Below are 54,676 nucleotides of genomic sequence, written 5' to 3' on the forward strand. Positions count from 1 at the left end.
GGCGATGCCGGCGGCCGAGCCGGCAAGAATCAGCCCCTTCGCCTGCGCCATGCCGCCGAAGCGGGCAACCGCCAGCATGAAGGAGGCGCCGACCTGCACGGTTGGTCCCTCGCGGCCGATCGAGGCGCCGCTGAGCAACCCCAATATGGTCAGCACGATCTTACCGAAAGCGAGCCTGAGCGAGAGGAGCTTCGTGCGGTCCTCGTCATGATGCAGATGTCGCGCGGCAATCGCCTGCGGAATGCCGCTCCCTTGCGAATTGGGAAACAAGGTCGTGGCGAGATAGGCTGATAGCACAAAGCCAAGCGGCGTCAGCACGAGCGGCAGCAGCCATGTCCATTCTCCCGAATGGGTCACGCCCGTGAAAGTCCGCTGCGCCAGATCGGCCAGCTTGGCAAAGCCGACACTGATGACGCCGATCGCGAGAGCACCTGTCCAGAACACCAGGCGCGGCCGCCAGAGGTTGAAGGAGCCCCAGATGACACGGGAACGGCGGAGCAGCTTGGACTTGCGGTAGATGGGGGGCATGGGACGTGTGACCGTTATGTTGACCCGCATGCCTTTTTGGAGGCATTTTTCCGGGCCGCTCGCCTCGTGGGGAGAATTGCGATATCGATCTTTCTTACAGAATTTCCTTTTGCGGCCAAGGCTTAATCCACGTGTTGACCGTTTCGGGCGATCGAATAGAATGTATCGTAATTGCAATGCAAAGGAGCCGATGAATGAAATCCGCTTCCATACCCCCCTTGAGGGTTGATCCCGCCTTGCGCGCCGCTGCTGAAAGCGTGCTGCGAGAGGGCGAAACCTTATCGGCATTTGTGGAAAGTTCGCTGCGTGCGCAGATTGAACACCGCCGAACGAGGACCGAATTCATCGCTCGCGGCCTTGCTGCGCGGGAGGATGCAAGGAAAACAGGCGTGTATCATAGCGCTGACGACGTGCTGGGAATGCTGAAGCGCAAACTTGAAGCTGCAAAAGCGTCCGGACGAAAATGACGTTTGCGGTGCGTTACTCCCAAGGCGCGCTCGATGATCTCGAACGACTCTATGATTATCTCCTAGTGAGAGACATCGAGCTTGCGGAAAAGGCCTACCAAGCAATCGCCAAGGCAACGGAATTTCTGGAGAGTTTCCCATTCAGTTGCCGCAAAGCGTCAGCGGACAACGCATTTCTCCGCGAACTCGTTATCCCTTTTGGTTCGTCCGGTTATGTCGCGCTATTCGAGATTGAAGATAGTAAGACAGTGACGATATTGGCGATCAGGCATCAGCGGGAAGAAGACTATCACTGATGCCCGCCAATCCTACCGATCACTCATCTCCCACCGCGGATTAACCCACGGCTCCTGGTTCGAGCGCGCAAGCCGCGGCTTGCCGAGAATATGGTCGGCGGCCTTTTCGCCGGTCATGATCGAGGGGCCGTTCAGGTTGCCGTAGGTGACGTGCGGGAAGATCGAGCTGTCGGCAACACGAAGGCCATCGACACCGATAACGCGGGTGTCGGGATCGACCACCGCCATCGGATCGTCCTTCGAGCCCATCTTGCAGGTGCCGCAGGGATGATAGGCGCTTTCCAGATGTTCGCGCAGGAAGGCATCGATCTGGTCGTCGGTCTGAATATTCGCCCCTGGCTGGATTTCCGTGCCCCGGTAATCGTCGAAGGCCTTCTGCCCGAAGATCTCGCGGGTGAGGCGAACGCAGTGACGGAATTTCTCCCAGTCTTCCGGATGGCTCATATAGTTGAAGCGGATCACCGGATCGGCCTTCGGGTCGGAGGAGCGCAGCGTCACGTTCCCACGCGATTTCGACAGGTTATAGCCGACATGCACCTGGAAGCCGTGGCTCTTGGCCGCCGCCTTGCCGTCATAGCTGATGGCGACAGGCAGGAAGTGATACTGGATATCCGGCTGTTTGACGCCGGGCGCCGAACGCAGGAAGGCGCAGGCTTCGAACTGGTTCGAGGTGCCGAGCCCTTTCTTGAAGAACAGCCACTGCGCACCGGCAATGCCCTGCATGTACCAGGGCAGCCAGGAATAGAGTGACACCGGCTTCAGGCTTGTCTGCTGGAAATAGAATTCCATATGGTCCTGCAGGTTGGCGCCGACGCCGGGCCGGTCGGCCTTAACCTCGATCCCCATGTCGCGCAGATGCTGCCCAGGCCCGATGCCTGACAGCATCAGCAGCTTCGGCGAATTGAACGAGGAGGCGGAGACGATCACCTCGCGGTTTGCCTTGATGATCTCGATCTTGCCGTCCCGCTCGACTTCAACACCGGTCGCGCGGCCGTTTTCGATGACGATCTTGCGGGCAAAGCAACGGACGAGCTCGACATTCGGTCGCTTCAAGGCAGGCTTGAGATAGGCAGTCGCCGCAGACCAGCGCCGGCCCATCCAGGTCGTCTGCTCCATCAGGCCGAAGCCTTCCTGCTTGCTGCCGTTATAATCCTCGGTCGCCTCGAAGCCCGCCTGCTTGCCCGCCTCGATGAAAGCGTGAAAGAGCGGGTTGCGCGCATCGCCCCGGCGCACATGCAGCGGGCCGTTCGTGCCCCGCCAACCCTCTTCGCCCCCATGCGAATGTTCCATCCGCTTGAAGTAGGGCAGCACGTCGGCATACGCCCAGCCTTGGGCTCCGAGCTCTTCCCAGCGGTTGAAATCCTCCGCATGGCCACGCACATAGACCATGCCGTTGATCGAGGAGGACCCGCCGATCACCTTGCCGCGCGGGGCGGTGATGCGGCGGTTGTTGAGCTGCGGTTCCGGCTCGGAGAGATAGCCCCAATTGTAGCGATCCATGCTCATTGGCCAGGCAAGGGCGGCTGGCATCTGGATGAACGGCCCGAAGTCGCTGCCGCCGAATTCCAGAACGATAACGGAATGCTTGCCGTCTTCCGACAGGCGGTAAGCCATGGCGGAGCCGGCCGAACCCGAGCCGACGATGACGAAATCTGCTTGCATGACATGTGCTCCAGGTGGCAACAGGCGTAAATCGAAGGGTCTACACCCTCCCCTTGAGGGGGAGGGTCGGCCGCAGGCCGGGGTGGGGTGATTGTTGCTATACGCGTTGCGGCTGGTAACCCCCACCCGCCGCTTTGCGGCGACCTCCCCCCTCAAGGGGGAGGTGGATCAATAAGGCGCCTGTACCGGCCCCATGCCGACATAGACGGTCTTCAATTCCGAATAGTGCTCCAGCGCCGCCAGAGAATTCTCGCGACCGAAGCCGGATTGCTTGGAGCCGCCGAAGGGGATTTCGACCGGGCAGAGATTGTATGTGTTGATCCAGAGCGTGCCTGCCTCGAGCTGGTCGACCACGCGGTGGGCGCGGGTGAGATCGGCTGTGAAGACGCCGCCGGAAAGGCCGAATTCGGTCGCATTGGCGCGGGCGATCACTTCGGCCTCGTCATCGAAATCGAGAACGCACATGACCGGCCCAAAAATCTCCTCGCGCGCGATCGTCATGTCGTCAGTGACGTCGGCAAAAACGGTCGGTTGGATGTAATAGCCTTCACCGGAGACATTGTTCGGGATGCCGCCCCCGGTCAGCAGCATCGCGCCCTCGGCCTTGCCCTTTTCGATATAAGAAAGCACCTTCTCGCGCTGCGCCCAGGAGACCATCGGACCGATCTGTGTTGCCTCGTCCATCGGGTCGCCGATGAGCATGGCGTCTGTGCGGGCCTTCAGTCGCTTCAGGAATTCAGACTTGATCTTGCGGTTGACGAAAACGCGGGTGCCGTTCGAGCAGACCTGGCCGGTCGAATAGAAGTTGCCGAGCATCGCGCCGCCGATGGCGCTGTCGATATCGGCATCCTCGAAAACGATCAGCGGCGACTTGCCGCCGAGCTCCATGGTGACATGCTTGAGATTGCCGGCGGCCGAAGCCGCCACCTTGCGGCCGGTCGGCACCGAGCCCGTCAGCGATACCTTCGCCACGTCGGGATGGTTGATGAGCAGCGGTCCTGTTTCGCGGTCTCCCTGGATGACATTGTAGAGCCCCTTCGGCAGACCGGCCTCGATGAGGATTTCAGCGATCTTCAGTGCGCCGAGCGGCGTGTTTTCCGAAGGCTTGAACACCATGGCGTTGCCGGCGACCAGTGCCGGCGCGCCTTTCCAGCAGGCGATCTGCTGCGGGTAGTTCCATGCGCCGATGCCGACGCAGACGCCGAGCGGCACGCGCTTGGTATAGGCGAAATCGCCGCCGAGCGGGATATAGGAGCCGTTGAGGCCGGCCGCCGCGATGCCGCCGAAGAATTCGAAGCTGTCTGCGCCCGAAGTCGGGTCGGCGACGATGGTTTCCTGGATCGGCTTGCCCGTATCCAGCGTCTCCAGTTCAGAAAGCTCGCGGTTACGCTCGCGCATGATGTCGGCCGCCCGCTTCAGGATGCGACCGCGCGCCGTCGGGCTCATGGCGGCCCATTCGGGCTGCGCACACTTGGCAGCCGCGATCGCCTTTTCGACGATGGCAGGCGTTGCCGCGTGCAGGCGGGCGATCACCTCGCCGGTCGCCGGATAGATGCTTTCGATAAGAGTGCCGTCGGTGTCCTCGACATATTCCCCGTCGATGAAATGCGAGGCGGTTGGCTGGGCTTTGAGGGTCATGTTTCAGTCCTTTGAACGGCGGCCTCTCTGGAAAGCGGCGCAAGCAGTGAATTGATGTAATCTTCCGTAAGCGCGATCGAAGCCTTGATGCTGATCGGCGCTGATCTCAGACTTTGACGGATATAAAGGCCGTCGATCATCGCGGCAGCGCCTTCGGCGATGCGTTCTGCGTCTTCCTCCGGACATAGAGCCTTGAGATTGGCAAGCAGGTTGGAGCGCAGCCGTCTCGCGTAGATGACGAGAAAGCGGCGCGTCTCTTCCGAGCGCTGCGCCTCGGCATAGAAGGCGAGCCATGCCGCGATCGTTTCCGGCGCAAACTGGTCGGCCTGGAAACTGACGCGGATGACGGCGGAAAGCTTTTCGCGGGGTGTCGTGGCGGCCCGAAGCGCCGTCACGACGCTGTCGCGCAGCCGCTGTAGATGCACGCGGACGGTTTCGATCAGCAGCTGTTCCTTGCTGCCGAAATAGTGATGCGCAAGGGCGGGGGAAACGCCGGCCTGCTTGGCAATTTCGGACATGGTGACGGTCAGCGAGCCGTGATCGCCGATCACGCGCATCGCAGCATCCACCAGCGCCTTTCGGCGCACCGGTTCCATTCCGACTTTCGGCATTGCGTCAATCCCCAAGACTGAAGAGGAGTGTATTTTTGATTGACTGATCAATCAATAAAAAAATCACGTCGCCAGCCCTCCCTTGGGAAAAATCCGCAACCTCTTTCCGCAAAGCATTTCTGTGCCATACTTCCGAAGAGGAGGAGGTGCAGTCATGGTCGATATTCTTGATGAAGTTCCCCCATCCGCGATGCGCGACAAATGGGGATGGTTCCTCGGGCTCGGGATCTTGCTGCTGATCTGCGGCGGCATCGCCCTTGGCAATCTGTTCATCGCCACGGTGGCTTCGGTCTATTATGTCGGCATGCTGATGCTGATCGGCGGCATCGTGCATCTGGCCCATGCCTTTCAGGTAAGGGGCTGGGAGCACATTTTGTTCTGGGTTCTCAGCGGCCTGCTCTATACGGTTGCCGGCGTGCTTGCCTTCGCTAATCCACTATTGGCGTCGGAAGCCTTGACCCTGTTCCTCGCCATCGCACTGCTCATCGCCGGCACCTTTCGCGTCTGGGTCGGCCGCAAGCTGAAGCCGGAGCGTGGTTGGGTCTGGATTGTCATCGGCGGCCTTGCAACCGCCGCCGCCGGCATTGCCATTGCAGTTGGCTGGCCGGTCAACAGCCTCTGGATTCTTGGCCTTTTCCTGGCCTTTGACCTGATTTTCCAAGGATGGACGCTGGTGGCCTTCGGCCTTGTGCTTAGGCGGTAGGGCACCGCCCGAAAGGGGTAACGGACTGCTACTTTTTGACAAGGAGCGTGAGCGGCGTTACTCTTAGGGCCTCTGCCATGTCGGGCAGAACGGCGTTGCGTTGATGTAACGACAGTATCTTCATCCGAAAGTGCGTGTGTCGATAGACATGCGTGAAGAAACTGGTCAAAGCCGCGGAACATGCTTCCAGACAAATTTCCGCTAGATAACGTCAAGGGAGGAATATCATGCCGATGGTAACGGTTTCCATCTCTCCGCTTCAGGCTGCGGGCATCCGGGCAGCGGTCGACACCGGCACTTATGCCTCGAGCAGCGAAGTCGTGCGGGAAGCCCTGCGCATGTGGGATGCAGCCCGCAGGCGCGGCGACATTTGCGATGTGCCTCATGCCGCCAACGATGGCGGGGAGACGACAAAGAGCGGCCGTTGCGTCGCCGACATGTTTGCCGACTACGAGGCGGAACGGCACTCGAGCAATCAGCACTGAACCCCGCTCATCACGGCAGCCTGTCGGCTGCCGTATGCCGGGTCTGCGCCCCGACGAATGGTTAATATTGCTTTACCATTCATGAAACTTTCACATAGGGGAAAGGTTTCGTTGACGCTTTATGACGCATCTTCGGCCGAAAACGCGGTAAACCCAAAGTTTTACTCAAATAAATTAGATTAGAATCCGCAAGTGGAGATGGGCATGTCCCTGACTGCCGCAGCCGAACCGGGCGTCTTGCGCCGATACGCCAGCGATCAGATCGTTACTCTCGCCAAACTCGTCATCGAAAATGCATTTCAGCCGATCGTGGAGGCCGGCACGGGCGCCGTTTTCGGTTATGAATCCCTCATGCGCGGCCAGGAGCGCATCGGTTTCGACAGCCCGGTCGATATCCTCGACGAGGCCGAGCGCGGTGGCCAGCTTCTTGGGCTCGAGCAAATGGTCAGCAGCCGCGCGCTTGCGAAGTTTGCCACCCTGCCCAATATGGTTGCCGCTACGCTTTTCCTCAACCTGGATGTCCGGTTGATCCCGCAGGGCGCCGCCTTGGTCGACGGCCTGCTGCAGCATATGAGAAAGGCCAGCATCGCCCCTTCCTCCGTTTGCTTCGAATTCTCCGAACGTTTCGACAATACCGTCGTGCCGGAGTTTTCGGCGCTGGTTGCCAAGATGCGCGATGCCGGCTTCAAGCTCGCCATCGACGACTTTGGCGTCGGTCACGGTGAAATGAAACTGCTGTCCGATTATCCGGTCGACTATCTGAAGATCGACCGGCATTTCATCGTCGATATCGATCGCAGCGCCCGCAAGCGCCATATCCTTCGAAATCTCGTCAACATCGCCCATGTCCTCGGTACGCGCGTCATCGCCGAAGGCATAGAGACCGAGGCGGAATTCCTGACCTGCCGCGAATTCGGCGTCGATCTCGTCCAGGGCTGGTTCATTGCCCGCCCGACCGTACTGGTCAACGAGCTGAAGCCGAGCTTTCCGCATTTGCAGGATCTCGGCAAGACGGCGCGCAACAGCCACTCGCTCGATGAAATCCTTATCCGCAAGCAGATTGAAGTGCTGCCGACCATCCGCGAGAGCGATAGTATCGATAGCGTCTTCGAGCTCTTTCGCCGCAATCCGCGCCGAGCTTATTTCCCGGTCGTGAATGCCAATGACGAGCCGCGTGGGATCATCCACGAATACCAGCTGAAGGAATATATCTATCAGCCTTTCGGCCGCGACCTTTTGAAGAACAAGGTTTATAAACGGTCGATCTCGCATTTCGTCGAAATGGCGCCGATCGTCGGCCTCGATTCCGATGCCGATACGCTGATGACGATCTTCGCCAACATGGAAAGCAGCGATTGCCTGATCGTCACCGAAGGCACGCATTATGCGGGCATCGTCTCCGCTGCCTCTCTCATCAAGGTCATCAACGAGAAGCAGCTGAAGATTGCCCAGGACCAGAACCCCTTGACCGGCCTTCCCGGCAACAGGGCGATCCATGATTTCATGCAGAGCGCCGGCCGCGATGGTGATGAAGTCAGGCATTTCTGCTATTGCGACTTCGATAATTTCAAGCCGTTCAACGATGCCTATGGTTTCCATCTCGGCGACCATGCCATTTCGCTGTTCGCCGCATTAATGCGTCGCTATTTCTTTGCCGAGCGCCATTTCCTCGGTCATGTCGGCGGCGACGATTTCTTCATCGGTGTCACCGGCTGGAGGATGCAGGAGCTGCGCGAAGTTCTGGACCGGCTGCTTGCCGATTTCCACGCCGACGTGCTCGATCTTTACTCGGCCGAGGATCGTGCCGCAGGCCGCATTCGCGGCCACGACCGCACCGGCGCCGAGGCCGAGTTCCCACTGATGCGCTGCTCGATCGGCATCCTGCAGCTGCCGGAGGGACTGGTGATCGACAATATCAATCGCGTCAGCACCTCCATCGCCGGCATCAAGACCAAGGCGAAGGAGAGCGCTGCCGGCGTCGCATTCCTCGGTTTGGCCGAGACGAATTGACGCCTTTCCGCCGTGCCATCTTTTCAAGCGCGCTGCGCTAAACTATCTCCACTGCTTTGCTGGGAGAGGAGATTGCACCATGCCCTTGCCGTCTGAAATGCGTTTCGTGGATTTGCCATCTTTTGGTGGACCTGAAGTCATGACCATCGCCCGAAAGCCTCTCCCGGTGTTGAAGCCAGGCGAGATCCTGGTCCGCGTCGAGGCTGCCGGCGTCAACCGGCCGGATGTGGCGCAACGGCAGGGGACCTATCCGCCGCCGAAGGAAGCAAGCCCGATCCTCGGTCTCGAAATATCAGGCGAAGTCGTCGATGTCGCGCCTGGCGTGACCGAGTTTGCCATCGGCAACAAGGTCTGCGGCCTAGCCAATGGTGGCGGCTATGCCGAATATTGCGTGCTCCCCGCCGGCCAGGCGCTGCGCTTCCCGAACGGTTATGACGCCGTCCGCGCGGCCGCCGTCCCCGAGACCTTCTTCACCGTATGGGCCAATCTCTTCCAGATGGCGGGGCTGACCGAAGGCGAAAGCGTGCTGATCCATGGCGGCTCCAGTGGCATCGGCACGACGGCGATCCAGCTTGCCCACGCTTTCGGTGCGACGGTCTATGCGACCGCCGGGTCGAAGGAAAAATGCGAGGCCTGCGAGAAGCTCGGCGCCAAGCGGGCGATCAATTACAAAGAGGAAGATTTCGCCGAGGTCATCAAGGCCGAGACGGAACATGGTGTCGATATCATTCTCGACATGATCGGCGCCGCCTATCTGGAGAAGAACCTCGCCTCGCTTGCCCGTGACGGCTGCCTTTCCATCATTGCCTTCCTTGGCGGCGCGGTGGCGGAGAAGGCCAACCTTGCGCCGATCATGGTCAAGCGCCTGACGGTGACCGGATCGACCATGCGTCCACGCACGGCTGAGGAAAAGCGAGCCATTCGCGACGACCTTCTCGCCCAGGTCTGGCCGCTGCTCGACCAGGGCACCGTCGCCCCGGTCATTTATCGGACCTTCTCTTTCGACGATGTGGCCGAGGCGCATCGCCTGATGGAAACGAGCGACCACATCGGCAAGATCATGCTGAAGCTGGCTTGATCGTGAAGGACAGGATGATCGCGATCAGGCCGGGTATCGCCATCAGCGCATAGAGCCACATTGCTGCAGAGAGGCCGCCGCTGATACCGCCAGGATATGTCAGGCCCGCTCCATTGACGATGACGCCTGCGAGCGCTGCACCAAATGCGCCGCCCAGCGACTGCGTCATAGAGATCGCCGCCGAAGCCTTGTCCTGTTCGGTCCTGCGAGCGATGCCGATGATCCTGGTCACAAGATGCGCCCAGCCGAGACCGACGCCGAATCCCATCAGGAACATCGTGATGACGGCGGGCGCAAACCTGGCGACGGTATCAAAGGGCGTGTTCGTTGCCAGGAAGGGGATCAGTGATGCGGTCGCGGTTGTTTCCAGAATGCAGCCGCTGATGATGGCAATGGCGGCCTGCCTGCCGGAAAAAGAGGCGCTGAAGAAGGCCGCAATGGTCCAGCCCAATGCGACGAGCGCAACGAGATAACCGGAGACGAGCGGCGTGACGCCGTGCAGGGTCTGAAGGAAATAGGGAATGTAAATGTCGCTCGTCAGCACAAGCATCATCGTGAATATCGTGAGATAGAGTCGCGAAATCGGATTGCCGAGCATGACGGCGCCATAGGGCAGGAGCCGCACTTCGCGCTTGCGCTCGATCACGACCATCGTCGCGACCAAAATGATGGAAACCGCAATCAGCACTACCTTGTAGGTTCCGTGATCGACGGTGCCGGCGATGCTGACGAACAGGACGGCAGCCAGCAGAAGCCCGATCTGGGCGAGCGGCGTCCTCGTATCGACGCGGTCATCCGCAACATCGGGCAGCAGCCGGCGCGCGGAAAGCGCCATGATGACGGTCAGCGGCACGAGAATGATGAATGCCTCGCGCCACGCGCCCCCGGCGGCGAAGAGGCCGCCGAGTGTTGGCCCGAGCACGGTCGCCACACCCCAGATAGCGGCATAGAGGGTAGAGGCCTTGCGCCACAATATCTCCGGATAGACGAAACGGATGAAGGCATAGGCGAGGCCGGAGAGCATGCCGGCCCCATAGCCCTGGATGGCGCGACCCGCGAGCAATACGGGCATTATCGGCGCGATGGCGCAGGCCAGGCTGCCGATGCCGAAAGTAAGCGCCGCCCCGACATACACCGTGCGCAGGCCCATGCCCTTCGGCCGCGTGGCAACGGTAATCGAGCCAAGCACGCCGGCGGCGACGAAGAGTGTCGTCATCCATGAGAATAGTTCAAGGCCGCCGATGTCCCGCACGATCGAGGGGGCGATCGTCGCCGTGATGTAAGACTCGACGGCATAAAGCGTGACACCTCCGCCGAGCATCAGCGTGGCGGGCAGAAGTTTCGGCGAAAACAATGTGAAGACGGAAGAGGGTGAGGCAGGGGTGGTGTTTTCGATGCTGGACATCGGGCGATCCTCGGTATTTTCCCTAGCGGTTGATTATTTTCCAAGTTATAATTTGGAAAATTACATCCTAGCCGGATTAAAACAAGAGAAAACTTGGAAAAATGCGTCAGTCACCCGCCAATCGAATTCTGATCCTGTTGAAAACCGACGGGCCGCAATTGGCGGCCGCCGTTGGCGATGCGCTCGGCATATCGTCGGAGGCGGCACGCCAGCAGCTCACGAAGATGGCTGAGGAGGGGTTGGTCGAGCCGGTGGCGGAGGCTTCATCCGGCCGGGGCAGGCCGCGTCAGTTCTGGCATCTGACGGCGGCCGGCAACAGGCAGTTTCCCGATGGCCATGCCGATCTGACCGCCACTCTGCTTGCGACCATGGTCAGCCAGTTGGGGCAGGGCGCCGTCGATGCCGTTATCTCCGCCCGTGAAACGGAGACACTTCGGCGTTACCGCAGCGAAATCGACCTTACGGCCGATCTGTCGTCGCGCGTCACAAGCCTCGCCGCAATCCGCACGCGGGAAGGCTATATGGCCGATCACTGGCAGGACAAGGATGGCTCGCTGGTTCTGGTGGAGAACCATTGCCCCATCTGTGCTGCCGCCTCTGCCTGCGCCGGCTTCTGCCGATCGGAGCTGGAGACTTTCCGCATGGTGCTTGGTGCTGATGTCGAACGGGAGGAGCATATCCTGCTCGGCGCCCGGCGTTGCGCCTACAGGATCCGCGACGCAGCCTGAGAGATCGCTTTTTGATATTGCCCGCCGGCATCGGCGGTTGGCAATCCCGGAGGCAGCGGCTATCACTGGCCGTCTAGCAAATCAGAGGCTGCATTCCGTCATGTCCAATCCCATCTGCGTCGAAGTCACCCGTGGCAATCAGGTGGAAAGCTATCATCGCGGCTCCGTCGTTGTCGTCGATGGCGATGGGAAGCTGGTTTTCTCGCTCGGCGATATCGAAAGCGGCGTCTTTCCACGCTCGGCCTGCAAGGCGATGCAGGCCCTGCCGTTGGTCGAAAGCGGTGCCACGGATGCCTATGGTTTCGGTCATAAGGAATTGGCGCTCGCCTGCTCATCCCACAATGGGGAGGATGAGCATGTGGCGCTCGCCGCCGGCATGCTGGCGCGTGCCGGCCGCGATGTCGGCACGCTCGAGTGCGGCGCGCATTGGTCCTTCGATCAGAAGACATTGATTCATCAGGCCCGCACGCTCGACAAGCCGACGGCACTGCATAACAATTGCTCTGGCAAGCATGCCGGCTTCGTCTGCGCCTGCTGCCATCAGGACATCGATCCCCGGGGCTATGTCGGTTATGACCATCCGCTGCAGCAGCAGATCCGCGACACGATGCAGGGCCTGACCGGCGCTATTCTGGCGCACGACAATTGCGGCACAGACGGCTGCTCGATTCCGACCTATGCGGTGCCGCTGAAGGGACTGGCGCATGGCTTTGCCAAAATGGCGACCGGTGTCGGGCTGGAGCCGCTACGCGCCAAGGCGTCACGCCGGCTGTTCGAGGCCTGCATGGCCGAGCCCTTTTACGTTGCCGGCACCGATCGCGCCTGCACCAAGCTGATGCAGATCGCTCCCGGCCGCATCTTCGCGAAAACCGGCGCGGAAGGCGTATTTTGCGCGGCGATCCCCGAACAGGGCATCGCCATCGCGCTCAAATGCGACGACGGCACCGCTCGCGCGGCGGAGATCATGGTTGCCGCAACATTGGCCCGCTTCTTCGAGAAGGACGGCGCTGTTCATGCCGGACTGATGGCAATGGCCGAGCGATCTTTCAAGAACTGGAACGGCATCCAGGTCGGTGATATCAGGCCGGCAGTGGCGTTGAGGGCATAGCTTACTTTCATCTCAGCCACTCGTTTTCTGAGCCGATACATGGTGCCGGACGACCTTATATTCCTGCCAGATGAGAACCATGACCATCAGGTCGAAGATGGTGAGGATGATGAGCCCGATGCCATGCGTGTCGGTGAAGCGGTAAAGCTGGTAGACGATGAAAAGACCCAAGGCGACCAGCGAGGCCGGATAGGCCCACAGCTTGCCCCGAAGCAGGCCGATGACCAGCAGCACCTTCACCAGCCCGTGGCTCAGCAGGTAATAGGCATAGAAGTTCTTCGTACTGACCGAGAAATCCTGCGCCCACGTGAGCAGGTGCGTCGCGATGAAATCATGCGGGTCGTTGAGCAGCTCGGGCTGCGTGATCCGGTTCGCCAGCCGAAGGATCGAGTCGGTGCTGACGAGCGCGAGCACAAGGCCGCCCATGCATTCGATCAGGGCATGCGCGCCCTTCAATAGGACGCTGATTTCGAAGAGCTGATGAATGCGTCGTTCGTTCATGGGTGGTCGCAACCTCTGGGGCCTATTCAGGTAGGCTTGATCGGCGGCGACGACAAGGCATACCGATCTCCGGCCGTCGGTCAGGCCAGGAAGATCGGCACGTCCATATCTCGATAGGGTGTCAGGCTCTCCTCCGGAATATCGGACGGCACGATCACGCCGGAGACGCCTGTCAATGGCAGGATCTGGCATGGAGAGGCCGCGTCGAGCTTTTCAGCTGTCGCCAGCACATAGGTTTCCGCTGAGCATTGCGCGATATGCCGCTTGATGGCCGCTTCCTCGAAATCGCCGGTCGAAAAGCCGCGGGCGGGATGGATGGCGGTGACGCCCAGAAAGAAAATGTCGGCCCTTATCGATGCGATGGCCGCCATGGCGACGGCACCCGTCGCGACCATCGAATGCTTGTAGAGCTTGCCGCCGATCAGGATCACTTCGGCCAGCGGATGATGCTCCAGCTCGCCTGCGATCGTCGGGCTGTGGGTGACGATGGTGACGGGGAGATCCTTCGGAAGCTGGCGGGCGATCTCGGCATTGGTGGTGCCGCCATCGAGAAACACGGTCTGGCCCGGCTGGATCAGGCTGACCGCATGGGCACCGAGCCGGCGCTTCTCATCGGATGAGACCGTCTGCCGCGCGGTAAAATCGGGCAGCTCCGGTGACAGCGGCAGTGCGCCACCATGCACCCGCTTCAGCAATTTTTCCGTCGCCATTTCCCGCAGATCCCTACGGATCGTATCTTCGGATAGCCCGAGGTCATCGGCCAAGGCCTTGGCGATTACCTGGCCGTCCCGGCGCAATCTGTCGAGGATGAGGGTTTTCCGTTGGCTGGTCAGCATGCCGATCTCTGCACGATATATCACGAATAATCGTGAATTTATCAGAATCGATTCGACATTCAAGAAAATATGCGCATATTCGTGCAAATTCCTGCAGCAAGCAGGAGCAAAAAAACGGAGGCAAGACATGTTGATCCTAATCGCGGGGCCTTATCGCTCCGGCACTGGTGATGATCCGAAGAAGATGGCTGAAAACCTCAAACGCCTTGAGGAGCCGTCCTATGCGCTGTTCAAGGCCGGGCATCTGCCGATGATCGGCGAATGGGTTGCCCTGCCGGTCTGGCACGCCGCCGGCGGCAAGAGCATCGGCGACGATCTCTATGAGGAGATTTTCCATCCAACGGCCGGCCGCCTGCTACAGCTTTGCGAGGGTGTTTTGAGATTGCCCGGTGATTCCAAGGGCGCGGATAACGATGTCCGCATTGCCCGCGAGCGCGGCATTCCCGTCTGGTACAGGCTGGAAGACGTGCCCGGCTGCGCCTAAACGCGAGCAGCCCATCCCCATCGCGCCAGCCCATGGGGATGGGTGTGCCTGCCCGACCGATCAAAACCTTTTGTGGCGCCCATCAGCGTCAGCCACTTCCGTATCGGCCGGGTTCGCTTTAGCTTCCTCACGGACTTCAATCGAGGAACGGAACATGCTGACATTCTATTTCGCGCCCGGAAGCTGCGCGCTCGCCAGTCTCATCGCCCTGGGAGAATCCGGTCTCGCCTACGAGCACCGTCGCCTCAACCTCGCCAATGGCGATCAGCGCCAGCCGGACTATCTGGCCATCAATCCCAAAGGTCGTGTCCCGGCGCTGGTGACCGATCGCGGCGTCCTTACCGAAAATATCGCGATTATGGCCTACATCGCCCAGATCGTGCCGGCCGCGAAGCTGGCACCGCTCGACGACCCCTTCGAATTCGCGCAGATGCAATCTTTCAACAGTTACATCGTCTCCACCGTTCATGTGAACCATTCACACAAGGGACGCGGCTACCGCTGGACCGACGATGCGGCAGCCATCGAGACGATGAAGGCCAAGGTGCCGCAGACCATGACCGAAAGCTTCGCGTTGATCGAAGACAAGATGCTGAAGGGGCCGTGGGTGATGGGCGAGCAATATACCGTCGCAGACGGCTATCTCTTCACCATGGAGAAGTGGCTGCCGGGAGACGGTGTCGATATCAAGCAGTTCCCCAAGGTTAGCGCGCATTATGAGCGTATGCTCGAGCGCCCGACCGTTCAGAAGGCGCTTGCCGTCGAACAGGGCTGATCGATCAGCCGAACGTTGCCAGAAGTTTTTTCGGGGCGCGGTATCGCCATGCCTCGATCAGACGCAGCTCCAGTTCCTCATCGCCGATCGCAGCGATGCGCAGCGGCAGGAATGGCCAGCCGACATAATGATCAGTCTGGAAATAGATCTCCGGCGCCATTTCCATCAGCTGTTCCTTGCGATCGATCGGCAGCGAAAGCACGATGGTCTCGTTGTTCTTCACCGTCACGAACGCCTTGCCGCCGACCTTGAAGGCCGGCAGGCCGTAATGCAGGCCAGACTCAACCGCCGGCAGCCCAGTTTGCGCGATAAGCCGCTGCAATCGTCCGGCGATGACGTCCATATCGATGGTCGATGTCATGTTTACGCGTATAGAGCAGGTCTCCGTCAGGCGCATTCTTCCGGCTGAACATACCGCTTGTCCAGCGGACGCCCGAGATTTTCCGGCATAAGCGGCAGGTCGGCCAGTTCTTCCAGCGACATGCTCGCAAGCATCGGATGCTGCAGCGGATCGCCTTCCTGTTCGCGATCCTCCTCCAACAGATGATTGAAGAAAAGCTTCAAGATCGACATGTGATTGCCTCCTTGGATCTCCGCATCGATGCAACCACAGGGACATCAGCCGGCGAAGTGGCGGCGATTTTCAATTTAATGCTGCAATATCGCGCATTTTCCCGCTCTACGCAATTGAGAATGATGGGATGCTTATATAGATATTCTATAATGAGAAACCTAAACAACGTTCATCTGAATGGCTTGCGCGCCGTTGAAGCTGTTGGCCGGCTGGGCTCGCTGCAGGCGGCCGCCGACGAACTCGGTGTAACGGTCGGTGCGGTCAGTCAGCAGGTCATCAAGGCGGAGGCCCAGCTCGGACGACCACTGTTCGAGCGAACTCCAAAAGGCATGATGGCCATGGCGTCGGGGCTGGCGATAATGACGAGGCTTAACGAGGGCTTCCAAGCGCTTACGGCCGCAGTCGCGCTTGCGCAGCACGAGGATGAGAATATCCTTACGATTTCGGTCGCGCCGGTCTTTGCGGCCCGCTGGCTGGTCTATCGGCTGGACCGCTTCGCCAGCCGCCACCCGGATATCCGTCTACGCATCGATGCCACCACGCGCCTGATCAATCCCGCGACATCGGATGTCGATATCGGCATCCGGGTCGGCAGCGGGCAATGGCCCGGCGTCAAGTCCGAGCTGCTACTAGCTCAGGAGGTGTTCCCGGTCGTCACGCCGCAGATCGCCGCCACGCTCCGGGAGCCCGCCGATCTCTTGAAAGTCCCCGCCGTCATCGACGGACACGCGATGTTCGGCTGGGAGGTGTGGCTGCGCAAGGCGGGACTATCGGGCCATTGCATGGAAGAGCGGCACATCTTCAATGATGCATCGCTCTGTCTGGATGCCGCCATAGCAGGGCAGGGGGTAATGCTCGCCTGGCAGACGCTGGCTGGCTATGCTCTGCAGCAGAAATGCCTCGTCGATCCCTTCGGCATCCGCGTAAAGACGGGCTTCGGCCATTATTTCGTCACCGCCCCCGGCGTGCGGGAGCCGAAGAAGGTGACCGCCTTTAAGGCCTGGATTCGCGAGGAGATGGAAGAGAGCATGCGTCTCTTCCGATAGGATCTATCAGACCGGCTCGTGACCGCGGGTCGCCTGCATGGCCTTGTAGGCATCACGTGCCTGGCAGCGCTCGATCCAGGCCTTCATCTTCGGACGCGCGTCGAACAATTCCTGTTCTGTCTGGGCATAGCGCATCACTTCCGCGAGGTTCAAGTCAGCGGCTGTGAAGCGATTGCCGACGAGATAATCCTGACTTTGCAGATGCTTTTCCAGCACGTCGAGCGGCTTCTTCAGCGAGCGGCAGGCAACGGCGATCCCGGCCTTGCCGGCCTCGCTGTTTTCCTGGGCATTGTCATAGATGCGCACGAGCGCGACACTGTAGGGCTCCACTTCGGTTGCCGCCCACATCGTCCACATCCCCAGCAGCCCTTCTTCCTCGACCGTCTTGCCGGCGAGCGGGCCGCCATATTTGCGCGCGAGGTAGAGATTGATGGCAAGCGACTCATGCATCATGAGATCGCCGTCCTTGATGCAGGGGATCATACCCATCGGATTGACCGCCAGAAACTCCGGCGACATCGTATTGATCGGCGCGTCGGCGGCAAGCGGGTTGGGCAGCCGTCCGGCCTGGATGACCGGCACGGATTTGAACTCGATGCCGAGCTCGTGAGCCATCCAATAGTTGCGCGAAGCGCGCGAGCGATAGACACCGTAGATCGTCAGCATATGCGTCTCCCAGATTCGAGTCGGCGCGACCTTAGGGGGTGAGTCGCATGCATAAAACCCCTTGCGGCTAATATCTCCGATGAAAGCTCGTGATGGATGCCCGCACGCGACGCGCTGAAGCACGAAAATATCTGTCAGCAGCCCAAATTCTTTACAAATCATGCGGCCGACGCCCCGCCTTCGTTCGGAAATTAGCGCGAGTGCATGTTAGACTTCTGCAATGATTTTCGTTGGAAGCGGTAGGAGGTTTCCGGCGAGAAGAAAGCGCAATTGGTGACTGCGATCTCGGGAGGAGAGCAGATGCTTGCGACCAGTGTATCGCTAGACGACAAATACACAGCAGAGGAAGGCCGCGTTTTCATGACCGGCCTGCAGACGCTGGTGCGGCTGCCCATGACGCAGATGCGCCGCGACCGCGCCGCCGGCCTCAATACGGCGGCCTTCATTTCAGGTTATCGCGGTTCGCCGCTCGGCGGTTACGACCAGCAGCTTCTGAAAGCCAAAACCTACCTTGACGCCCATGACGTCACCTTCCAGCCCGGGATCAACGAGGATCTGGCTGCGACGGCCGTATGGGGCTCGCAGCAGGTCGGCCTTTCCCCCGGTGCCCGCAAGGACGGCGTGCTCGGTATCTGGTATGGCAAGGGCCCGGGCGTCGACCGCTCCGGCGATGTGCTGAAGCACGGCAATGCGGCTGGCACCTCCAAATATGGCGGCGTCCTCTGTATTGCCGGCGACGATCATTCCGCCAAATCCTCCACCATGCCGCATCAGACCGACCATGATTTCATGTCTGCAGTCATCCCGGTCATCTATCCCTCATCCATCCACGAATTCCTCGAATACGGCCTCCTCGGCATCGCCATGTCGCGCTATTCCGGCTGCTGGGTCGGCATGAAGTTCATCGCCGACACCATCGAGACGACGGCGGCTGTCGATCTCTCGGGCGAGAGGCGGCAATTCGTCCTGCCGACCGATTTCGAAATGCCGCCCGGTGGCCTCAATCTGCGCTGGCCCGATCCACCCTTGGTCCAGGACGATCGTCTGCAGACCTACAAGGCCTATGCGGCCATCGCCTTTGCCCGTGCCAATCGCGTCGACGAAATCACGCACAATGTACCGAACGCCCGCCTCGGCATCATCTCGTCCGGCAAGGCCTATGAGGATGTGCTGCAGGCACTGCGCGAGCTGGAGATCGGCCCACAGGAAATGGCCGCGATCGGCCTGCGTATCCTGAAGGTGCGCATGCCCTGGCCGCTGGAGCCCGAGGCTGTCAGGCATTTCTCCGAAGGGCTGGACGAGGTTCTCGTCGTCGAGGAGCGACGCGAGATCATCGAGAACCAGATCAAGCAGCAGCTCTTCAACTGGCGCGCCGATGTCCGTCCGCGAATCATCGGCAAGTTCGACGAACACGATAAGCCCTATCTCAGCCTCTCGGCGGCATTGACTGTCGGCGCCGTCGCCAGAGCGATTGCGGGGCGTATCGTCAAGCTCGATCTCGATCAGGGCCTGCATGACCGCATCGCCGCCAAGCTTGCCTATCTCGCCGAGCGCGGCCAGATCAGCCGCAGCCATGTGGCGCCGCTGAACCGCACACCCTTCTTCTGCTCCGGCTGTCCGCACAATACGTCCACCCGCGTTCCCGAAGGCAGTCGCGCCATTGCCGGCATCGGCTGCCACTACATGGTCACCTGGATGGACCGCAACACCGAGACTTTCACCCAGATGGGCGGCGAAGGCGTGCCATGGACGGCGATCGCCCGGTATACCGACGAAAAGCATATGTTCGTCAATCTCGGTGACGGCACCTATTTTCACTCCGGCATTCTCGCCATCCGCCAGTCCGTCGCCTCCAAGGTCAACGTCACCTACAAGCTGCTTTACAACGATGCCGTCGCCATGACCGGCGGCCAGCCGATCGACGGCTACCTGACGCCACAACTGGTCACGAAGCAGCTGCATGACGAAGGCGTCAAGCCGATCTACCTGCTATCTGATAATCCCGATGCCTATCGCGCCTCAGAGCTCGCGCCCGGTGTCAAGGTGCTGCACCGCGACCATATCGATCAGGTGATGTTGACGCTGCGCGAAACCGAAGGTTGTTCGGCGATCGTCTACGTTCAGACGTGCGCCGCGGAGAAGCGCCGTCGCCGCAGCCGCGGGCTGATGGAAGACCCGGCCAAGCGTGTCTTCATCAACCCGGCCGTCTGCGAGGGCTGCGGCGATTGCTCGGTGCAGTCCAACTGCATCTCGGTCGAGCCGCTGGAAACGGAGTTCGGTCGCAAGCGCCAGATCAATCAGTCGAGCTGCAACAAGGATTTCTCCTGCGTCAAAGGCTTCTGCCCCTCCTTCGTGACGGTTCATGGCGGCAAGCGCCGCAAGCGCAAAGCGCTTGACCATGCCGAAGTCGATGTGCCGATGCCCGAAATCCCCGTCATCGGCGATCGGCCCTGGAATATCGCGATTGCCGGCGTCGGCGGCACCGGCATCCTGACCATCGGCGCGATCCTCGGCATGGCCGCGCATCTGGATGGCAAGGTGCCGATGATCCTCGACATGGCAGGCCTTGCCCAGAAGGGCGGCGCGGTTATGAGCCACCTGCGCATCGGCCACAATCAGGCCGACGTCACCTCCTCGCGTATCGTCAATGGCGGCGCGGATCTGCTGTTCGCAGCGGACGAGGTGGTGGGTGCCTCCAAGGATGCGATCACGCTCTGCTCGCCGACGCGCACCACGGCCATCGTCAACACCGGGCTGATGCCGGTCGCCGATTTCGTGCGCAACCGCGATTTCGATTTCAAGACCGGTTCGATCCAGCATACGATCGGCAAGACCGTCAGCGACAAGTCCGTCTTCCTCGACTTCGGCCACGTCGCGACGGAGGTGACCGGCGATGCCATGTCGACCAATATCCTGCTGACCGGCTTTGCCTGGCAGCGCGGCCTTCTGCCTCTCTCCTTGGAAGCGATCGAAAAGGCGATTGAGCTCAACGGTGTCGCCGTCAAGGCGAGCCTTTCCGCCTTCCAGTGGGGGCGGCTTCTGGCGCATGACCCGCAGGCCGTACATGCCATGATGGCGGAACCCCAAACTGGCAAGACGCTGGCGGAGATGAGCCTCGATGAACTCATCAAGCACCGCAAGGCGCATCTGACCGCCTATCAGAATGCGGCGCTTGCGGAACGCTATGCCGCCTTTGTGGCCCATGCCAATGCTCTCGCTGCAAGAGAGCGGCTTTCGGATAAGGTGCCTTTTGCCGTTGCCGTCACCTATGCACGCGTTCTCGCCTACAAGGATGAATACGAAGTCGCGCGTCTTCTGACCGACCCCGCCTTGGATGCGCATCTGCGCGAGGAGATGGAAGGCGACTTCAAGCTGGCCCTCAATCTCGCGCCGCCCATCCTTGGCGGCAAGGATCCGAACGGCCGGCCGAAGAAGCGCGAGTTCGGCGCGTGGATCCTGCCATTGCTCCGCGTCCTTGCGCCGATGAAGCGCCTGCGCGGCACGCCCTTCGACCCCTTCGGCTATATGGCGGAACGCCGGCTGGAGCGTCGCCTGATCGCTGATTATGAAGGGGTTGCCGAGCGGGTACTTGCCGGGCTGCACCATGACAACGAGGTCGAGGCCCTTGCCATCCTCTCGCTGTTTGATGAGATAAGAGGCTTCGGACCGGTCAAGGAGGAGGCCGCCCGCAAGATCATGGTGAGAATTGCTGACAAGCTGAAGGCCTATGAGGCGCCTGTGGAGAAGCTGGGCAAACAGCCCATGCCTGCCGACGCCGCATGATGGCGCCGGCCGAAACTTGAAGCAGGCATAAAGAGGTATAGGTTCGTAAGGATCGCGCGTTCGGGAATATCGGGAGGAGAAGCCGGATGTTTGCAGGGGGATTGAACTTCGCGCTGGGAGAGGACATCGACGCATTGCGCGAGCAGGTGCGCCGTTTCGCTGCCAACCGTATCGCACCGTTTGCCGACGAAATCGATCGCAACAACAATTTTCCGATGCATCTGTGGCGGGAAATGGGTGACCTTGGCCTGCTGGGGATTACCGTCGATGAGGCCTATGGCGGGGCTGGCCTCGGCTATCTCGCCCATACGGTGGCGATGGAGGAAATCAGCCGCGCTTCCGCCTCCGTCGGCCTAAGCTATGGCGCCCATTCCAATCTCTGCGTCAACCAGATCTACCGCAACGGCACGACCGCGCAGAAGGAGCGCTATCTGCCGAAGCTGATTTCGGGCGAGCATGTGGGGGCTCTCGCCATGTCGGAACCGGGCGCGGGCTCCGATGTCGTCTCCATGAAGCTGCAAGCGGAGAAACGCGGCCACCGCTATGTGCTGAACGGCAGCAAGATGTGGATCACCAACGGTCCGGATGCCGATGTTCTCGTCGTCTACGCCAAGACGTCTCCGGATGCCGGCCCGCGCGGGATCACCGCCTTCCTCGTCGAGAAAGGCTTCCCCGGCTTCTCCGTCGGCCAGAAGCTCGACAAGCTCGGCATGCGCGGCTCGAACACTTCGGAGCTGATCTTCCTCGATTGCGAGGTGCCGGAGGAGAATGTTCTTGGTCAGGTGGATGGCGGGGTGCGGGTGCTGATGTCGGGTCTCGATTACGAGCGCGTCGTCCTCTCCGGCGGCCCCGTCGGCATCATGGCGGCCTGCATGGACGTAGTGCTGCCCTACATGCATGAGCGCAAGCAGTTCGGCCAGTCGATCGGCGAGTTCCAGCTGATGCAGGGCAAGCTTGCCGACATGTACGTCACCATGAATGCCGCGCGTGCCTATGTCTATGCGGTGGCGGCCGCCTGCGATCGCGGCGAGACGACGCGCAAGGATGCAGCCGGCTGCATCCTCTATTCCGCCGAGAAGGCGACGGCGCTGGCGCTCGAATGCATCCAGGCGCTCGGCGGCAATGGCTATACCAATGACTATCCCGCCGGACGGCTGCTGCGCGACGCCAAGCTCTACGAGATCGGTGCCGGCACATCTGAAATCCGGCGCATGCTGATCGGCCGCGAGCTGTTCGGCGAAACGGCCTGACTGCGAAATTCCATTCCCATCAACCGGTGAAGCGCATGACCGTCCTGAAATCAGAGATATCGACGCATTCGGATCGCTTCCGGGAAAATCGCGCCGCCATGTTGGAGGCGATCGGCATTGCCGAGGCTGCGGCGTCGCAGGCGGCGGAAGGCGGCGGCGCGCAGGCGCGCGAGCGCCATGTCAGCCGCGGCAAGATGCTGCCGCGCGATCGCGTTGCCGGCTTGATCGATCCCTCCACGCCGTTTCTGGAAATCGGCATGACTGCCGCGCACGGTCTCTACAGCGGCGACGCGCCGGGTGCCGGCCTGATCGCCGGCATCGGCCGGGTTTCCGGCCGCGATTGCATGATCGTCTGCAACGATGCCACGGTCAAAGGCGGCACTTACTATCCGATCACGGTGAAGAAGCATCTCCGCGCGCAGGAAATCGCCGCCGAAAACAATCTCCCCTGCATCTATCTCGTCGATTCCGGCGGCGCCAACCTGCCGAACCAGGACGAGGTGTTTCCGGACCGCGATCACTTCGGCCGCATCTTCTACAATCAGGCCAATATGTCGGCCGCCGGCATTCCGCAGATCGCCGTCGTCATGGGCTCCTGCACCGCCGGCGGGGCCTATGTGCCGGCCATGTCGGACGAGACCATCATCGTCGAGAAGCAGGGGACGATCTTTCTCGCCGGTCCGCCGCTGGTCAAGGCGGCGACGGGGGAGGTGGTCTCGGCCGAAGACCTCGGCGGCGGCGATGTTCACACGCGCCTCTCCGGTGTTGCCGATCATCTGGCGCGCGACGATGCTCATGCACTTGCGCTTGCCCGCCAGGCGGTCGCCAATCTCAATCGCCGCAAGCCCGAGAGCGTCGAGCTTCGTACGCCCGAGGCACCGCTCTACGATCCCCAGGAAATTCTCGGCATCGTCCCCTCGGATCTGCGCACGCCCTATGATGTGCGTGAGGTCATCGCCCGCATGGTGGACGGCTCCCGCCTCGATGAGTTCAAGGCGCGCTACGGCACGACGCTGGTCTGCGGCTTTGCCCATATACACGGCATTCCAGTCGGCATCATCGCCAACAACGGTGTTCTTTTCTCGGAATCGGCGTTGAAGGGCGCGCATTTCGTCGAGCTCTGCTCGCAGCGCAAGATCCCGCTCGTCTTCCTGCAGAATATCACCGGCTTCATGGTCGGCCGCAAATATGAGACCGAGGGGATCGCCAAGAACGGCGCCAAGCTGGTGACGGCTGTGGCCACGACCAAGGTCCCGAAGATCACCATGCTGATCGGCGGCTCCTTCGGCGCCGGCAATTACGGCATGGCCGGCCGCGCCTATTCGCCGCGTTTCCTCTGGACCTGGCCCAACAGCCGCATATCGGTCATGGGCGGAGAGCAGGCGGCGGGCGTGCTCGCCACCGTGCGCGGCGAGGCGCTGGCGCGTGCCGGCAAGCCTTGGACGCCGGAAGAAGAGGCCGCCTTCAAGGCGCCGACGCTCAAGATGTTCGAAACCCAGAGCCACCCGCTCTACGCCTCGGCCCGCCTTTGGGACGATGGCATCATCGATCCGCGCAAGAGCCGCGACGTGCTGGCTCTGTCGCTTTCAGCAGCACTCAACGCACCGATCGAAGATACACGCTTCGGTCTGTTCAGGATGTGAGGAGACGGAGATGAAACGCGATGCCATCAATGCCAAGAATGCGCCGCAGCCCCGCGGCGGCTATGCCCAGGCCGTGAAGCTCGAGAATTTCGAGCGACTACTTTTTATCAGCGGACAGATACCGACCGATGTCGATGATGCCTTGCCGGAGGGATTTAAGGCGCAGGCCCGTCAAGTCTGGCACAACATCGACGCCCAGCTGAAGGCGGCCGGCATGACGAAAGAAGATATCGTCAAGGTCACCACCTTTCTGGCGGATCGACATCACACCATGGAGAACCGCGAGATCCGCAGCGAATATCTCGGCTCGCTCGCGCCGGCCATGACTGTGGTGATCGCTGGTATTTTCGATACGGCCTGGCTGCTCGAAGTCGAAGTCATTGCCGCGCAATAGGGTCTACCGATGTTTTCGAAGATACTGATCGCCAATCGCGGCGAAATCGCCTGCCGCGTCATCCGCACGGCGAGGCGTCTCGGCATCCGCACGGTCGCCGTCTATTCCGACGCCGATCGGGATGCGCTGCACGTGGCGCTAGCCGACGAGGCCGTCCATATCGGCCCGGCGGCGGCGAACGAAAGTTATCTTTCGAAAGAGAAGATCATTGCGGCGGCTCAACGCACCCAAGCGGAGGCCATTCATCCAGGCTACGGCTTTCTCTCGGAAAATGCCGATTTCGCCGAGGCGGTCGAGGCTGCCGGTCTCGTCTTCATCGGCCCATCGCCGGCCTCGATCCGGGCCATGGGCCTTAAGGATGCGGCCAAGGCGCTGATGGAGCGGGCGTGCGTGCCTGTCGTGCCCGGCTATCATGGCGATGGTCAGGAGGCCGGCTTCCTTGCCGATCAGACGGCCGCAATCGGCTTTCCCGTTCTCATCAAGGCGCGGGCAGGCGGCGGCGGCAAGGGCATGCGCCGCGTCGACCGTCCGGAGGATTTCGAGGCTTCGCTGGAGGCGGCGAAGCGCGAGGCGAAATCCGCTTTCGGCGACGATGCCGTGCTGATCGAGAAATATCTGACCAAACCGCGCCACATCGAGATCCAGGTCTTCGGCGACAGTCATGGCAATGCCGTGCATCTTTTCGAGCGTGATTGCTCGCTGCAGCGCCGGCACCAGAAGGTGATCGAGGAGGCACCGGCCCCCGGCATGACAGAGGAGATGCGCAACGCCATGGGCGAAGCGGCCGTTCGCGCCGCCCGCGCCATCGATTATCGCGGCGCCGGCACGGTCGAATTCATCGCCGATGTCTCCGATGGGCTGTCGCCGGATCGCTTCTTCTTCATGGAAATGAATACACGCCTGCAGGTCGAACACCCCGTCACCGAAGCGATCGCCGGCGTCGATCTGGTGGAGTGGCAGTTGCGGGTCGCTAACGGCGAGCCTTTGCCAAAAACGCAGGATGAACTCACCATAAACGGCTGGGCTTTCGAAGCGCGCATCTACGCCGAAGACCCTTCACGCGGCTTCCTGCCGGCAACCGGCACGCTCTCGCGCTTACGCTTTCCCGAAAGCGATGTCCGCATCGATGCAGGCGTTCGCGAGGGCGATACCATCACCCCGCATTACGATCCGCTGATCGCCAAGCTGACGGTGCATGCGCCGGATCGGGCAGCCGCCCTGGCGAAGCTCACGCGAGGCCTGGAGAAGATGCAGGTCGCCGGGACCACGGCGAACCTCGATTTCCTCATTCGCCTCAGCCGTCAGTCGGATTTCGCCGCCGGCCATCCGGACACCGGATTGATCGATCGTGACGTCGAGGCGCTGACCTCGGCGCGGCAGCCCGACGATGCGGCTCTTGCGATAGCTGCTATTGTCGAGGCGGGTGGGTTCGCAGAAGCCGCTGGCAATGACCCGTGGCTGTCGCTCGGCCCTTGGCAGCTCTGGGGAGAGGCGAGCCGTCCCGTCACGCTGCATTTTGCTGGTGGTCATCAGATTTGCCGCGTGGCTGCAAAGGGTCGGTCGCTGTTCAGCGTCGCCTTTGACGATCGCATCATTCTCGTTCGCTTGCTCGCAGGTGAGGGCTTTGCCCGCCACGTCGAGATCGACGGCCGTCAATCTCAACTGGATGTCTTCGAGACATCGTCCGGTGTGACTTTGTTCCTTGATGGGCAGACGCATCTTTTCCATCGCCTCGATCTTCTCGACGGAGGAGAGGAGGAGGCCAGCGGCGGCGATCGCGTGATCGCGCCGATGCCAGGCCTCGTCAAGATCGTCCGCGTGCGCGAGGGAGATCCGGTGGCAAAGGGACAGGCGCTGATCGTCATGGAAGCCATGAAGATGGAACTGACGCTGACGGCGGCTCGCGATGGCATCGTCGAAAGCCTGCATGTCGGCGAGGGGGATCAGACCAGCGAAAGCGCCGTGCTTCTGTCGCTTCGACCGGAGGATGCGGCATGATCGACAAACCCTCCAACCACGTCACTATCGTCGAGATGGCGCCGCGCGACGGGCTGCAGAATGAAAAGCAGCCGGTTGATACCGCGCGGAAGATCGAGCTGGTAAACCAGCTCTCTGATTGCGGTTTCGAGCGCATTGAAGTGACGAGCTTCGTCAGTCCGAAATGGGTGCCGCAACTGGCCGATGCCGCCGATGTCATGGCCGGCATAGAGCGGCGTTCCGGCATCCGCTATGCAGCGCTGGCGCCCAACATGCAGGGCTTCGAGGCCGCCCTCGCCGCCGGCGCCGATGAGGTCGCGATCTTTGCGTCCGCTTCCGAAACCTTCTCCATGCGCAACATCAACTGCTCGATTGCCGAGAGCATTGAACGCTTCCGGCCGGTGGCCGCTGCCAGCCGGGATCGTGGCGTCCCATTGCGCGGCTATGTCAGTTGCGTCGTCGAATGCCCCTATGAGGGCGCCATACCGCCGCAGAATGTCGTCAGCGTTGCCTGGCAGCTTCGTGCCCTTGGCTGCTATGAAATCAGCCTCGGCGACACGATCGGCAAAGGTACGCCTGAGGCTGTCGACGGGATGCTTGCCGCAGTGCTGGGCGAATTGCCCGCCACGGTTCTGGCAGGGCATTTTCACGATACGTCGGGACGCGCGCTTGAGAATATCGCCGTCGCCCTGGAGCGCGGCCTGCGCGTCTTCGATGCTTCAGCCGGCGGCCTCGGTGGTTGCCCCTTCGCCCCTGGTGCCAAGGGCAATGTCGATACGGTGGCGGTCTGCGACTATCTGAAGGCGCAGGGATACGAAACCGGCCTGGACAAGGACAAGCTTGCGGCCGCCGCCGCCTTCGCCCGCAGCCTCAGGAGTACCGCATGATATCGCAAACGATCCGCATCACCACAGACGAGCGCGGCGTTGCCTATTTGACCCTGACGCGCGCCGAAAAGCACAATGCCCTGTCGGCCGAGATGATCGATGATCTCACGGCTGCAACGAATGAGCTTGCCCACGACAAAGCGGTGCGTGTCGTCGTGCTCACCGGCGAAGGTGCCAGCTTCTGCGCTGGCGGCGATCTCGGCTGGATGCGTGTCCAATTCGACGCCACGCGGGACGGACGCATGGTGGAAGCGCGGCGGCTTGCCATGTTGTTCAAGACGTTGAACGAGCTCCCCAAGCCGCTGATCGCCCGCGTTCACGGCAATGCCTTCGGCGGCGGCATCGGAATCCTCAGCGTCTGCGACATGGTGATCGCGGCATCGACAGCCCGCTTCGGTTTGACGGAAGTACGCCTCGGCATCATTCCCGCAACGATCAGCCCCTATGTCGTCGCCCGGATCGGCGAGACGAATGCCCGCCCGCTCTTCCTCTCCGGCAAGATCATCGATGCCTGGCAGGCACATGCTACGGGCCTTCTGTCACGGGTCGTGGCGGATGAGGCGTTGGACGAGGCCGTGGAGGCGGAGGTTCGCCATTTTCTAGCGGCGTCACCGCAGGCTGCCGCTCGTGCCAAGGCCTTGACGCGCTCCGTTGGCAGGCCGGTTACCGATAGCATGATCGATCACGTCGTCGAGCAGCTGGCGGATGCCTGGGAGACCGACGAGGCGAAGGAAGGCATTACCGCCTTCTTCGAAAAACGGCAGCCGAACTGGCGAACGGGTTAAAGCGCATGCCGTTATCGCAAAACCGCTGCATATTTTTGCGCGGCATGCGTTAAGCCAGTCTGTTGTTTTCGATGGTCAATTGCGGGAACTGCGCGCTTCCCTTGGTGAGGTCGCCCGATGCAGGCTTATCCCACCGAAAGCCCATGATGGCAGCCTGCTGCATCTCCTGGAAGAGGTTGCCCGCAATCACCGCCGAACCGGCACCATCCGCAACCGAGACGACGCAGCCGATGCCGGCATGTCTGACGATATTGCCGGTTGCAACGACATTGCGGAGATATTGCCCCCAGCCGAGGCGCATGCCCCAGAGCGGCGCATTCTCGATGACGTTGTCGGCAACAAGCGTATCGGCTTCCGCCAGGATACCGATACCGAAGCCACCATCCTGCGCGTAGGGCGCTGTCAGCGAAAGATTGCGGATGACATTGCCTGTCACCGAGGCAAGCCTTCCGCCCTTGTCGAAATTGGTGACCGAGATGCCGTTCGTTGCGCCATCGACAAGGTTGTTGTTGATCGTGGCGCCGACGAATTCGAATTCGCAGTAGATGGCCGTTTCGCCCGAACGCAGGCACTGATTGTTCGAGATCTGCACATTCGATGCCGAATTGGCGCGGATGGCGGTGAAAGCGCAATCGGTGATCTGATTGCCCGAAACCGTGACGCCATCGGCGCGGAAGACGTTGATGCCGTTGCCGTTCTGGCCGGTGCCGCCGCCATTGGCGCGAATGCGGGCAATGCGATTGTTGATGACACTGCTGCCATCCTCGGCCTTGTCCCAACGATGGATCAGAATACCGCCATTGCCGCAATCCTCGACGCGATTGCCTGTCAACGTCAATCCGGTTGACTGGACGGAATAGATGCCGGCTTCCGCCGCACCGGAGATGCGGCTGCGCTCGATCCGGCCGCCGCAACGTTCGAGCTGCAGAGCATGCTTGCGGCTGCCGGTAACTTCGCAATTGTCGATCAGCACCTCGTCGACGCCGGTAAATTGCAGAAGGCCACCTGCATAATCAGCGAGCCAGCGATTGCCGCCATCGAGCACGAGGCCGGAAAGCTCGATACGCTTGGCCTTGTCAGCATTCATCAGGTGGCCGTCGCCGCTATAGACCAGCCGTGAAGCACCGGGAACGCCGGTGATACGGGTGTTATCCGGCAATGTCAGGTTGGAGATATTGTATTTGCCCGGCGGCAGGAAGAGCGGCATGTTGGTCCGTGCCGCATTGTCGATCATCGCCTGCAGCTTGCCGCTCTTGAAGTCGTTGGCGCCCGGCGTCGTCTTCAGCGCAACGGCATCGATAGGACCGCGCAGCTCGGCACCGGCCATCTTGGCCAGCGGCGCGGCGAAAACGCGCGGCGTAAGCAGGCCGGCCGCCGCCGAGACGGCGAGGGAAGCGACGAAGGTGCGGCGTTGGATCATTGCGAGCTCCTGGAACGGCGCTTACGAAGCAGAAATCGTGCCAAGACTATCTGTGCCGTTTTGATGCATGCGCCGCTGATCAATGCGCTGAGCGGCCGAAGAGCAGAACTGTTCCATTTCATTTAGTGGCTCAGACAGGGGCTGCCGTCCTTGTCTTCGACCTGCCGTATCGGCAACCGATACCCGGATTCGATCAAAAAGCTGCCGCCATCGCTACCTAATCGTGCAAATCGCGCTATCCTCTTTAATCATGAGACCCGATCAACTGCTTTATCCGGCGCCCGAGGGCTTGTTCTGCCCGATCGGCGGTTTCCATATCGATCCTGTGCAACCGGTCGAGCGGGCGCTCGTTACACATGGTCATTCGGATCATGCCCGCTCCGGCCACGCGCATGTGCTCGCCACGCGCCAGACGCTCGATATCATGCGCATCCGCTACGGCGATGGCTTTGCCGGGTCGGAGCAGGCGATTGCCTTCGGCGAGGAAGTGACGATCAATGGCGTAAAGGTGCGGTTCTATCCCGCCGGCCATGTGCTCGGCTCTGCTCAGATCGCCGTGGAGAAGGATGGACTGCGCATCGTGGTCTCAGGCGATTATAAGCGCCGGCCGGACCCGACCTGTGAAGCCTATGTCCCGGTTCCCTGCGACGTCTTCATCACCGAGGCGACCTTCGGCCTGCCGGTTTTCCATCACCCGGATCCGATGTCCGAAACGCGCAAGCTCCTGGCTTCGCTTCGCCAGTTTCCGGAACGAACGCATCTGATCGGCGCCTATGCCCTCGGCAAGGCGCAGCGCGTCATCCGACTGCTGCGCGATGCCGGCTATGATAAGCCGATCTATATTCACGGCGCATTGGAAACACTCTGCGATTATTATGTGAGCCAGGGCATCGCGCTCGGCGAACTCAAGCCGGCCACCATCGAAAGCCGCGATCAGTCGATCTTCCACGGCGCCGTCGTCGTCGGCCCGCCCTCCGCGTTTCAGGATCGCTGGGCGCGGCGCTTTCACGATCCTCTGCCGGCCTTCGCTTCCGGCTGGATGATGGTGCGTCAGCGCGCCAAACAGCTCGGCGTCGAGCTGCCGCTGGTCATATCGGATCATTGCGACTGGCCGGAGCTGACCGAGACGATCTCCGATCTGAAGCCGAGCGAGGTCTGGGTCACGCACGGCCGCGAAGAGGCGCTGGTACGCTGGTGCGAGCTTCAAGGTATTGTCGCCAGGCCGCTGCATCTCATCGGCTATGAAGACGAGGGCGATTGATGAAAGCCTTTGCCGACCTTCTCGACCGCCTAGTGCTGACGCCGAGCCGCAATGGCAAGCTGAAGCTGCTGACCGATTATTTCCGCGATACGCCAGACCCGGACCGCGGCTATGGTCTGGCCGCCATTGCCGGCACGCTCGAGGTGCGCAACGTCAAGCCCGCTATGCTGCGCGAGCTTGTTCTCGAACGTATGGACGAGGTGCTGTTCCGCTACTCCTACGATTATGTCGGCGATCTCGCCGAAACGATCTCGCTGGTCTGGGACAAGGAGAGCGACATCGAGCGCCCTGCCGGCGCGCAGCCGAAACTCGGCGAGGTTATCAGGCGCATGAATGCGCTTGGGCGGACGGAGGTGCGCAGCTTCGTCCGCGATCTGCTTGATCGGTTGGATACTTCGGGCCGTTTCGCATTCTTAAAGCTTGCGACGGGTGCGATGCGCATCGGCGTCTCGGCTCGGCTTGCCAAGCAGGCGCTGGCTGAGATGAGCGGCAAGGATGTAACGGAAATCGAGACGTTGTGGCATGGCCTGCAACCGCCCTATGAAAGCCTGTTCCACTGGCTTGAGGGCAAGGGCGAGAAGCCGATTCTGGCGACGCCGGCGATCTTCCATTCCGTCATGCTCGCCAACCCGGTCGAACCGGGCGATCTCCACGGGCTCGACCCCCGCGATTTCGCCGCCGAATGGAAATGGGATGGCATCCGCGTCCAGCTTTCGCGCGCGGGCGCCACGAGCAAGCTCTATTCTCGCTCCGGCGATGACATATCCGGAGCCTTTCCCGACGTTGTGGACGCCATGAACTTCGAGGGTGTTATGGATGGCGAGCTGCTGGTCGGCGGCACCGTGCGTTCCAACAGCCCGACGCGCAGCTTTTCCGATCTGCAGCAGCGCCTGAATCGTAAGACTGTGACTTCGAAGATGCTCGACGAGTTTCCGGCCTTCATCCGCGCCTATGATCTCCTCTTTGACGGTGCGGAGGACGTGCGCGCCCGTGGCTTCCTCGATCGGCGCGAGCGGCTGACCGAGATCATCGAGGCGGCACCGCACGACCGTTTCGATCTATCGCCGCTCGTCGATTTCATTTCTTGGGAGGAGCTCGACCGGCTGCGCTCCTCGCCGCCCGACCCGGTCATCGAAGGTGTGATGATCAAGCGCAGGGACAGCGCCTATCTCGCAGGCCGCGCCAAAGGCCCATGGTTCAAGTGGAAGCGCGATCCCTATAATGTCGATGCCGTGCTGATGTATGCGCAGCGGGGCCATGGCAAGCGCTCCAGCTACTATTCCGATTTCACCTTCGGCGTCTGGGCGATGACGCCCGAGGGCGAGCAGCTGGTTCCGGTCGGCAAGGCCTATTTCGGCTTTACCGATGCCGAGTTGGAAGTGCTCGACAAGTTCGTGCGCAATAATACGGTCGATCGTTTCGGCCCGGTGCGTGCCGTGCGTGCCGATCGCGATTTCGGTTTCGTGCTCGAGGTCGCCTTCGAAGGCATCAATCGTTCCACCCGCCATAAATCCGGCGTTGCCATGCGCTTTCCCCGCATTGCAAGGCTACGGCCAGACAAGCCGCCCTACGAGGCCGACAGGCTGGAAACTTTGATCGCGATGATTGACGCCAAGGCTCCGGTTGTCGATGAATAGCGCAGGGCGATTCCTCACCACAAAGTGAGTTGGCCTTGCCTTTCAACCCGTGCAGATTTGCACTGCGCCGGGACATTTAGACAGAGCTCATGACCATGTCTGACGACAACGCATTTCGTCCCAATCGCCGCGGCGTTCTTGCCGGTATCGCCGTTACGCTTTTTGCGCCCGCAATCGTCAGGGCGGCTGATGACAGCACCACAGGCAGCAAGCCCGCCGAGACAAAGGCGATCGCCCGGAGCGATGAAAAGGCCGAGGATGCGCCGCCGCTGCTTTCGGGCGATTATGCCAAGGAGCGCCACCTGTTTCGAACCGATCTCCTGAGCAAGGGACCGGCCCCCGATATCTACGAGAGGCTCGTTACGCCATCGACGGCCGAACGGCTTTTCTATCGCAGCGGCGTTGGCGAGGAACTGGAGCTCGTTGCCTGGGTTTCCCGCTATACGCGTTCGGAGAAGCAGAAGCCGGCCGTATTGTTCCTGCATGGCGGCAACGCCATCGGCCAGGGGCATTGGCAGCTGATAAAGCCCTATGTCGAGGCCGGCTACGTCGTCATGATCCCCTCCATGCGTGGAGAAAACGGCCAGAAGGGCAATTTTTCGGGTTTTTACGACGAGGTTGCCGATGTGTTGGCTGCTTCCAACCGGCTGCGGCATCTGCCGGGTGTCGATCCGCACCGCATGTTCCTGGCCGGGCACAGCATCGGCGGCACGCTCGCCATGCTGGCTGCGATGTCGACCCATCGCTTCCGGGCGGTCGCGCCCATATCGGGCAATCCGGATGCCTATGCCTTCTTCGGCCGCTATCCGCAGGATATCCGTTTCAACACCGGGAACCCGCGCGAATACCAGATGCGCTCGCCGCTCTGCTATGCGCACAGTTTCAAAAGCCCGATAAAGTTGTTTCACGGCACGGAGGAAGCTCACTTCGATTCGCGTCTGGCCCTGCTTGCAAAGCGGGCGACGGCTGCAGGCGTGAAGATGGAGATGGCGACTGTGCCAGGCAGCCATAATTCGGCGCTGCCGGGCGAGATCGAGCAGAGCATCGAATTCTTCAAGAGCGTGGCCGTTTAAACCAGTTCCCTATAAGAGCGGCGCGGGAGATAGCCGGAGGCCTCTCCGCGCGTCGCTTTTCAAGCCATCAGCTTCTCGATCAGTGCTGTCGCCGCTTCTGCAATTACGGTTCCGGGCGGAAAGATCGCATCGGCTCCGGCTGCCTCCAGCGCCGCAAAATCCTGCGGCGGGATGACGCCGCCGACCGCAATCAGAATGTTGCGGGCATGACGTCGGATGAGCGCCTCCTTCAATTCCGGCACCAGCGTCAGATGACCGGCGGCAAGCGACGATGCGCCGACGATGTCGACGCCCTCGCGCACGGCGACGTCGGCGACTTCCTCAGGCGTCTGGAACATCGCACCGACGACGACATCGAAACCGAGATCGGCAAAGGCCGTGGCGATGACCTTCTGGCCGCGATCGTGTCCATCCTGGCCCATCTTGGCGATGAGGATGCGCGGCTTCTCGCCCCGCGCCCTGCGGAACGCCTCGATTTTGGCCACTGCCGTATTGAAGACCGGATCTTCGGAGCCGACTTCCTTGCGGTAGACACCGGAGATGGTCCTGATCTCGGCGACATGACGTCCATAGGCTTTTTCGAGCGCCATCGAGATTTCGCCGACGGTGGCTCTCGCTCTCGCTGCCTTGACGGCAAAATCGAGCAGATTGCCGGTGCCGTTTCGCGCGGCATCCGTTAAGGCATCCAGGGCTGTTTCGACGGCTGTCGTCTCGCGCGTGCCCTTCAGCTGCTGCAGCTTGGAAAGCTGGCGTGCACGCACCTCGGAATTCTCGACCTTCAGGACATCGACTTCGATATCCTGCTCCGGTTTGGAAAAATTCACGCCGACGACGGTCTGATGGCCGCTGTCGATGCGCGCCTGCGTTCGGGCCGCGGCTTCCTCGATACGAAGCTTGGGGATGCCCTTCTCGATCGCCTTCGCCATGCCGCCGAGCGCCTCCACCTCCTCGATATGGGCAAGGGCGCGGGTTGCCAGATCATGGGTTAGTCGCTCGACATAGGCTGAGCCGCCCCATGGATCGATGATGCCTGTCGTGCCCGATTCCTTCTGCAAGAGGATCTGCGTGTTGCGGGCGATCCGGGCGGAATGATCGGTCGGCAGAGCCAAGGCTTCGTCGAAGGAATTGGTATGGAGCGATTGCGTATGCCCCTGTGTCGCCGCCATCGCCTCGACCATGGTGCGGATGATGTTGTTCATCGGGTCCTGCGCCGTCAGCGACCAGCCGGAGGTCTGGCTGTGGGTCCTGAGCGCGAGGGATTTCTGGTCCTTCGGCGCGAAATTCTTCCGCATCAGCGCTGCCCAGATCAGCCGTCCGGCGCGCATCTTGGCGACCTCCATGAAGAAGTTCATGCCGACGGCCCAGAAGAAGGAGAGGCGAGGGGCGAAACTGTCTATATCGAGACCCGCGGCAACGCCCGCGCGCGCATATTCGATGCCGTCGGCGATCGTGTAGGCGAGCTCGAGATCCGCCGTCGCGCCAGCCTCCTGCATGTGGTAGCCGGAGATCGAGATCGAGTTGAACTTCGGCATCCGCTGGCTGGTATAGCTGAAGATGTCCGAAACGATGCGCATCGAGGGCTGCGGCGGGTAGATATAGGTGTTGCGGACCATGAACTCCTTGAGGATGTCGTTCTGGATCGTGCCCGACAGCTTGTCCTCGGAAACGCCCTGTTCCTCCGCTGCGACGATATAAAGCGCCATGATCGGCAGCACCGCGCCGTTCATGGTCATTGAGACGCTCATCTCATCAAGCGGAATGCCATCGAAGAGCTGGCGCATGTCGAGGATGGAATCGATTGCCACACCCGCCATGCCGACATCGCCCGCCACCCGCGGATGATCGCTGTCATAACCGCGGTGGGTGGCAAGATCGAAGGCGACCGAGAGCCCTTTCTGGCCGGCGGCGAGATTGCGGCGGTAGAAGGCATTGGATTCTTCCGCCGTGGAGAAGCCGGCATATTGGCGGATAGTCCAGGGCTGCTGGACATACATTGTCGGATAGGGGCCGCGCACAAATGGTGCCGCGCCGGGATAGGTGTCCAAAAACTTCAGGCCGGCGAGGTCGCTTTCGCGGTAGGAGCGCTTGACGCTGATGCCTTCGGGAGTCTCCCAGGCGGAGGTGTCGATTGTCGGCGCCGTTGCCTGCGGCTTGGCCCAGGGGATGGTGGCGAAGTTGGGAACCTTGGTCATGCAGCGGATGCCTCCGTGAAGGTGGAGGGCCCGTTACCGCCCTCTGTCACTTCGTGACATCTCCCCCACAAGGGGGGAGATTGGCAGCGCGTGGCACTTGTCTGCCCTAAACGTTCATGTGATTGGCTGACATGATGTTGGGTTCCGTTGCAGGGCATGCGGCACTCTCCGAACGATCTCCCCCCTTGTGGGGGAGATGTCGCGAAAGCGACAGAGGGGGGTATCGCACTTGCCTCAAGCGCAATATTCATTCTCATCCCTCCACCCCTTCATCCAGCCGTACCCGGCATCAACCCCATCCCGCCGGCAATCGGACCCAAAGGCCCCAAAACCGTCACCGGCCGCTCGGTTTTCATGGCAAACAGCGTCGTACCCACGATCGGCTTGGCGATGCGGCTCTCGCGCGCCTCCGCGACCATCGCCGCCAGGCGACCGCTGGAAATGACCTTCGCCAATCCGCCCTTGCTTTCGATCTCGATAAAGATACCCCAGGCCCGCTCGGCCAGTGCATCGGTCAGCGTCTCGATACCGCCGGCTCCCGCTGCAGGATCAACGACATGATCGAGATGGCTCTCCGCCACCAGGATCGTCTGCGTGTTGCGTGCCAGACGTCGTGCCAGCGGATCGGGAATGCCGTGCGTCAGGCTGTGCGGCAGAACGCAGATTTCGTCGGCGCCGCCGACGCCGGACGAAAAGACCGCGATCGTGTTGCGCAGAATATTCGTCTCTGGATCGAGGCGGGTCAGCATGCGATAGCTCGTCTCCGCAAAGAGATGCGCCGGCTGTGGATTGGCGACGCCGCAGGCCTCGGCGATCCGGGTAAAGATCAGCCGTGCGGCGCGCATCTTCGCGATCGTCGTGAATTGGTTCTGATCGGCCGAAAGGCAAAGGCTGGTTGCCGCAAGCGCTGCTTCCGGCGAAAGGCCGGCCTCTTCGAGCAATCTCAGATGACCGACGAGGCTTGCGGCCATGACCGCCAGCTCCTGCACCTCGGTTCCGCCGGCATTATGCACCATGCGACCGTCTGCATTGACGATCGTCCCAGCCGGATTCAATTCTTTGAAGTATCTGATGTCGCTCGAAAAACTGGCAAAATTTCCGGCTGACAAGAAAGCGTCGAGCCCAAGATGCAGCCTTTGGGCATCCCCATCAACAATCGAGGCTGCCATTATTTTCGCGACGCTGGAAGAAAGGCCATCGAGGCGCAGAGTTGGAGTCTTGGCCGATGCTGCTGCCAGCACTTCGGAAAAGATTAGCGACTGAACATCCATGCCGACGCCGAAGGCCGAAGCAGAGGTTTTGGAGATGAGGCTGATACCGCTTGCGCCGTTGGCAAGATCGTCGCTGAGCTGCGCCATTGCTCGCTCGGGGTCCGGATCGTCCATGCGCTGCGTCACCGTCCAGGAAAGGTCGGCCCGCCGACGCGAGAGCGGAGCATAATCGCGTCGCCGCTCGTAAAGCGGCTGGATGGCGATGCCATCATCCGTTCGCGATGCAAGCGCCTCCTCGAAATCCTTGCCTTTCAGCGCCCTTTCCACCAGCTTCAGCCACGCCTTGTGGTCGGTCTGGCCGAAAATGCTCGGGTCGAGACTGTCGATATTCATGCGATCCTCCGTCCGATAATGGTCTAGCCCATGATGCCGCATGGGAAAACAGAAGTTTGGCGGATCCGCGCAATATCTTCGCTCGCGCTATCTGGTGCTCGACGCCAGCCTCGCTCCAGCCGCGGCGGTCATTATGCGGCCGATCCGATGTGTCCCAACTGGTTTCCGAGAATGGTCGATCTGCTGCCCGTTTCCTATCGCCTGCTCGCTCTTGCCTCTCTGGCAGCATTGTCCGCCTGCAGCATCATTCCTGACACGGGCGCCACCGACCCGGATCGTTTCGTGCAGGAAACCACGCCGGTCTTCTATCGTCCCGAGGGTATCGAGCCGAACAGGGTAAAACGCCTGCCGGTGCAGCCCGTGCCGCAGGCGCGCGATCTCTTCCAGACGCAATTCCATCAGACCTATGGTCTGCCGACCTTCAATCCGGTGCATCAGGCCATGTATGCACAGCGCAGCGAGGATGATTTCACGCTGCCGGCCATCCCGTATAAGCGCATCGACACGCGCTTCCTGCGGCAGGAAGTGGATTACCAGACCAAGGAGCGCCCCGGCACCATCGTTGTCGATACGCGCGACCATTTCCTGTATTTCGTCGAACCGGGCGGCAAGGCGATGCGCTATGGCGTCGGCCTGGGTGCTGCCGGTTATGCCTGGCATGGCAGGGGCGTGATCCAGTGGAAGCAGAAATGGCCGCGCTGGACGCCGCCAGCCGAAATGGTCGCGCGCGACCCGCAGATCAGGCCGCTATCGGCCGAGCGCGGCGGCATGAATCCCGGGCCGACGAATCCGCTCGGCGCACGTGCGCTCTACATCTATCAGGGCGGACGGGATACGCTTTACCGGGTTCACGGCACACCGGATTGGCAGTCTATCGGCAAGGCCGCATCCTCTGGATGCGTTCGTATGCTCAACCAGGACGTGATGGATCTCTACAATCGAGTGCCTGAAAAGGCGGAAATTGTCGTTCTGTAGCAGTATTTTACCACAAATTTTCGTGATGTTGCATAAGTGCGATAGTCGGGATGATTAGCGCTCTTTAGTTTTGCCTCTGTCTCTGCGAACCTCTCGGGGAACCGAATCAGCCTGTTGATGCGGGTTTTCGCTTCCTCCAGCAAAGGAACTATGCTGTCGACATGAGCCTTCCTTCATCCTTATCCCGACGTAATTTCCTCGCTCTTGCTGGTCTCGGCGCTGTTTCGACGCTTGCCAGCTGTGCCTCCACCATCAATAGCGGCCCCGTCGTCAGCCCGGTTCAATATACCGGCTCGCCGAGGCCGTTCCGCACCTGGTTCTCCAGCTATGACGGCGAGCAACCCGATCCGGCCGTAATCTACGCTTCCGTCGAGGATGGCGGCTTCATCATTCCGGCGGTTCCCTACCAGCAGATCGATCCGCGCTTCTATCGTCAGCGGGTGGTCGACCCCACAGGCGAGGCACCCGGCAGCGTGATCGTCAACACTACCCAGCGCATGCTCTATGTCACCGAGCAAGGGGGCACGGCGATGCGCTACGGTATCGGCGTCGGCCGCGAAGGCTTTGCCTGGCAGGGCCGGGGCGTCATCCAGTGGCGCAAGAAATGGCCGCGCTGGAATCCGCCGGATGAAATGGTCGCCCGCCAGCCGGAACTCGTGAAATATTCCATCGCCAACGGCGGCATGGACCCGGGCCTGAAGAACCCGCTGGGCGCGCGTGCTCTCTATATTTTCGAGGATAAACAGGATTCGCTTTACCGCCTGCATGGCAACCCCGACTGGCGCTCCATCGGCAAGGCCGTTTCTTCCGGCTGCGTCCGTCTGCTGAACCAGGATGTCATCGATCTCTATGATCGCGTTCCAGAGCGGGCGCCGATCCTGGTCACGGCCTGATACCGCATCATTGAAAAAAGGGCGCCACTGGCGCCCTTTTTGTTTGCCGTCCTGACCGGAATTACGCGGCGCCTCGAAAGCGATCTCAAACCACTGCCAACTTGACCCTCGGCTGCCGGCGCTGGTCGCGTAGTCCGGCTCCCCGTCATATCAAACCATCGCTATCCTCGTATTGACGGCATTGTCGCATTCACTTTCTCGAAACATCTGCAAAAAATATATTGCGCGCGATTAAATCGTGTTATATATAAAGCTCATCCAACCGAAGGAGACATGACATGCCTATTCTCTATACGACCAAAGCTTCCGCCACCGGTGGCCGCGCCGGCCATGCAGTTTCCGAAAATGGCGTCCTTGACGTTACTCTTACTGTTCCTAAGGAGCTTGGCGGTGATGGCGCCACCGGCACCAATCCTGAGCAGCTCTTTGCAGCCGGCTATTCCGCCTGCTTCCTCGGCGCTTTGAAATTTGTCGCAGGCCAGCAGAAGGTCAAGATTCCGGAAGATGCAAAGGTCACGGCGACTGTCGGCGTCGGTCCCCGCGCGGATGGCACCGGCTTCGGTATCGAAGTTTCGCTGGCCGTCCATATTCCCGGCCTGGACAAGGCCGAAGCTGAAAAGCTCGCCGCCGCCGCCCATATCGTATGCCCCTATAGCCACGCCCTGCGCACCTCGACCGAAGTGCCCGTTACTGTTGTCTGACGCGAAACGCGCCGCCGGCCGGTTGAAGGCCGGAAATACGGAACATATTGAAAAAGAGCGACAGTTTGATCTGCCGCTCTTTTTCTTTTGCAAGAAAAATGCTATATCTTTTCTTGGGAAAGGAAGTAGTCATGATAAAAACCCAGGCAATAGGCCAGACGATGCCCGGCGAAGCACTCGTCATGACCAAGGCCGTCGTCAACGCTGCCGAAAGGCTGGGATTGAACGCCCGTGTCCTGGCGGCCATCATCGGCGTGTCGGAGGCGACGGTGTCGCGCATGAAGCGGCAGGATCATCTGCTAGAGCGCGATAGCAAGCCTTTCGAACTTGCCGTGCTTCTTGTTCGTCTCTTCCGTTCGCTCGACGCTATCGTCGGCGGCGACGAGGCTGTGGCGCGGCAATGGCTGCGTAACGGCAATATCGCCTTTGGTGCAGCGCCGATCGACAAGATCATCTCGATTTCTGGTTTGACCGATGTCCTTGCCTATCTGGACGCCCGCCGCGCTCTCGTCTGAGGCAAGGGCTATTTCCGGCCAATATTGGCGGCTGGTGGAATCGCAGCATCAGGTCTCGACGCTGAAGCTCGTCGATACGTTGGAGGAGCAGGCGCTTCTCGAAAGCATCCTCGAGGAAAGCAAGCCGGTTCTGCCGCCTGAATGCGCCGGGCTTGACTATCTCCTTGCCACCCCCTTTCGCTATGGGGCGATCTATCCCCACGGTTCCCGTTTTCGACGCGCCGGCCGCACGCTTGGAGTCTTCTATGCCTCGGAGCAGGTGGAGACGGCCCTGGCTGAAATGAGCTTCTATCGGCTGCTCTTCTTCCGTGATTCCCCCGATACGCCGTTGCCCACCAATGCCGCCGAATATACCGCCTTTGCTGCTGCGATTACGACGAAGGCGGCGATCGATCTGACCGCGTCTCCCTTGGATCGCGATCGGCAACTGTGGACCGATCCGATCAACTACGAGGCCTGCCAATCACTTGCAGAGGCGGCGCGAACCGGCGGCATCGAGGCCATCCTCTATCGTTCCGTCCGAGATCCTCGCGGGGGCATGAACATAGCGCTGCTCACGGCTAGGGGCTTCTCTGCCCATGAACCCGTCGAACGCCAGACCTGGCGCATCCGGCTGTCGCGTGTCGGCGTACAGGCGCTGTGCGAATTCCCACGCCGCCGCATCGGCTTCGAAAGACAGGATTTCGAGGGCGATCCACGGCTATCTGAGGCGCAATTCAAAGCAGAATAGCAAGATCGCTGCGCAGGCGGTCACCGCTGCCGTCGGGCAGTCGCTCTTCGAGCGCGGCGTGCGTCGCCTTCCAGATTGGCGCGGCGGCGGCGAGTGCTGCCTTGCCGGATGGGGTGAGGCTGAGCAGGCGGGCACGTCGATCTTTTGGATTGGGCACGATGCTCACCCATCCCCGCCGTTCCAGCGGCTTTAAGGCCGCCGTCAGCGTCGTCTGGTCTATTGCCAGGAGTGCCGTGACCGATCCCATGGATGCCGGCACGGGCCGGTTCAGGGACATCATCAGGGAGAACTGGCCGTTGGTAAGGCCGAACGGCCGTAACGCCTCGTCAAAGCGACGGGCAAGAGCGCGCGCTGCTCGCTGAACATGCAGGCATAGGCAGGTGTCGCGCACTAACAGCGTGGTTTCAAAGGGGATTTCGACTGCGTTTGACATGATTCATTAATATTGATATCAATGTATTTGTCAAGATTTGGGAATGAAACGCCGGAGGAGGGCGCGGACAATGAATCAGGTCGTTTCCAGGGAAGTGTGGCTGGAGGCCCGTCGTCAACTGCTCTCCAGGGAAAAGGAGGCCACGCATCTTCGCGATCGCGTCAATGCGGAACGCCTGGCCTTGCCTTGGGTAAAGGTCGAGAAGGACTATGTTTTCGACGCGCCGGCCGGCAGGAAGACGCTCGCCGATCTCTTCGACGGCCGCAGTCAGCTGATCGTCTATCATTTCATGCTCGGCCCGGATTGGGATGCCGGATGCACCGGCTGCTCCTTCCTTGCCGATCATTTCGATGGAACGCTTCCGCATCTCAACCATCACGATGTCACGCTGGTCGCGGTGTCCCGCGCGCCGATCGAAAAGATAGAGGCCTACAAGAAACGCATGGGCTGGGGTTTCCCCTGGGTGTCGTCCTTCGCCAACGATTTCAATTTCGACTATCACGTCTCTTTCACCAAAGAGCAGCTCGCCGGTGAAAAGGTGTTCTATAATTTCAACGATATGAACGCCGCCGACGGCAACGACGAGTTGCCTGGTCTCAGCGCCTTCTACAAGGATGAAGCCGGCAATATCTTCCACACCTATTCCAGCTATGCCCGCGGTGGCGAGGAAATGATCGGTACGCTGATGATCCTCGACAATGCGCCGAAGGGCCGGAATGAAGGCCACACGATGGATTTCGTGCGACGCCACGACGAATATCAGGAGGCGGCGAAGGCGGGCTCCTGCTGCCATTGAGGCGACGGATGAGGCCGCAGAATTCGCCCCTTGGGGAACAGGGGTCGAACTATTGCGTTTTGTGCCTAGGTAATACCTGACACCTTGGTTGCCGGGGGAACGGACGGACCGATGAGGACCATTGTTCGCCCGTCACGTTCATCGGCCATAATGTGCTTGCGCCGACATCAGGCTCAGGATGAGACGGATGACCGTCACAATCACAATAGGGAGAGAAATCATGGCAGAGAAGGGATATTTTGTCTGGTACGAGCTGATGACGACGGACATGAAGGCGGCGGAAGCCTTCTATACCAAAGTCGTCGGCTGGGATGCGGCGGATGCGGGCATGCCGGAAGTCGGCATGGACTATACGCTGTTCAGCGCCGGTGCAGGCCCCGTTGCCGGTTTGATGATCCTGCCTGACGAGGCGAAGTCGATGGGTACGCCGCCCTGCTGGACCGGCTATATCGGCGTTCCCAACGTCGATGATGCCACCAAGACCGTTGTCGCCAAGGGCGGCAAGACCTATCGCGAGCCGGCGGATATTCCGGGCGTCGGCCGATTTTCCGTCGTCTCCGATCCCTACGGCGCAGCCTTCTGCCTGTTCACCCCGCTGCCGGGCCAGGATTGGGAGCCGCCTGCTCCTGCGACGCCTGGCTATTTCGGCTGGCACGAGCTCTATTCCAACGACGGTCCGAAGGCCTTCGATTTCTATAGCGAGATGTTCGGCTGGGAGCTGAGCTCCGATTTCGACATGGGGCCGATGGGCAAGTACAAGATCTTCCGGATCGGCGATCGCGACTTCGGCGGCATCATGACCAAGCCCGCGGAAATGCCGATGGCTGCCTGGAACTTTTATATCAACGTCCCGGCGATCGACGCTGCAATCACCCGCATCACGGAAGGCGGCGGCAGGATCGTCAACGGCCCGATGGAGGTCCCCGGCGGCAGCTGGATCGTGCAGGCGACCGATCCGCAGGGGGCGTTCTTCTCGCTGGTAGCGCCGGTGCGCTGATCTTCACCGTCGGCTTGAGGGAAATAGCACCTCCCCCTTGAGGGGGGAGGTCGCCGTAAAGCGGCGGGTGGGGGTGACATTCGGACCTGCAGAGGTCGCCGCGGCTCACCCCACCCCGAAGCTTCGCTCCGACCCTCCCCCTCAAGGAGAGGGTAATTATTTACCGCTTCAGGCTGCCGAGAATACCCCGCACCAGCGCCCGCCCCACCTGCGTCGCCACCGTGCGGGCCATGCTCTTCATCGTCGCTTCCAGGATCGTCTCGCGCTGATAGCCCGAACGGCCGCGGCTTGCCGGCTTGCTGCTGTCGCCGCCGAAGCCGGGCAAGGTCCAGCCATCGCCGGCACTCTCGCTCTGCGGCGCCGCCGCCTTGCGTGCCCGCTCGGTCAGGATCTCATAGGCGGATTCGCGGTCGATCGTCTCGTCATAGACGCCGGCAACCGGACTGCCGTTGATGATGGCTTGGCGTTCGCCATCGGTGACGGGGCCGATACGGCCCGATGGCGGGCGGATCAGCGTGCGCTCGACGATGGAGGGCGCACCCTTGCCCTCAAGCATCGACACCAGCGCCTCGCCAGTGCCGAGCGTCGTGATGACGGTGGCGCAATCGAAGGCAGGATTGGGCCGGAATGTCGAGGCCGCCGTCTGCACGGCCTTCTGCTCGCGCGGCGTATAGGCGCGAAGCGCATGCTGCACGCGATTGCCGAGCTGCGCCAGCACCGTTTCCGGCACGTCGAGCGGGTTCTGGGTGACGAAATAGACGCCGACGCCCTTGGAGCGGATCAGGCGCACCACCTGTTCGACGCGCTCGATCAGCACCTTCGGCGCATCGTTGAAGAGCAGATGCGCCTCATCGAAGAAGAAGACCAGCTTCGGCTTTTCCGGATCGCCGACCTCAGGCAGTTCCTCGAACAGCTCGGAGAGCAGCCACAGCAGGAAGGTGGCATAAAGGCGCGGGTTCATCATCAGCTTGTCGGCTGCCAGCACCGAAACCTGGCCATAACCGTCATTGCTGACGCGCATGATGTCGGAGATTTTCAGCGCCGGCTCGCCGAAGAAATTTTCCGCGCCCTGCTGCTCCAGCACGAGCATTGCGCGCTGGATCGAGCCGACGGAAGATTTCGAGATCAGGCCGTATTTGCTGGAAAGCTCGCTGGCATTGTCGCCCATATAGTTCAGCAGCGCCTGTAGGTCCTTGAGATCAAGCAGCGCCAGGCCGTTCTCATCGGCGATCTTGAAGGCGATGTTGAGCACGCCTTCCTGCGCCTCGGACGCATCCATCAAGCGCGCCAGCAGCAGCGGCCCCATCTCGGCGATGGTGGTGCGCACGCGGTGGCCTTTTTCGCCATAGAGATCCCAGAAGATGACCGGGAACTGATCGAATTCATAGGGCGACAGGCCGATTTCCTCGGCACGCTTCAGCAGGAAATCCTTTGGCTCGCCCTTGACGGCGATACCCGAAAGATCGCCCTTGATGTCGGCACAGAAGACGGGCACGCCCGCCTTGGAAAACCCTTCCGCCAGAACCTGCAGCGTCACCGTCTTGCCGGTGCCGGTGGCGCCGGTGACGAGGCCGTGACGGTTGCCGAATTTCAGCGTCAGGAACTCGTCCTTGTTGATGCTGTCATCCGGATTGCGGCTCGCGCCGACGAAAATCTGTCCATCCTGCTGCGGCATGGTGTCGTCTCCCTTAGAGCATGATGCTGAAAAGTGTCATCGGTTTTCAGACGACATTATGCTCTACCTGTTTGATTCTAGTACCGGATGATTTTGGATCGATTCGATCCAAAATCATCCGGTACTAGGGCGGCGGCACAGCAACCATTTCGGGCTGCCAGGGCCATTCATCGATTTGTCCTGACACTGTTATAAGAACTGACTTGAACCGGGACAACCATTCGCGTCATGCTTATGCTTCTGGTAGTATAATGAGGTCCGACGCAGCTTGTGTCGGTTGCCCCGTTCAGTTACGTTGACGTTAACGTTATAAAGGCAGGAGGCCACAGTGAACGAAGTTATTGATCAGATCGCGACCAAAGCCGGCATCGCTCCCGACCTTGCGGAAAAGGCCGTCGGCATGATTCTCGGTTTCCTGCAGCGCGAAGCTCCGGATGGTCCTGTCACCAAGATGATCGAATCCATTCCGGGCGCCTCCGATCTGGTTGCACAATATAACGGCGAGGAAACGGGTGGCGGCGGCCTGCTCGGCGGCCTGCTCAGCGCAGTCGGCGGCGGTGGCGGCCTGATGGCCCTCGGCCAGCAGCTGATGAGCAGCGGTCTCAGCATGGGCGAAATCGGCTCGCTCGCCAAGGAGACGATTGCGACTGCACGCCAGCACGCCGGCGACGAGGTCGTCGACCAGGTCGTCAATTCCGTGCCGGGCTTGCACCAGTTCATTTGAGGCTGCTATTGCCTTGAAAAGAAAGCCGCCGGCCAAATCCGGCGGCTTTTTGTTGTTCAGAAGGCAGGCCCGACCTCGCCACGTTGCGCTCCTGTTAGAGGGCGACAGCTGGCCTCTATCAGCTGATCTTTTACAGCGTCAGATCTTCCTGCCCTTCGGCGTCCCGTCGATCTCATGCCATTTGCGGCCGTCGCGTTCGATGAGTTCGTCGGCGCAGGCAGGGCCTGTGCTGCCGGGGGCGTAAGGATCGGGTTTGCCGCCTTCTGCCCAGAGGTCGAGGAAGGGCTGCACGGCGGCCCAGCCGGCTTCGATGCCGTCGGCGCGCTGGAAGAGTGTCTGGTCGCCGACGAAGAGTTCGTAGAACAGGCTTTCGTATCCGGTCTGCTTGCCGATGTCGAAACTGTCGGCATAGCGGAAGTCGAGCGAAACCGGCGCGGTTTTCAGCACGAGGCCCGGCGATTTGATCGAGATTTCCATATCGAGCCCTTCGTCGGGCTGCACCTGGATGATGAGCCTGTTCGGCGGCAATTCGGGGCGAGATTCGTGGCGGGGGAATTGGGCGAAGGGCACCGGCCGGAAGGTGATGACCACTTCCGTATCCCGCGCCTTCATCGCCTTGCCCGTGCGCAGGTAGAAGGGCACGCTTGCCCAGCGCCAGGTATCGACAAATAGCTTTAGCGCCACGAAGGTTTCGGTGTCGCTGTCGGGCGCGACATCGGGTGTCTGCGTGAAGGCCGGCAGGTCCCTGCCGGCAATCGGGCCGGCCGTATAGGCGCCGCGTACGCCGTTCTTGATTGCTTCCTCCCGCGAGTAGACGCGCAAGGCCTTCAACACTTTGCCCTTTTCATTGCGGATGGATTCGGCATCGAAGCTGTTCGGCGGTTCCATCGCCACCATCGCCAGCAGCTGGAAAAGATGGTTCGGCACCATGTCGCGTAGCGCGCCGGTCGCATCGTAGAATTTGCCGCGCGTGCCGACATCCACAAGCTCGGCCGCCGTGATCTGCACGTGGTCGATATAGTTGTTGTTCCACAGTGCCTCGATCATCATGTTGGCGAAGCGTGTCGTCATGATGTTCTGCACGGTTTCCTTGCCGAGGAAATGGTCGATGCGGTAGATCTGGCTTTCGGACACATGGTTCAGCAGCCGCGCATTCAAAGCCTGTGCCGAGGCAAGATCATGGCCGAAGGGTTTTTCGATCGCGATGCGGCGGAAAGCTCCGGTCGCCTCGTTCATCAGCCCGTTTTCGGAGAGTTTCTCGGCGATATCGCCGAAGAAGCGCGGTGGCACGGCGAAATAAAAGGCCGCGTTGGCGCTCGGCGCATGCGAGAGATAATCCGAAATTTCCTTGTAGACGCCGTTCTGGGTGAAATCGCCGGAGATGTAGCTGATGCGCTTGCGCAGGCTCTGCCATGCTGCCTGCCGCTCCGCATCGTCCATGTCGCCTGATGTCTTCAGGAATGATTCCAGACGATCCAGCAGCATGTCGGCGCCGCCGGTTTCGATGCCGATGCCGAGAATATGCAGATCCTCGCCGATAAGTCCGCTGCGGGTCATGTTGATCAGCGTCGGGATCAGCAGGCGCCGGGTGAGGTCGCCGGCGGCGCCAAAGATCACGAATGTTAGCGGCGGGGCCGGTGCGACGTCGGGGGTGGTCATGCGTGGATCTCCTTCTGGAGGTCATATTCGGGGCTTCTGGACGACATCGACTATCTCCTCGGAGCTATTGCTGTTTCAGCTTTGGCTTGTCATGTTCTAGCGCGGGCTGGCGCTGGTTGTCGATGGGATCGACGCACCGCCGTCAGCCAGCATTTCGGGACTGATAGATAACCTATTTCTTCACCGCGACCAGGAAGAGCCGCGGGAAGCGCAACAGCACCTTGCCATCGACAAGCTGCGGATAGGCTTTCGCGATATGCTTCAGATATTCGGCGGTGAACGCATCGCGATGCTCGTCGCCGGCATGGTCGAGATAAGGACGCAGGGCAGTGGCTTTCACCCATTCGACGATCGCTGCCGCATTCGCCAACACGTGATTGTAGTTGGTGTGCCAGATATCGACGCGCTGTGACTTGCCGATCAGCCTGTTGTAATAGACCGAAGGTGCAGGCAGCGGATTGCGCCGGATGCCCTTCCTAGCGAAGGCATCGCTCCAGGGACCGTTCTTTGCCGTTTCTTCCATCATCAGATGGCTTTGTTCGGTGAGATTGTCGGGCATCTGCACGGCGAGCACGCCGCCGGGTTTCAGCCCGTCCATCAGGTGGTCGAGGATATCGAGATGATTTGGGAGCCATTGGAAGACCGCATTGGCAAAGAGCAGATCCACCGGTTTTTCCGGCCGCCATGTGGCGAGATCCGCCTTGACGAAGCTTGTGCCGGGCAAGCGCTTGCGCGCCGCCTCCAGCATGTTGTCGTCGCTATCGAGGCCGGAGACGCCGGCAGCACCATAGCGCTCGATGATCAGCTCGGTCGAATTGCCGGGGCCGCAACCGAGGTCGATCGCGTGTTCGATCCGATCCAGCGGCACCTGAGCCAGCAGGTCGCGCGAAGGGCGCGTGCGTTCGTCTTCGAATTTCAGATATTGACCGGCAGACCATGCCATGAGCGTTTCCTCTTTCTGGATTGCCGTTTCTCTCGATGCGCATAGCACCGGGATATATCAGAACCGCGTAATGACGCTGATCCCCTTGCCCTCGGCTTTATCAAGAGACATCAGCGCCGGCACCGCTTCTTCCAGGCTTATCCTGCGACCGATGAGCTTCTGCGGCGCGATCTTGCCGGCGGCGAGCATGTCGAGCATGGCATCGTAACGCCAGGCCTGCATGCCGTGGCTGCCATAGATCTCCAGCTCATGGCCGATGACCTGCGCCATCGGGATCTGCGGCGTCGCATAGTCGCCGAGCATGAGGCCGACCTGCACATGCCGGCCGCGGCGGCGCAGGTTCTTGATGGAGTTGAAGCAGGTGACGGGATGGCCGAGCGCATCGATCGAGACATGCGCGCCGCCCTTGGTGATCTCGCGCACAGCCTCGGCCACATCCGCAACCTTAGCCGCATTGATGGTCGCCACTGCGCCGCACTCGCGGGCGAAGGCAAGCTTCTCGGCGGAGATATCGATGGCGATGGCGTTGGCGCCAAGGGCGCTCGCGATCATGATCGCAGAAAGCCCGACACCGCCGCAGCCATGCACGGCGATCCACTCGCCCGGCCGCGTCTTTGCCTGGTCGGCAACGGCGCGGAAGGAGGTGGCGAAGCGGCAGCCGAGGCTGGCCGCCGTCGCATCATCGACCGATTCTGGCAGGTGCACGAGATTGGTATCCGCATAGTCGATCGCGACATATTCGGCAAAAGAGCCCCAATGGGTGAAGCCGGGTTGGAACTGGCTCGGGCAGACCTGCTGATTGCCGGAGTGGCACTCCGCGCAATGGCCGCAGCCGGACACGAAGGGAACGGTGACGCGGTCGCCCACCTTGAAGCGCACGACGCCGCGGCCGGTCGCGACCACCTTGCCCGCGAGCTCATGCCCCGGCACATGCGGCAGCTTGATATCCGGATCGTGACCCATCCAGCCATGCCAGTCGCTGCGGCAAAGGCCGGTCGCACCGACGGCGATGACAACGCCGTCTTCGCCTGGCGTCGGATCCGGCAGGTTCCGGATCTCGGGTGTTGCTTCGAAGGCCTCATAATACATGGCTTTCATGGGAGTTCTCGCTCTTCCCTGACATCAGTCCGATCAATCATTTTTCCTGATGGATCCATTCGTCAAGCTGTTGTTTCGACGCATGAAAATTGCGTTATGAATGCGGTATCGGGCGCTTTGTTGCAAATGAATTTTGCCGCGCAGTTTCCGCTTGACCCTTGGGTTGCAGGGTTATTTGCTCTTCGCCATCTAAAGCAATTCCGCCGAAGCGCGTCACGGCTTTCTGCCCGGAATTGCGCGAAAACAAAAGATGGAGCGGCTCCGCGATCCCGCGAAAGCTGAACCGCTCAAAGGGAGGAAATACCCATGTCCGTCGATACGTCGCCCCGCACCACCACCTGGACCTATGTTGAAGGAGAATGGCTCTCCGGCAATCCGCCGCTGATCGGGCCGACCTCGCATGCCATGTGGCTCGGCTCGACCGTGTTCGACGGCGCACGCTGGTTCGATGGCATCGCACCCGATCTCGATCTCCATTGCCAGCGCATCAATCGCTCGGCCGTGGCCATGGGGCTGAAGCCGGTCAAGACCTCGCAGGAGATCGAGGCGCTCGCCTGGGAAGGCATCGGGAAATTTGACGGCAAGACGCCGATCTACATCAAGCCGATGTATTGGGGCGAGCATGGTTCGCCGGGCAGCGTCGTTGCCGTCGATGCGGAATCGACGCGCTTCGCGCTCTGCTTGTTCGAGGCGCCGCTTGGCGGCAATGGCGGCATCACGCTCACCGTCTCGCCCTTCCGCCGTCCCTCGCCGGAAACGGCGATGACCGACGCCAAGGCCGGTTCGCTCTATCCGAACAGCGGCCGCATGATCCTGGAGGCGAGAAGCCGCGGCTTCAACAATGCGCTGGTGCGCGACATGAATGGCAATGTCGTCGAGACGGCGTCGTCCAATGTCTTCACGGTCAAGGACGGCATCGTCTATACGCCGGTCGCCAACCGCACCTTCCTTGCCGGCATCACCCGCGCTCGCGTCATCGGCCTGCTGCGCCAGGAAGGCTTTGACGTGCGCGAGGAAACCCTGTCCGTCGAGCAGTTCATGGCTGCCGACGAGATTTTCACGACCGGCAACTATTCCAAGGTCGTCAGCGTCAATCGTCTGGATGATCGGGAGTTTCAGGAGGGGCCAGTCGCGCGCAAGGCGCTCGAACTCTATATGGATTGGGCTCACGGCCGCAGCGCCAGCGAGGAATAAACCCTTCTCACAAGGAGAAGGACACGCAGAAGAGTGCGGCCGTTTATGGCCGCACGGGTGTTCCTACACGACCTGCCGAAGCAATGTAGGATCGCGGCGCGAAGAAGACGCCATCAGTCTCGAAGGCCTCAAGGTCTTCGGCCTGGAGCGCGTGGCGGACGCTCGGTCTTGCGCTGACGCGAGCCATGAACTCCTGTAACGCCGACCTTCGTGCGACGTCGATCTTGATCCACGGCGACCAGTTCAAGCAAACGAAGAGATAGGCGTCGGCGACCGTGAAGTCGTCACCGGTCAGATAGGGGCCGACGAGCCGGCTGTTCAGCCAATCCAATCGTTTGCACACCAACTCATGGATGCCGGCATGAGCGCCTTCATAAGCGGCATTGAATAGCATCGCCATTGGCTTATGCAGTTCGGCGGTAATGAAATTCAGATAGGATTGAACCTGGCTTCTGGCATAGGTTCCGGCCTCCGGCAGGAGGCGCGAACCCTCCGGTGAACATTCCGCGAGGAATTGCACGATGGCAGGACCTTCGGTCAGTACCCTCCCATCATCCAGCATCAATGCCGGCACGTAACCATTGCCGTTGATGGCAAGGTAGTCCTCGCCCGAACTCGTCCGATGAGTCTTCCGATCCACTTCCACCAGTTCAACATCCAGGCCCAATTCCCGACAAACGATGTGCGGTGACAGGGAGCAAGCGGCTGCGTGCATGTAGAGTTTCATGGCGTTTTCTCCTTTTTCGATGCAGGGGCGAGGCATCCATTGAATATTTGTACCATTTCGCATAAAATTGGTTCGGTCAACATTTTTGTGCGAAGTAGTATAAAATATGAAGAGCGGGAAAAAACAGGGTCGTCCACGCGCTTTTGACGCCAAAGCAGTCATCGGGCGGGCGCGGGAGGTTTTTTGGGATAGGGGGTTCTCGGCAGCCTCATTGGATAATTTGAGCGTCGCGACGAAACTGAACCGGCCGAGCCTCTACGGCGCATTCGGCGACAAGGAGGACCTCTATCTTGACACCTTGGAAGGCTACCGGGAGGACAGCCTCGATATATTGTTTGAGGCACTCAACCCGGCTCTGCCGCTGCGAGAAAATCTCGCGTGCGTCTATGCCGAGGCTCTGAAAATATACCTGCATGGCGAGACTGCGGCGCGTGGCTGCTTCCTGATCGGCACTGCCACGGCAGAGGCTATTCAGCATGATCGAGTGCGGGAGGTGTTGCGCCGCAGCCTGAATGAATTCGATGATGCGATCAAGGAACGCGTGGAGCTTGCGATTGAACGGGGCGAACTCCCGGCTGAGACGAATGCTGCAACTCTCGCAAAGCTCGCATCCGCCGTCATGCATTCGCTTGCCGTTCGAGCGCGCGCAGGCGATACGCGCGAAACGCTGGAGGCGATCGCGCGTTCTGGGGTCGATTTTATCTGTGGTCGGCTATAACGGTCGGTGCAATGCTGCCCGGATCGATCTCCAGACGTCAAACTAGAGCAAAGTCATCGATCCTTACATGGAGGCTTCCTTCTTCGGGCTGACCCACCAGCAATACACAGCTCCGAGCGCCAGCAGCACGCAGGTTCCAAGGAACACGGCGCGCATGCCGATATGGCCGCCGACGAAGCCACCCATGACCGGGCCTGCCACCTGACCGACATATTGCGACGAGATGGAGAGCCCGAGGATGCTGCCCGTCGCCGCATCCGGCACGTTATGCCGGATCACAGCCGTGATGCAGGGCAGAAGGCCACCGAGCGCCACGCCCATCAGGAAGCGCAAGCCGATCAATTGCCAGGCCGAGGTCACGAAAGCCTGCGGTATCAACAGCAGCGCCGCCACGGCAAGCGCGGCCATGATGACACTCCAGTAGCCGATGCGGTCGGCGAGTTTGCCGAGCCATGAGGACGACAGGATGCTGCCGAGCGCCGCAGCCGCCATGACGACGCCCGAGACCATCGTCACGTTGGCGTCGCTGACGAACTGCGCGACATAGACTGTTATGATCGGCTCGATCGACATATTGGCGAGCATCAGCAGCAGGCCGAGCGACAGCATGGCGAGGACGGGGCGTTTGTCCGGAATGGAGGCCCAGCTGCCGCTGGCCTTCGCGGCTTTCTTTCGTGCCGTGGACTTCTCCTCCTTGATCAGGAAGGTCGTTGCCAGGAAGGTGAAGAAGATCACGCCGCCCGCCAGCAGAAAGGTGCCGCGAATGCCGATAACGGGCGGCAGCGCGCCGCCGATCAGCGGTCCGACGAGATTGCCGGCCATGATGCCGGCGGACAGCGTACCCAGCGCCCAGGCCGAGCGATGCTTCGGCGTCTGGGCTGCCACCAACACCATCGATCCCGAGGCATAGCCGCCGGCAAGGCCGGTGAAGAGGCGCAGCGCCACCAGCTGCCACACATTGCCGGCCATGCCCATCAGCGAGATGGCGACCGTCATGCCGAGGCTGGCGCGGATCAGCATCAGCTTGCGGCCATAGATATCGCCGAGGCGCCCCCAGAGCGGCGCGACGAAAGCGGCCGCAAAAAAGGTGGCGCCATAGGCGATGCCGGACCATTGCACGATCGCGGCTTTATCGCTGACGCCGAGTTCCTCGACATAGAGCGGCAGGAAGGGGAGCAACAGCGTCATCGCCACGATCGTCGTGAACGAACCGACGAGGCAGATGATCAGGTTCCGCATCCAATGCGCGGTTTCCGGCTCGGCCGGTGCTGCTGCATCCCATCTCGTCTCGGTCATTTCTCGGCCTTTGCATTCAATGTATAAAACAGTTCCTGGCTGCCTGATGCCAGGATGTGACCCTTAGCGGCGGCGAGCAGATCGGCGCGGGTAAAGAGGTCAGGAAGGTTCAGCCGGTCGACATCGAGCGCATAGACGGTGACGTGATAGCTGTGGACACGCGCGTCGTTCCAGGGCGGGCAAGCGCCCATATAACCGCCATGCGGTCCATCCTTCAAATTGCCGCCGCCGGCACCATTCTGGCCGCGCCGCCCATAGGCCGTGCGCTCGAGCGGGAGGCCATTGGCTGAGGGACCGCTTCCGTCCGTGCCTTCGGCAAGGCTGGTGCGCGATGGGGGAATATCGGCCAGCACCCAGTGAACGAATTCCATCCGCTTGAAATCCTTCGGGATGGTTTTGTCCGCCTTGTTGAATAGCGAGAAGTCCGTGGGAACGTCGGGGTCGACCATGGTCAGCGCATAGGAGCGCGCGCCCTTCGGCCCCTTCGACCAGGATACGGCAAGGCTCTTGTTGGGACCGGGTGCCGACTTTTCAGGCCCTGCCGAAATGCAGGAGGCATTTTCCGGCAGCAGCATCCGGCCATCGCTCTTTGCAAATGTCACCTTGAGATCGGCCGATAGTGCTGGGCTGGCGACAACTGCTGCGATGAGGGTGGCGTTCAGAATTTTGAGCATGGTTTTCATGATGTTGCCCTTTCATGTTGCGGCTTCTGTGAGCCTTCGAGGGCAGGGTGTAACAAATCTGTGCCGAGCGGCTGCGCGCGCAAACGCTCAAAATGCGCCCGAAAACGCTCACGCGCTGCGAAGTCGATCGGCGAAGCGTCGGGGTGAGCGATATCCTGTTGCAAGGGCGGCTTCCCGCAGCGACAGCCCGTCCTCCGCGAGAAGGGTCGTCGCCAGCGCCACGCGCTCGCTTGCCAGTACCTCTCGCAGGGAAGCACCCTCGCGTGACAGGCGGCGGCGCAATGTGGCGTTGCTCGTGCCAAGCTCCGCGGCGATGAGATCGGCTGTCCAGGCACGGTCCGGCTGCCAGCGCACCAGCGCCCGTACCGCCTCGGCAGTTGTCTCCGGCGAACCGGGCAGGGCACCGCGCATG

53 protein-coding genes (2 of these 53 only partly in view) are annotated in these 54,676 nt (G+C 61.0%); 31 read left to right on the forward strand and 22 right to left on the reverse strand.

Features of this window, described 5'->3' with window-relative positions; all coding sequences use genetic code 11:
* Positions 1 to 528, reverse strand: partial view of a chloride channel protein gene (locus RTCIAT899_RS04900; protein WP_015339122.1) — the start only. The gene continues 834 nt to the left of window position 1, outside the view; 528 of the gene's 1,362 nt are visible here — the first part of the coding sequence; it begins with the start codon at positions 526 to 528; the stop codon falls past the left edge of the window.
* Between the two features lie 194 nt (positions 529 to 722).
* On the opposite strand from RTCIAT899_RS04900, the gene RTCIAT899_RS04905 reads away from it, so the two are divergent.
* A complete protein-coding gene (locus RTCIAT899_RS04905; RefSeq protein ID WP_015339123.1) occupies positions 723 to 995 on the forward strand; it encodes a YlcI/YnfO family protein in 273 nt (90 codons plus the stop codon).
* Complete coding sequence (locus RTCIAT899_RS04910) at positions 992 to 1,291, forward strand: type II toxin-antitoxin system RelE/ParE family toxin (protein WP_015339124.1); 300 nt, start codon at positions 992 to 994, stop codon at positions 1,289 to 1,291. The genes RTCIAT899_RS04905 and RTCIAT899_RS04910 overlap by 4 nt, the downstream gene beginning before the upstream one ends.
* Positions 1,292 to 1,303: 12 nt before the next feature.
* Here RTCIAT899_RS04910 and betA read toward each other — a convergent pair whose 3' ends face one another.
* The 3 genes from betA to betI form a co-directional block, all read right to left on the reverse strand.
* Positions 1,304 to 2,953, reverse strand: coding sequence for a choline dehydrogenase (betA, locus tag RTCIAT899_RS04915; RefSeq protein WP_015339125.1), 1,650 nt, complete (start codon positions 2,951 to 2,953; stop codon positions 1,304 to 1,306).
* A gap of 168 nt (positions 2,954 to 3,121) precedes the next feature.
* The gene (betB, locus tag RTCIAT899_RS04920; RefSeq protein ID WP_015339126.1) at positions 3,122 to 4,591 is read right to left on the reverse strand and encodes a betaine-aldehyde dehydrogenase; all 1,470 of its coding nucleotides are present in this window, start codon (positions 4,589 to 4,591) and stop codon (positions 3,122 to 3,124) included.
* Entirely contained in the window at positions 4,588 to 5,202 is a 615-nt protein-coding gene (betI, locus tag RTCIAT899_RS04925; RefSeq protein ID WP_015339127.1) for a transcriptional regulator BetI, read from the reverse strand. Before betI ends, betB begins: the two co-directional genes overlap by 4 nt.
* A gap of 154 nt (positions 5,203 to 5,356) precedes the next feature.
* Here betI and RTCIAT899_RS04930 point away from each other — a divergent pair, with 154 nt between their 5' ends.
* From RTCIAT899_RS04930 to RTCIAT899_RS04945, 4 genes are all read left to right on the forward strand, one after another.
* A complete protein-coding gene (locus RTCIAT899_RS04930) occupies positions 5,357 to 5,905 on the forward strand; it encodes an HdeD family acid-resistance protein (protein ID WP_015339128.1) in 549 nt (182 codons plus the stop codon).
* Between the two features lie 227 nt (positions 5,906 to 6,132).
* Complete coding sequence (locus tag RTCIAT899_RS04935; RefSeq protein WP_041677276.1) at positions 6,133 to 6,390, forward strand: ribbon-helix-helix domain-containing protein; 258 nt, start codon at positions 6,133 to 6,135, stop codon at positions 6,388 to 6,390.
* Positions 6,391 to 6,594: 204 nt separating this feature from the next.
* Positions 6,595 to 8,400 carry a GGDEF domain-containing protein gene (locus RTCIAT899_RS04940; RefSeq protein ID WP_015339130.1) on the forward strand — a complete coding sequence of 602 codons (1,806 nt, stop codon included), beginning with the start codon at positions 6,595 to 6,597 and terminating at the stop codon, positions 8,398 to 8,400.
* Positions 8,401 to 8,479: 79 nt separating this feature from the next.
* Entirely contained in the window at positions 8,480 to 9,478 is a 999-nt protein-coding gene (locus tag RTCIAT899_RS04945) for an NAD(P)H-quinone oxidoreductase (RefSeq protein WP_015339131.1), read from the forward strand.
* Here the strand turns inward: RTCIAT899_RS04945 and RTCIAT899_RS04950 are convergent.
* Positions 9,459 to 10,883 carry an MFS transporter gene (locus RTCIAT899_RS04950; protein WP_015339132.1) on the reverse strand — a complete coding sequence of 475 codons (1,425 nt, stop codon included), beginning with the start codon at positions 10,881 to 10,883 and terminating at the stop codon, positions 9,459 to 9,461. The two genes, RTCIAT899_RS04945 and RTCIAT899_RS04950, sit on opposite strands and share 20 nt — an antisense overlap.
* A 101-nt stretch (positions 10,884 to 10,984) precedes the next feature.
* On the opposite strand from RTCIAT899_RS04950, the gene RTCIAT899_RS04955 reads away from it, so the two are divergent.
* Both RTCIAT899_RS04955 and RTCIAT899_RS04960 read left to right on the forward strand, forming a co-directional pair.
* Complete coding sequence (locus RTCIAT899_RS04955) at positions 10,985 to 11,611, forward strand: helix-turn-helix transcriptional regulator (RefSeq protein ID WP_015339133.1); 627 nt, start codon at positions 10,985 to 10,987, stop codon at positions 11,609 to 11,611.
* A 100-nt stretch (positions 11,612 to 11,711) separates the two neighbouring features.
* A complete protein-coding gene (locus RTCIAT899_RS04960; RefSeq protein ID WP_015339134.1) occupies positions 11,712 to 12,719 on the forward strand; it encodes an asparaginase in 1,008 nt (335 codons plus the stop codon).
* A gap of 12 nt (positions 12,720 to 12,731) precedes the next feature.
* On the opposite strand, the gene RTCIAT899_RS04965 is transcribed toward RTCIAT899_RS04960, so the two are convergent.
* Both RTCIAT899_RS04965 and RTCIAT899_RS04970 read right to left on the reverse strand, forming a co-directional pair.
* The gene (locus tag RTCIAT899_RS04965) at positions 12,732 to 13,220 is read right to left on the reverse strand and encodes a DUF2127 domain-containing protein (protein WP_015339135.1); all 489 of its coding nucleotides are present in this window, start codon (positions 13,218 to 13,220) and stop codon (positions 12,732 to 12,734) included.
* An 80-nt stretch (positions 13,221 to 13,300) separates the two neighbouring features.
* Complete coding sequence (locus RTCIAT899_RS04970) at positions 13,301 to 14,056, reverse strand: DeoR/GlpR family DNA-binding transcription regulator (RefSeq protein ID WP_015339136.1); 756 nt, start codon at positions 14,054 to 14,056, stop codon at positions 13,301 to 13,303.
* Between the two features lie 127 nt (positions 14,057 to 14,183).
* On the opposite strand from RTCIAT899_RS04970, the gene RTCIAT899_RS04975 reads away from it, so the two are divergent.
* Together RTCIAT899_RS04975 and RTCIAT899_RS04980 are read left to right on the forward strand one after the other, a co-directional pair.
* A complete protein-coding gene (locus RTCIAT899_RS04975; RefSeq protein ID WP_015339137.1) occupies positions 14,184 to 14,540 on the forward strand; it encodes an ADP-ribose pyrophosphatase in 357 nt (118 codons plus the stop codon).
* Positions 14,541 to 14,694: 154 nt separating this feature from the next.
* Entirely contained in the window at positions 14,695 to 15,315 is a 621-nt protein-coding gene (locus tag RTCIAT899_RS04980) for a glutathione S-transferase family protein (RefSeq protein ID WP_015339138.1), read from the forward strand.
* Between the two features lie 4 nt (positions 15,316 to 15,319).
* Here the strand turns inward: RTCIAT899_RS04980 and RTCIAT899_RS04985 are convergent, their stop codons facing one another.
* Both RTCIAT899_RS04985 and RTCIAT899_RS04990 read right to left on the reverse strand, forming a co-directional pair.
* Entirely contained in the window at positions 15,320 to 15,676 is a 357-nt protein-coding gene (locus tag RTCIAT899_RS04985; protein ID WP_015339139.1) for an MmcQ/YjbR family DNA-binding protein, read from the reverse strand.
* Positions 15,677 to 15,702: 26 nt separating this feature from the next.
* The gene (locus RTCIAT899_RS04990) at positions 15,703 to 15,888 is read right to left on the reverse strand and encodes a hypothetical protein (RefSeq protein WP_015339140.1); all 186 of its coding nucleotides are present in this window, start codon (positions 15,886 to 15,888) and stop codon (positions 15,703 to 15,705) included.
* A 150-nt stretch (positions 15,889 to 16,038) separates the two neighbouring features.
* On the opposite strand from RTCIAT899_RS04990, the gene RTCIAT899_RS04995 reads away from it, so the two are divergent.
* The gene (locus RTCIAT899_RS04995; protein ID WP_041677282.1) at positions 16,039 to 16,935 is read left to right on the forward strand and encodes a LysR substrate-binding domain-containing protein; all 897 of its coding nucleotides are present in this window, start codon (positions 16,039 to 16,041) and stop codon (positions 16,933 to 16,935) included.
* Positions 16,936 to 16,941: 6 nt separating this feature from the next.
* Here RTCIAT899_RS04995 and RTCIAT899_RS05000 read toward each other — a convergent pair whose 3' ends face one another.
* Positions 16,942 to 17,601: a glutathione S-transferase family protein gene (locus RTCIAT899_RS05000; RefSeq protein WP_015339142.1), complete on the reverse strand. Its 660-nt coding sequence runs from the start codon at positions 17,599 to 17,601 to the stop codon at positions 16,942 to 16,944.
* Positions 17,602 to 17,901: 300 nt separating this feature from the next.
* Between RTCIAT899_RS05000 and RTCIAT899_RS05005 the strand changes: the two genes are divergently transcribed.
* The 7 genes from RTCIAT899_RS05005 to RTCIAT899_RS05035 all read left to right on the forward strand — a co-directional run bounded on the left by RTCIAT899_RS05005 (position 17,902) and on the right by RTCIAT899_RS05035 (position 28,320).
* Positions 17,902 to 21,384: an indolepyruvate ferredoxin oxidoreductase family protein gene (locus RTCIAT899_RS05005; protein WP_015339143.1), complete on the forward strand. Its 3,483-nt coding sequence runs from the start codon at positions 17,902 to 17,904 to the stop codon at positions 21,382 to 21,384.
* An 86-nt stretch (positions 21,385 to 21,470) separates the two neighbouring features.
* A complete protein-coding gene (locus RTCIAT899_RS05010) occupies positions 21,471 to 22,634 on the forward strand; it encodes an isovaleryl-CoA dehydrogenase (RefSeq protein WP_015339144.1) in 1,164 nt (387 codons plus the stop codon).
* 35 nt (positions 22,635 to 22,669) lie between these two features.
* Positions 22,670 to 24,277 carry a carboxyl transferase domain-containing protein gene (locus RTCIAT899_RS05015; protein WP_041677284.1) on the forward strand — a complete coding sequence of 536 codons (1,608 nt, stop codon included), beginning with the start codon at positions 22,670 to 22,672 and terminating at the stop codon, positions 24,275 to 24,277.
* Positions 24,278 to 24,287: 10 nt separating this feature from the next.
* The gene (locus RTCIAT899_RS05020; protein WP_015339146.1) at positions 24,288 to 24,671 is read left to right on the forward strand and encodes a RidA family protein; all 384 of its coding nucleotides are present in this window, start codon (positions 24,288 to 24,290) and stop codon (positions 24,669 to 24,671) included.
* Between the two features lie 9 nt (positions 24,672 to 24,680).
* Entirely contained in the window at positions 24,681 to 26,669 is a 1,989-nt protein-coding gene (locus RTCIAT899_RS05025; RefSeq protein ID WP_015339147.1) for an acetyl/propionyl/methylcrotonyl-CoA carboxylase subunit alpha, read from the forward strand.
* Positions 26,666 to 27,535 (forward strand): hydroxymethylglutaryl-CoA lyase, encoded by an 870-nt coding sequence (locus tag RTCIAT899_RS05030; protein WP_015339148.1) that lies wholly within the window; start codon positions 26,666 to 26,668, stop codon positions 27,533 to 27,535. The genes RTCIAT899_RS05025 and RTCIAT899_RS05030 overlap by 4 nt, the downstream gene beginning before the upstream one ends.
* The gene (locus tag RTCIAT899_RS05035; protein WP_015339149.1) at positions 27,532 to 28,320 is read left to right on the forward strand and encodes a crotonase/enoyl-CoA hydratase family protein; all 789 of its coding nucleotides are present in this window, start codon (positions 27,532 to 27,534) and stop codon (positions 28,318 to 28,320) included. Before RTCIAT899_RS05030 ends, RTCIAT899_RS05035 begins: the two co-directional genes overlap by 4 nt.
* A gap of 49 nt (positions 28,321 to 28,369) precedes the next feature.
* Here RTCIAT899_RS05035 and RTCIAT899_RS05040 read toward each other — a convergent pair whose 3' ends face one another.
* Positions 28,370 to 29,740, reverse strand: a complete 1,371-nt coding sequence (locus RTCIAT899_RS05040; RefSeq protein ID WP_015339150.1) for a TIGR03808 family TAT-translocated repetitive protein — start codon at positions 29,738 to 29,740, stop codon at positions 28,370 to 28,372.
* Between the two features lie 250 nt (positions 29,741 to 29,990).
* Here RTCIAT899_RS05040 and RTCIAT899_RS05045 point away from each other — a divergent pair, with 250 nt between their 5' ends.
* From RTCIAT899_RS05045 to RTCIAT899_RS05055, 3 genes are all read left to right on the forward strand, one after another.
* A complete protein-coding gene (locus RTCIAT899_RS05045) occupies positions 29,991 to 31,001 on the forward strand; it encodes a ligase-associated DNA damage response exonuclease (RefSeq protein ID WP_015339151.1) in 1,011 nt (336 codons plus the stop codon).
* Positions 31,001 to 32,638, forward strand: coding sequence for a cisplatin damage response ATP-dependent DNA ligase (locus RTCIAT899_RS05050; protein WP_041677286.1), 1,638 nt, complete (start codon positions 31,001 to 31,003; stop codon positions 32,636 to 32,638). Before RTCIAT899_RS05045 ends, RTCIAT899_RS05050 begins: the two co-directional genes overlap by 1 nt.
* 89 nt (positions 32,639 to 32,727) lie before the next feature.
* Entirely contained in the window at positions 32,728 to 33,711 is a 984-nt protein-coding gene (locus RTCIAT899_RS05055; RefSeq protein WP_015339153.1) for an alpha/beta hydrolase family protein, read from the forward strand.
* Positions 33,712 to 33,770: 59 nt separating this feature from the next.
* On the opposite strand, the gene scpA is transcribed toward RTCIAT899_RS05055, so the two are convergent.
* Both scpA and RTCIAT899_RS05065 read right to left on the reverse strand, forming a co-directional pair.
* Positions 33,771 to 35,903 (reverse strand): methylmalonyl-CoA mutase, encoded by a 2,133-nt coding sequence (gene scpA / locus RTCIAT899_RS05060; protein ID WP_015339154.1) that lies wholly within the window; start codon positions 35,901 to 35,903, stop codon positions 33,771 to 33,773.
* A gap of 269 nt (positions 35,904 to 36,172) precedes the next feature.
* The gene (locus RTCIAT899_RS05065) at positions 36,173 to 37,507 is read right to left on the reverse strand and encodes a methylmalonyl-CoA mutase family protein (protein ID WP_015339155.1); all 1,335 of its coding nucleotides are present in this window, start codon (positions 37,505 to 37,507) and stop codon (positions 36,173 to 36,175) included.
* Positions 37,508 to 37,678: 171 nt separating this feature from the next.
* On the opposite strand from RTCIAT899_RS05065, the gene RTCIAT899_RS05070 reads away from it, so the two are divergent.
* From RTCIAT899_RS05070 to RTCIAT899_RS05090, 5 genes are all read left to right on the forward strand, one after another.
* Positions 37,679 to 38,482, forward strand: coding sequence for a L,D-transpeptidase (locus tag RTCIAT899_RS05070; protein ID WP_041677288.1), 804 nt, complete (start codon positions 37,679 to 37,681; stop codon positions 38,480 to 38,482).
* Between the two features lie 161 nt (positions 38,483 to 38,643).
* Positions 38,644 to 39,375, forward strand: a complete 732-nt coding sequence (locus RTCIAT899_RS05075; protein ID WP_015339157.1) for a L,D-transpeptidase family protein — start codon at positions 38,644 to 38,646, stop codon at positions 39,373 to 39,375.
* Positions 39,376 to 39,653: 278 nt separating this feature from the next.
* Positions 39,654 to 40,076, forward strand: coding sequence for an organic hydroperoxide resistance protein (locus RTCIAT899_RS05080; protein WP_015339158.1), 423 nt, complete (start codon positions 39,654 to 39,656; stop codon positions 40,074 to 40,076).
* Positions 40,077 to 40,207: 131 nt separating this feature from the next.
* Positions 40,208 to 40,591: an MbcA/ParS/Xre antitoxin family protein gene (locus RTCIAT899_RS05085; RefSeq protein WP_015339159.1), complete on the forward strand. Its 384-nt coding sequence runs from the start codon at positions 40,208 to 40,210 to the stop codon at positions 40,589 to 40,591.
* Entirely contained in the window at positions 40,551 to 41,321 is a 771-nt protein-coding gene (locus RTCIAT899_RS05090; RefSeq protein WP_015339160.1) for an RES family NAD+ phosphorylase, read from the forward strand. Before RTCIAT899_RS05085 ends, RTCIAT899_RS05090 begins: the two co-directional genes overlap by 41 nt.
* On the opposite strand, the gene RTCIAT899_RS05095 is transcribed toward RTCIAT899_RS05090, so the two are convergent.
* On the reverse strand, positions 41,308 to 41,754 hold the full coding sequence (locus RTCIAT899_RS05095; protein WP_041677291.1) for a MarR family winged helix-turn-helix transcriptional regulator: 447 nt from the start codon (positions 41,752 to 41,754) through the stop codon (positions 41,308 to 41,310). The genes RTCIAT899_RS05090 and RTCIAT899_RS05095 overlap by 14 nt on opposite strands.
* A gap of 70 nt (positions 41,755 to 41,824) precedes the next feature.
* On the opposite strand from RTCIAT899_RS05095, the gene RTCIAT899_RS05100 reads away from it, so the two are divergent.
* Both RTCIAT899_RS05100 and RTCIAT899_RS05105 read left to right on the forward strand, forming a co-directional pair.
* A complete protein-coding gene (locus RTCIAT899_RS05100) occupies positions 41,825 to 42,550 on the forward strand; it encodes a DUF899 domain-containing protein (RefSeq protein ID WP_015339162.1) in 726 nt (241 codons plus the stop codon).
* Positions 42,551 to 42,770: 220 nt separating this feature from the next.
* Positions 42,771 to 43,547, forward strand: a complete 777-nt coding sequence (locus RTCIAT899_RS05105; protein ID WP_015339163.1) for a VOC family protein — start codon at positions 42,771 to 42,773, stop codon at positions 43,545 to 43,547.
* 160 nt (positions 43,548 to 43,707) lie between these two features.
* On the opposite strand, the gene RTCIAT899_RS05110 is transcribed toward RTCIAT899_RS05105, so the two are convergent.
* Positions 43,708 to 45,222, reverse strand: a complete 1,515-nt coding sequence (locus tag RTCIAT899_RS05110; protein WP_015339164.1) for a helicase HerA-like C-terminal domain-containing protein — start codon at positions 45,220 to 45,222, stop codon at positions 43,708 to 43,710.
* A 328-nt stretch (positions 45,223 to 45,550) separates the two neighbouring features.
* Here RTCIAT899_RS05110 and RTCIAT899_RS05115 point away from each other — a divergent pair, with 328 nt between their 5' ends.
* Positions 45,551 to 45,946 carry a hypothetical protein gene (locus tag RTCIAT899_RS05115; RefSeq protein WP_015339165.1) on the forward strand — a complete coding sequence of 132 codons (396 nt, stop codon included), beginning with the start codon at positions 45,551 to 45,553 and terminating at the stop codon, positions 45,944 to 45,946.
* A gap of 138 nt (positions 45,947 to 46,084) precedes the next feature.
* Here the strand turns inward: RTCIAT899_RS05115 and zwf are convergent, their stop codons facing one another.
* From zwf to RTCIAT899_RS05130, 3 genes are all read right to left on the reverse strand, one after another.
* A complete protein-coding gene (gene zwf / locus RTCIAT899_RS05120; RefSeq protein WP_015339166.1) occupies positions 46,085 to 47,605 on the reverse strand; it encodes a glucose-6-phosphate dehydrogenase in 1,521 nt (506 codons plus the stop codon).
* A 172-nt stretch (positions 47,606 to 47,777) separates the two neighbouring features.
* Complete coding sequence (gene tam / locus RTCIAT899_RS05125) at positions 47,778 to 48,548, reverse strand: trans-aconitate 2-methyltransferase (RefSeq protein ID WP_015339167.1); 771 nt, start codon at positions 48,546 to 48,548, stop codon at positions 47,778 to 47,780.
* Between the two features lie 57 nt (positions 48,549 to 48,605).
* Positions 48,606 to 49,646 (reverse strand): zinc-dependent alcohol dehydrogenase family protein, encoded by a 1,041-nt coding sequence (locus RTCIAT899_RS05130; RefSeq protein WP_015339168.1) that lies wholly within the window; start codon positions 49,644 to 49,646, stop codon positions 48,606 to 48,608.
* 306 nt (positions 49,647 to 49,952) lie between these two features.
* On the opposite strand from RTCIAT899_RS05130, the gene RTCIAT899_RS05135 reads away from it, so the two are divergent.
* On the forward strand, positions 49,953 to 50,840 hold the full coding sequence (locus tag RTCIAT899_RS05135) for a branched-chain amino acid aminotransferase (protein ID WP_015339169.1): 888 nt from the start codon (positions 49,953 to 49,955) through the stop codon (positions 50,838 to 50,840).
* Between the two features lie 43 nt (positions 50,841 to 50,883).
* Here the strand turns inward: RTCIAT899_RS05135 and RTCIAT899_RS05140 are convergent, their stop codons facing one another.
* On the reverse strand, positions 50,884 to 51,567 hold the full coding sequence (locus tag RTCIAT899_RS05140; RefSeq protein WP_015339170.1) for a glutathione S-transferase N-terminal domain-containing protein: 684 nt from the start codon (positions 51,565 to 51,567) through the stop codon (positions 50,884 to 50,886).
* A 106-nt stretch (positions 51,568 to 51,673) separates the two neighbouring features.
* Here RTCIAT899_RS05140 and RTCIAT899_RS05145 point away from each other — a divergent pair, with 106 nt between their 5' ends.
* Positions 51,674 to 52,285: a TetR/AcrR family transcriptional regulator gene (locus RTCIAT899_RS05145; RefSeq protein ID WP_015339171.1), complete on the forward strand. Its 612-nt coding sequence runs from the start codon at positions 51,674 to 51,676 to the stop codon at positions 52,283 to 52,285.
* Positions 52,286 to 52,348: 63 nt separating this feature from the next.
* On the opposite strand, the gene RTCIAT899_RS05150 is transcribed toward RTCIAT899_RS05145, so the two are convergent.
* The 3 genes from RTCIAT899_RS05150 to RTCIAT899_RS05160 form a co-directional block, all read right to left on the reverse strand.
* Positions 52,349 to 53,581, reverse strand: coding sequence for an MFS transporter (locus RTCIAT899_RS05150; protein WP_015339172.1), 1,233 nt, complete (start codon positions 53,579 to 53,581; stop codon positions 52,349 to 52,351).
* Positions 53,578 to 54,264 (reverse strand): YbhB/YbcL family Raf kinase inhibitor-like protein, encoded by a 687-nt coding sequence (locus RTCIAT899_RS05155; protein WP_015339173.1) that lies wholly within the window; start codon positions 54,262 to 54,264, stop codon positions 53,578 to 53,580. Before RTCIAT899_RS05155 ends, RTCIAT899_RS05150 begins: the two co-directional genes overlap by 4 nt.
* A gap of 108 nt (positions 54,265 to 54,372) precedes the next feature.
* Positions 54,373 to 54,676, reverse strand: partial view of a helix-turn-helix domain-containing protein gene (locus RTCIAT899_RS05160; RefSeq protein ID WP_015339174.1) — the end only. It continues 512 nt past the right edge of the window; 304 of the gene's 816 nt are visible here — the last part of the coding sequence; the start codon falls outside the window, past its right edge; the stop codon is at positions 54,373 to 54,375.

This window comes from Rhizobium tropici CIAT 899 (genome assembly GCF_000330885.1).
GTDB lineage: Bacteria > Pseudomonadota > Alphaproteobacteria > Rhizobiales > Rhizobiaceae > Rhizobium > Rhizobium tropici.

What these genes read in the sequence shown, in the direction of transcription:
- RTCIAT899_RS04905 (WP_015339123.1), top strand. Translation starts at nt 723, where the DNA reads ATGAAATCCGCTTCCATACCCCCCTTGAGGGTTGATCCCGCCTTGCGC.
- RTCIAT899_RS04910 (WP_015339124.1), top strand. Translation starts at nt 992, where the DNA reads ATGACGTTTGCGGTGCGTTACTCCCAAGGCGCGCTCGATGATCTCGAA.
- betA (WP_015339125.1), bottom strand. Translation starts at nt 2,953, where the DNA reads ATGCAAGCAGATTTCGTCATCGTCGGCTCGGGTTCGGCCGGCTCCGCC.
- betB (WP_015339126.1), bottom strand. Translation starts at nt 4,591, where the DNA reads ATGACCCTCAAAGCCCAGCCAACCGCCTCGCATTTCATCGACGGGGAA.
- betI (WP_015339127.1), bottom strand. Translation starts at nt 5,202, where the DNA reads ATGCCGAAAGTCGGAATGGAACCGGTGCGCCGAAAGGCGCTGGTGGAT.
- RTCIAT899_RS04930 (WP_015339128.1), top strand. Translation starts at nt 5,357, where the DNA reads ATGGTCGATATTCTTGATGAAGTTCCCCCATCCGCGATGCGCGACAAA.
- RTCIAT899_RS04935 (WP_041677276.1), top strand. Translation starts at nt 6,133, where the DNA reads ATGCCGATGGTAACGGTTTCCATCTCTCCGCTTCAGGCTGCGGGCATC.
- RTCIAT899_RS04940 (WP_015339130.1), top strand. Translation starts at nt 6,595, where the DNA reads ATGTCCCTGACTGCCGCAGCCGAACCGGGCGTCTTGCGCCGATACGCC.
- RTCIAT899_RS04945 (WP_015339131.1), top strand. Translation starts at nt 8,480, where the DNA reads ATGCCCTTGCCGTCTGAAATGCGTTTCGTGGATTTGCCATCTTTTGGT.
- RTCIAT899_RS04950 (WP_015339132.1), bottom strand. Translation starts at nt 10,883, where the DNA reads ATGTCCAGCATCGAAAACACCACCCCTGCCTCACCCTCTTCCGTCTTC.
- RTCIAT899_RS04955 (WP_015339133.1), top strand. Translation starts at nt 10,985, where the DNA reads ATGCGTCAGTCACCCGCCAATCGAATTCTGATCCTGTTGAAAACCGAC.
- RTCIAT899_RS04960 (WP_015339134.1), top strand. Translation starts at nt 11,712, where the DNA reads ATGTCCAATCCCATCTGCGTCGAAGTCACCCGTGGCAATCAGGTGGAA.
- RTCIAT899_RS04965 (WP_015339135.1), bottom strand. Translation starts at nt 13,220, where the DNA reads ATGAACGAACGACGCATTCATCAGCTCTTCGAAATCAGCGTCCTATTG.
- RTCIAT899_RS04970 (WP_015339136.1), bottom strand. Translation starts at nt 14,056, where the DNA reads ATGCTGACCAGCCAACGGAAAACCCTCATCCTCGACAGATTGCGCCGG.
- RTCIAT899_RS04975 (WP_015339137.1), top strand. Translation starts at nt 14,184, where the DNA reads ATGTTGATCCTAATCGCGGGGCCTTATCGCTCCGGCACTGGTGATGAT.
- RTCIAT899_RS04980 (WP_015339138.1), top strand. Translation starts at nt 14,695, where the DNA reads ATGCTGACATTCTATTTCGCGCCCGGAAGCTGCGCGCTCGCCAGTCTC.
- RTCIAT899_RS04985 (WP_015339139.1), bottom strand. Translation starts at nt 15,676, where the DNA reads ATGACATCGACCATCGATATGGACGTCATCGCCGGACGATTGCAGCGG.
- RTCIAT899_RS04990 (WP_015339140.1), bottom strand. Translation starts at nt 15,888, where the DNA reads ATGTCGATCTTGAAGCTTTTCTTCAATCATCTGTTGGAGGAGGATCGC.
- RTCIAT899_RS04995 (WP_041677282.1), top strand. Translation starts at nt 16,039, where the DNA reads ATGAGAAACCTAAACAACGTTCATCTGAATGGCTTGCGCGCCGTTGAA.
- RTCIAT899_RS05000 (WP_015339142.1), bottom strand. Translation starts at nt 17,601, where the DNA reads ATGCTGACGATCTACGGTGTCTATCGCTCGCGCGCTTCGCGCAACTAT.
- RTCIAT899_RS05005 (WP_015339143.1), top strand. Translation starts at nt 17,902, where the DNA reads ATGCTTGCGACCAGTGTATCGCTAGACGACAAATACACAGCAGAGGAA.
- RTCIAT899_RS05010 (WP_015339144.1), top strand. Translation starts at nt 21,471, where the DNA reads ATGTTTGCAGGGGGATTGAACTTCGCGCTGGGAGAGGACATCGACGCA.
- RTCIAT899_RS05015 (WP_041677284.1), top strand. Translation starts at nt 22,670, where the DNA reads ATGACCGTCCTGAAATCAGAGATATCGACGCATTCGGATCGCTTCCGG.
- RTCIAT899_RS05020 (WP_015339146.1), top strand. Translation starts at nt 24,288, where the DNA reads ATGAAACGCGATGCCATCAATGCCAAGAATGCGCCGCAGCCCCGCGGC.
- RTCIAT899_RS05025 (WP_015339147.1), top strand. Translation starts at nt 24,681, where the DNA reads ATGTTTTCGAAGATACTGATCGCCAATCGCGGCGAAATCGCCTGCCGC.
- RTCIAT899_RS05030 (WP_015339148.1), top strand. Translation starts at nt 26,666, where the DNA reads ATGATCGACAAACCCTCCAACCACGTCACTATCGTCGAGATGGCGCCG.
- RTCIAT899_RS05035 (WP_015339149.1), top strand. Translation starts at nt 27,532, where the DNA reads ATGATATCGCAAACGATCCGCATCACCACAGACGAGCGCGGCGTTGCC.
- RTCIAT899_RS05040 (WP_015339150.1), bottom strand. Translation starts at nt 29,740, where the DNA reads ATGATCCAACGCCGCACCTTCGTCGCTTCCCTCGCCGTCTCGGCGGCG.
- RTCIAT899_RS05045 (WP_015339151.1), top strand. Translation starts at nt 29,991, where the DNA reads ATGAGACCCGATCAACTGCTTTATCCGGCGCCCGAGGGCTTGTTCTGC.
- RTCIAT899_RS05050 (WP_041677286.1), top strand. Translation starts at nt 31,001, where the DNA reads ATGAAAGCCTTTGCCGACCTTCTCGACCGCCTAGTGCTGACGCCGAGC.
- RTCIAT899_RS05055 (WP_015339153.1), top strand. Translation starts at nt 32,728, where the DNA reads ATGACCATGTCTGACGACAACGCATTTCGTCCCAATCGCCGCGGCGTT.
- scpA (WP_015339154.1), bottom strand. Translation starts at nt 35,903, where the DNA reads ATGACCAAGGTTCCCAACTTCGCCACCATCCCCTGGGCCAAGCCGCAG.
- RTCIAT899_RS05065 (WP_015339155.1), bottom strand. Translation starts at nt 37,507, where the DNA reads ATGAATATCGACAGTCTCGACCCGAGCATTTTCGGCCAGACCGACCAC.
- RTCIAT899_RS05070 (WP_041677288.1), top strand. Translation starts at nt 37,679, where the DNA reads ATGGTCGATCTGCTGCCCGTTTCCTATCGCCTGCTCGCTCTTGCCTCT.
- RTCIAT899_RS05075 (WP_015339157.1), top strand. Translation starts at nt 38,644, where the DNA reads ATGAGCCTTCCTTCATCCTTATCCCGACGTAATTTCCTCGCTCTTGCT.
- RTCIAT899_RS05080 (WP_015339158.1), top strand. Translation starts at nt 39,654, where the DNA reads ATGCCTATTCTCTATACGACCAAAGCTTCCGCCACCGGTGGCCGCGCC.
- RTCIAT899_RS05085 (WP_015339159.1), top strand. Translation starts at nt 40,208, where the DNA reads ATGATAAAAACCCAGGCAATAGGCCAGACGATGCCCGGCGAAGCACTC.
- RTCIAT899_RS05090 (WP_015339160.1), top strand. Translation starts at nt 40,551, where the DNA reads ATGTCCTTGCCTATCTGGACGCCCGCCGCGCTCTCGTCTGAGGCAAGG.
- RTCIAT899_RS05095 (WP_041677291.1), bottom strand. Translation starts at nt 41,754, where the DNA reads ATGTCAAACGCAGTCGAAATCCCCTTTGAAACCACGCTGTTAGTGCGC.
- RTCIAT899_RS05100 (WP_015339162.1), top strand. Translation starts at nt 41,825, where the DNA reads ATGAATCAGGTCGTTTCCAGGGAAGTGTGGCTGGAGGCCCGTCGTCAA.
- RTCIAT899_RS05105 (WP_015339163.1), top strand. Translation starts at nt 42,771, where the DNA reads ATGGCAGAGAAGGGATATTTTGTCTGGTACGAGCTGATGACGACGGAC.
- RTCIAT899_RS05110 (WP_015339164.1), bottom strand. Translation starts at nt 45,222, where the DNA reads ATGCCGCAGCAGGATGGACAGATTTTCGTCGGCGCGAGCCGCAATCCG.
- zwf (WP_015339166.1), bottom strand. Translation starts at nt 47,605, where the DNA reads ATGACCACCCCCGACGTCGCACCGGCCCCGCCGCTAACATTCGTGATC.
- tam (WP_015339167.1), bottom strand. Translation starts at nt 48,548, where the DNA reads ATGGCATGGTCTGCCGGTCAATATCTGAAATTCGAAGACGAACGCACG.
- RTCIAT899_RS05130 (WP_015339168.1), bottom strand. Translation starts at nt 49,646, where the DNA reads ATGAAAGCCATGTATTATGAGGCCTTCGAAGCAACACCCGAGATCCGG.
- RTCIAT899_RS05135 (WP_015339169.1), top strand. Translation starts at nt 49,953, where the DNA reads ATGTCCGTCGATACGTCGCCCCGCACCACCACCTGGACCTATGTTGAA.
- RTCIAT899_RS05140 (WP_015339170.1), bottom strand. Translation starts at nt 51,567, where the DNA reads ATGAAACTCTACATGCACGCAGCCGCTTGCTCCCTGTCACCGCACATC.
- RTCIAT899_RS05145 (WP_015339171.1), top strand. Translation starts at nt 51,674, where the DNA reads ATGAAGAGCGGGAAAAAACAGGGTCGTCCACGCGCTTTTGACGCCAAA.
- RTCIAT899_RS05150 (WP_015339172.1), bottom strand. Translation starts at nt 53,581, where the DNA reads ATGACCGAGACGAGATGGGATGCAGCAGCACCGGCCGAGCCGGAAACC.
- RTCIAT899_RS05155 (WP_015339173.1), bottom strand. Translation starts at nt 54,264, where the DNA reads ATGAAAACCATGCTCAAAATTCTGAACGCCACCCTCATCGCAGCAGTT.